We start from the raw sequence: 57671 nt of genomic DNA, 5'->3' as shown, positions 1-57671 counted from the left end.
AAAGTAATCTACAATACGTCCGAAATGCTTATTCGGATACAAGCGATTGGTCCTACAAATAGCTTGTAATAAGGTCACATCTTTAATAGACTTATCTAAATACAAGGTTTGTAGAATCGGTGCATCAAATCCCGTTAACAGTTTGGCTGTAACAATAATAAATTTTATCGGTGAATCGGGTTTATTAAACTCATCGACAATCTTTTCTTGTTGAGACTTATCTACCGCCCATTTATCTTTAAATTCTTTCGGATCATTTGCAGTAGTTGAAATCACTACTTTACTGGCTTCTGTTGGGAAATAGTTATCTAATTCTTCTTTATATTGTACGCAAGCATGACGATCAGGTGTCACAATCATGGCTTTAAAACCATGTGGTTCTACCTTTTCTTTAAAATGTTTGGCAATATCGGCTACTATTTTAGCAACACGTTCAGGTGCTTTTAGAAAAGCGGCCATACGCGCCGATTTTTTATTTAACAAGTCGGCATCTTCATCAGTTAAATCAACAGATGATTTTAGTTGTTCAAATGCTTCATCTAACATTTCTTTGTTTAAATGTACATCAACTAAACGGGGTTCGAAATGCAAGGGTAGAGTAGCACCATCACGGATAGAATCCTGGAAAGTATATCGAGATAAATAACCTCCTTTATCATTTTCTGAACCAAAGGCCCAGAACGTATTCTTATCAGCTCGGTTTACGGGGGTCCCTGTTAATCCAAATAAAAAGGCATTTGGTAAAGAAGCACGCATCTGACGACCTAAATCTCCTTCTTGTGTACGGTGTGCCTCATCGACCAATACAATAATATTGTCGCGAACATTCATATTGGGTTTAGCATCACGAAACTTATGAATCATGGAAACGATAATCTTTCTAGTATCTCGTTCCAATAAAGTTTGTAATTCGCCAATACTATCTGTAGTTACTACATTGGCGATATCTGCCGCATTGAAGGTTCCTGAAATTTGTGTATCCAAATCAGTACGATCTACTAATATTAGTACCGTTGGACTTTTCAAAGCTACTGTATTACGCAATTTTTGCGCAGCATAAACCATTAAAAAAGATTTCCCTGAACCTTGAAAATGCCAAATCAACCCTTTTTTAATCGAGCCTTCAATAACACGTTCTACTATTTTATTAGCTCCTTCATATTGCTGGAAACGAGGTAATATTTTTATTAATTGTTTCTTTTTATTGGTACTAAATAGCGAAAAATTACGCAAAATATCTAGCAAGCGCTCTGGTTTCAATAAATCATTAATCTCTACCGCTACGTCATTAATACCTAAATATTTAGTTACAGAATCTTGATCTAAATCCATGCGCCAAGGTCCCCAAAATTGCAAAGGGGTACGAATACCACCATACCCAAAGGTTTTACCTTCAGTAGCAAAGTTTAAAATATTAGGAACAAATAGACTAGGTATAGCATTTTCATACACTTCCACAATTTCATTTGCACCATCTAACCAAGAGATAGAAGGGCGGATGGGGGTTTTTAGTTCACCTACTACTACTGGAATTCCGTTGATGTATAAAACAATATCAGGTATTTTGGTCTCACGAGCGTGTACACGCAATTGATTGGTAATAATGTATTCGTTATTCTCTATATTTTCAAAATCTATTAGTTGAATTGGAATGTGTTGATTGTTTTCTCCGAAGGGCATCGACTCATCACCACACATCCATTTGTGAAAAGCTTGATTAGCACGAACCAGACCTATTTGTCCAACTGAAAGTAGTATTGCACGCAATTTGTAAATTACCTCGTCTGCAAATGCTGGATTGATTGCAATAGCAGGGTTTAAGCGCTGTAAAGCTTGAAATAGTTTATCTTCTAACAACACCTCGTTTACACCTCGTTTTAAATCTTGAGGTACTATATATTGCCAAGGTTTACCATAAGTCATCCCTGGCTCATTTAGTACAGCTGTTGTACTAAAAACATGTCCAGATAATTCTTTAATGACAAATGCTTCTACTGTATTACTTTCGTTGAATTTCATAATTAATAGTTTTGGTTGTGTTTAGATTAAGATTCTTTGAATATCCCTAATTAACTCATTGAAACTCGAATTGTTGGTCTTTTCTTTGATCCAATTATAATCAAGAGCTCCTTTAAATTCAGCAAAATCCATTCTAAGGTCAACAGTTTCGTTTGTATTTGATTTCTCTTCTATTACTTCTAATCGTTCTGGAATAGCAGTTAAATATTGTCCTGGATTTTTCAAGTATTTAGCATATAGCTTAATATAATCAGGGTCTACATTATTGTCTTCAGGCCTTTCAACAACAACTATCGCAAAATTTTCATTACTTACCTCTTTTACCGCTCGCTTTGCTTGTGAAATAGCAATATTTATTGGATCGGTATTGTTATATCTACAAGATTTCACTTCTATATAGAATGATTTACCATTAGTTGGATTTGTGATTCTAATATCGTAGGCACCACCTCCCGCATGAACAACATCTTTTTCAACTTGATAATCTTTTAATAATTCTATAAATGCGAATTCAACCTTAGAACCAACTTCCAATAAGTTATTAAACTCCTTTTTCTTTCTAGCTTCTTCCTTTGCGTATTTCATAACACTTTCTGGAATATCATCAGGAAATAAATCCGTAAGTTGAGTCAATTTTGAAATGCTAGTACCTTTATCAATTATTTTTATAATTTGATTTATCTCACTTAAGCTTTCTGCAACTTTCTGCAAATCATCTGAGCTAATTTCTGATTCAGCTAGTTTTAATAAACTGTCTTGTTTACCACTATTTCTGATTGTAATTGCCTTAACCTTTTCCTCTTCATCAAAACTTTCTAAGAAAAAATTTGAATAAGAACCGTTAAAAGTAGGAAAGTAGTGGGACAACTCACTCCAGTTAGGAAAACCTTTATTCTTTAACCATTTCAACAACAAGCTTAATCCTTCTATTTCAGCCTTCGATAATCTTGAATTTTCTTTTAATCGTAATAAAAATATATTGTCTATTTCAGTAGATAAACTATGAGTCGTTTTAATCTTTGTAGAAGGCAATAAGGTTGAATTCCCTTTATAAATTATATCGTTTAATAATTTACTATAATAATCACCTTCAGTCATTTTGTTATACACTGCAATCAATTCAGTATCTACATTGCTATCTACGTAGATATCAGCATCTCTATTGACGAATTTACCTTCTATAGATTTACTAGGTATAATAGCGTGTTGTGTCAGTAGGCCAATCTCATTTTTCACTACATAACTTATAAAATTGGACAACCAGTTTGTAGTCTCAGCAACATCTTTTTTAAGAATTTGACTTAATTGATCGATACTACCAGCTGTATCAACCAACCTAACGGCATCAGCTAATCTAAATGGAACTGTTTTAAAAATTGTAAAATCAATATTTTTTAACCATTTAGCATATTCTTCTCTTTTTGGTACTTTATTTAAAATGAGTTCAAATATCGTATCATAAAATTCCACATCTTTAGATTCTGTTTTGTTTTCTGGGATGAAGGGAATTCTAAGATTTGTGTACGACACAATTTTGCCATGACAATTAACGAAACTTATACTATCGAATATTATTTTAAATTCCTTCTCTATTGTATCTTGATACCACTTTGCATTTGTCTGCAAATTTTTTATTCGGTCACTTTTAAGAGATACCAAGTTGTACAAATTTCTAATCCCATCATTTGCTAGTGATTGAAGTAATTTCTTATAGGCTTGAACACCTAAAACTAAGCACCTTCTATTTTCTGTATCATTTACAGAAATATTAATGCCGTGTCTTTCTGTTTCTGGCTTAAAATTACTAGAATGAATACTTACTGGAAATGGAAATTTTTCCGACCCTATCATTGGTAGATATAGAAATAAAACAGCAATATCTTCAGGATATTCTACCACTTTATTATCTTTTATCTCAACAGCTATAGTTACTTCAGATTCGGTTACAAATCGAACTATTATATCATCTTTTTTAGATTTATTGATTTCTTGCCCTATTTTACAAATACCTTTATCCTGATTTCTTTCTTTTTGAAAAAAATACATCTCTTTACTTTCCGTTTTATCTATAAATCGAACTGAATTTAATTTAGGAAGAAAGGTAAAAACCAAAGGAAGTATTTTACAAGCATAAACTATCCCTTCTTTTGTTATCTTTTTTGTTTCTATTGAAGGAGTTAAACTTTTAGATAAATCATAAGTAAATTTTGTTTCAAACGTTCCTGGAATATGTTCTACTTCAGGATGAAATTTTTTAAATTGCTTTTCAGATTCTCCAATAGCTGTAATCAACTCTTTTTTAATTAAATACGAAGCACGATCTAAATCAAATTTAAAAGTATAGTGCTTATCTTGTAAGTATTTATCCTGCACAACTCCTTCTACTGTTATCATTGACGATAATATATGTGTAGAGATAAAACCACTACCAAATCTCCCTATATATTCTGCGGTAATTTCTGTATCATCCTTGTCTGAATCTGGAGTAATTAAATTTTCAACATCTACTAACTTAAATGGTTTACCATTATGACGAAATATCAATGTAGTAGAATTTAATTCTACCTCTACATCAACCAAATCATTAAAATCACTTGCGTTTTGAACTAATTCCCAAAACCAACGATATTGTAATATATCAACCTTACTTGGAATAGGCTCTAACTTTTCTAAAAGACGTTTGGCTGGTATACTTAATTTTTTTTCAATTTCGGTTTCTGCAATTTGTTCTTCAAAAGATTTAACGATATTATTATTTATTATTTCATTCATAATTAATAGTATTTTCTATGGTAAGTAGTTTGGGTGTTTTCTTCTAAAACACCTGATTAATCAACGCCTTTTGCAAAGCCTTTGAAGATTGAAGTTTGGATTCTACTAAACTCAATTGTTCTAAAATAATCTTACTTGAATCAACAATTTCTTGTTGCTTAGGTACAGTAGTAATAGGAATATTTATCTTTCCAAATTCTTCTGAATTAATATTACTTAATGTTCCCTTTCTAGTAGTTTGATTAATCCAAGTTTTAAACTTTTGAGTTTGTGTGTATAGATATAAATATTCAGGAAGGATTAAATTCATATCCAATTTAAATTTTATCAAATAACCAGCATGAATACATCTACCATGTTCAGGTAAATAATAATAGCTTCTTCCCGGATCTGCTGAACGAGCTAAAAGAAAGTCTCCATATTCTAATAAATATTTATCTTCTGGATTTTCAGAGGAAACTAATTCGTCATTCAGAAAATTGAACTTACCAATATCTGTAATTCTTATATATCTAGTTTGACCATCAAATGAAACGGCAGACGTGTTAGAACCATACTTAGGCTTCTCTTTACATAAACTTAAAAGTGTTTTTGATTCTTTGGATGTAAATAGTTGCTTAAGTTTTGAATTAATTAGAACTTCAAACCTCTCCAACACTTCCAAATCCCTTTCAATCACGTTATCCATCGCCCATAACAAATCGGCTAATTCCGCTTGTTGTTCTTTGGGAGGGAGAAGAAATTCTTGATGTCTCAAATCTGTCCAATTAATTGTCGGTGATAATCCTCCTACAGAAATATCAATCATACGATGCATGAATTGGTCAGAATGGAAAAAGAAAGAAAACAATCGTCTATCAATTACTTCTTCGTTTGCTCTAAATACAAAAGCATGAGCAGAACAAATTCCAGCTTTTCTGACAATACCAGCTTTTCGTTGGTAGGCACGTCTTTTTCCAAAGATCAGATCTCCAGGATAACATTTTAATTTTCCTCCACTCACATCATCAGGTGTACCATTACGCCGAATATGAATAGTTTCACCATCCAAATGTTCTAATCCATAATACACCTCTAAGTCAGTAGTTTTTGGGTCTACTGATTCAGAAATACGTTTAGCTATTTTTTCAAACGGAAAAGATTTCCAATTGCTTCTATCTATATTATTTAATGTAAAACTCATTTTAAATGTTATTCTCTTGAAATAATTGGCGCATACTTTCTTTTACTAATTTAGATTGTTTTTCCCACTTTTCAATCGTATCATTAATTGATAATTGATCTTCTAAATTAGCTACATTAGAAACATATTGCGCAATATTTAAACTCGATTTTCTTTCCAACACATTTTGCTTATCTACGATTACCGCAAAACCATTAATAGTCTTGAAGTCTTTGTACGTTTTGTAAATCTTATCAATATGTTCTTTTTCTAAGAAGGAAATACTTTTTTCTTGCTTTACGTCCTTTACTGCATTTATAATTAAAATCTTTCCCTTCTTATGGTCAGGTTTGTTATTATTCGTAATCAACAAACAGGCTTCCATTGGCGAGTTGTAAAACAAGTTTGGTCCTAAACCAATTACAGCTTCTACCACATCAGAATCAATCATTTTTCGGCGCATTTCGGCTTCGCTATCTCTAAACAAAATACCGTGCGGCCAAAGCGAAATAGAACGTCCATTGTTTTTATCCAACGATTTTTGAATGTGTTGCTGAAACGCATAATCTGCACAACCTTGTGGTGGCAAGCCCCAAAGGTTACGCCCCCAAGGATCATTTACAAAGGCATCACGGTTCCAAGATTTAATGGAGTACGGCGGGTTAGCCAAGATCACGTTAAAGGTTTTTAATTGGTCATTTTCCAATAAACCAGGTTCTGCCAAGGTGTCGCCACGTACAATTTTAAATTCTTCAATGCCATGCATGAACATATTCATACGTGCAATGGCAGAAGTAATCAAGTTAATCTCTTGTCCGTATAATTTTAGGTTTCGATATTCCTTGCCTTCTTCCTTTAGATGCAAGGCACAGTTCAACAACAAACCACCCGAACCACAAGTAGGATCATACACCGATTCTCCAGGTTGCGGATCCATAATTTTGGTCATCAGTTTCACTACCGTTCGGTTGGTATAAAACTCCGCGGCTGTATGTCCGCTATCGTCGGCAAATTCCTTAATCAAGTATTCGTAGGCATTCCCCAACTTGTCATCAGCTACATTGGACAAACTCAAGGTATGTTGAGAGAAATGCTCAATCAGGTTGATCAAAGTCGCATCCGACAAGCGATTTTTGTTGGTCCAGCTCGCATCCCCAAAAATCCCTTCCAAGGTGTCTGGATTTGCTTTTTCAATTTCGCGCATAGCGTGTTGAATTGCCACACCTACATTGGTAGTGGTTTCTCTCACATCATTCCAATGCGCACCTGTTGGAATCACAAAACGGTGATTTTCAGCAAAAGCAGCATATTCCAAATCACCATCCGATTCACTTAAAGCCAATTGAAATTCTTCATCGTACACATCGCAGATACGTTTAAAAAATAACAACGGAAATATATATTGTTTGTAGTCGCCAGCATCAATAGTACCTCGCAATGCAGTAGCGGCTCCCCATAAGTATTTTTCTAATTCTTGTTGTGTCATTAATCTAAAATTGTTTCTTGAGATTCTATAGTTGTAATAATTTCATTTGCACTAAGATCCTTTCCTTCTACCAACTGTAGAATTGCCTGATGTACATATTGTGCTCTTTTTAATAAAAAGATATCAAAGTCATTTTTTAATTTTATCTTTTTCTCTTCAAGAGATAAGTTCTCATATCCACCATTTTTCAGTTCTTCAATAGGAATCAAATGAGAACGAAGCCTACCATCTACATGTTCTTCCGTGGTCCATTGGTATCGCTCTTTCAGATATTTATAAGGTTCCTTGTTACTAATGTTTAAATTCGTTTTATCTTTTATCAAAGCACAATTAAGAACTAAATAACTTTCAATATCAGCTTCTTTTAGTAAATGGTCAGGGAATACATGATGATAATGTCTCTTACCGTCCAATAGTTGTTGACGATCTAAACGAGACCCATCCGCAAAATCCATTGCACCAAGGTTTGAAAAAATAGCCATTACACCCCTAGCACGAATATTTTCACGTTTTGGCCAACCTACCTGTAATAACTCATCAATACTAGACAAAGGATATTTAATTCTATTGAAGATTGGTACATCAACTTCAGTAAAGGCTTCCCCGTTTTCTTTTACCTTTTGTAAAACAATATGTTTTAACTCTCTAAAATCACTATATGCATTAGATGCTGCCGAGTTTTCATATCGATCCGTAAAGAAACTACTCCATAGATATTTCTTAAATAAAATTTCACATCTACCTCTATGATCTAAGCTATCAGGAGTCACTGTATATAGTGCTGCAATAACAGCTAAGACTGCATTAGTTGGTAATCTATTTTGATCGTAAATACCATTATGAGAAAGAAAGTCTGCCATTTGACCAAGACCTTTACACATCAATTCCCAATCTTCTATCATCTTTTCCTTTTTCATCTCCCACATTCCTCTTTGATTTGGCAATTTATCCTGCATTAAAGCAGATGTGGCCAAAATAAGATATGGTAAATCGAAATAGTGTTTCACATTTGGAAAATCTTTATCTAGTTTCTTTTGGTAATCATCTAAAGAAACTCCTTTAACTCCCTCAATCTCTGCACGAATAATATCGTACTGTGATAGAGGTTTACTATTCGTGTTCATGTTGATAAACACTTGTAAAGCTATATCTTTTGGAGTTGACAAAGGAAGTGCTAAATAGGGTAAATTATAATGTCTAATAATTACTTTTCGGTCACGAATAAAGTTCTTAATTTCTTCCTTTCGTTGTGTCCATATCATCAATTTCGTAAATGCGTCTTCTTCTCCTTCTGTAGGTTTCTCATGTAAAACTGCTTGTTCTATCCATTGCTCTATTTCGGAAGAATTATCAATTGGACTAAATAAATGTAATGGAATTAGACCTCTTTGAAATGAATCTTTTGAACTATCCGCCCATACAGGACGTTTAGAATCTTTTTTCATCCAACGAGGTTGACATCGAACTTCTACAAAACTGTCTGAATCTATTTTTTCATCCTTAAATTTATCCCAATCAGAATTATAGACAAAATAAGTTTCCCATTCATAATTGTTATGTAAGGCTCTCCAAAAAGCTGTTAACCGTTGTTGGCCATCCAATAGATGTTCTGTTACTCTATTATCAATCTCAGGAGCTGTTTTCAAAACTCGAGAAACAAATGGTTCATTATCTTTATTAACTTCCAAAATAAGCGTAATTCCTAAAGGTAGATTATGAATCACCGTATTTACTAAACTGGTAATTCGAGTACGGTCCCATGCTTCTGGTCTTTGAAAACGAGGTAAACGAATTTCCGCATTGCTAATTTTATCAAACCATTCCTTTAAGGTTCTATTGTTCGCTTTACTTGATGGTAAACTCATTACAAATGTTTTTTTAGTAATTCTTTAAACTTTTGCTCTGCTTCTTGACTTTCTGCCCAAGCGTCTTTCAATTGTTTCATTGCTTCTTCAACAGAAGGTAAATTATCCTCTATTACTTTATCGATATACAAAGGTATATTCAAGTTGTAATCGTTTTCTATGATTTGTTGCATCTCTACCACTTGGACATAATTTTCAACATTTTGATAATTAGTATACCAAGCAAATAATTGATCTACATGGTCTCTTTCTAAAAAGTTCTGAGCTCTACCTAAACGAATTTGATCTGATCCATCAATAAAAAGCACTTTATTTTTTTTCGTTTTCTCTTTTTGCTTTTTGAATACGAGTACACATGCTGCCAATTGAGTTCCATAGAAAATATTAGCACCTAAACCAATTACAGCTTCTAGTAGATCCATTTCTAAAAGTGCTTTTCGAATTTTTTGCTCTGCGGCTTTTCGGAATAAAACACCATGAGGTAAAATTACTGTCATTCGGCCAGTTTCATTTAATGAAGAAATCATATGTTGCACCCAGGCCATATCACCATTTCCTTTTGGGGGAACACCAGCTATATTTCTACCATAAGGATCATTTATCCAATTATCAGCTCCCCAGTCTTTTAATGAAAATGGAGGATTGGCAATGACACAATCAAATTTTTTCAATCCATCTGAATCAAAAAAGGCTGGATGACGAAGTGTATCTTCACGAGCAATTTGAAAATCCTCAATTCCATGTAAGAACATGTTCATTCTTGCAATAGAACTTGATGTTAAGTTTTTTTCTTGTCCAAATAATTTAAGTGTACGATAGTCTTTTTCTGATTCTTTTAAGTGATCTACGCATTCTAAAAGCATTCCGCCTGTACCACAAGCTGGATCATATACAGATTCACCTTCGGTTGGATCTAAGATATAACCAAGCAAATTAACCACTGAACGAGGTGTATAAAATTCACCTGCTTTTTTATTTGTTAAATCGGCAAAGTGTTTAATCAAATATTCATAAGCATTCCCCAGCATATCGGATTCTACATTACTGTTAGATAACGTATATTGGGAGAAGTGCTCGATTAAATCAATTAATAAACGGTCAGATAGTTTATTTTTATTACTCCACTGTGCATCGCCAAAAATACCGAACAAAAACTCTTGATTAGCTTGTTCTATACCACGTAAAGCTTGCTCAATCACTAAGCCTACGTTTGTTGTAGTAGATCGAACATCATTCCAATGGCATCCTTCAGGTATAATAAATCGATGAAATTCTGGTAAAGAGGCATACTCTTCATCTCCATCAGATTCAGTTAATGCAATCTGATATTCTTCATCATAGACATCAGAGATACGTTTAAAAAATAGTAAAGGAAAGATATAAATCTTAAAATCAGAAGCATCTACAGGTCCTTTTAGAATCCAAGCTGCCTTTGATAGGTATTGTTCTAATTGTGATAATGAAATCTTATTAGTAGGGTTATTCATAGTCTAATTATATTCATGGGTAAAAATACGATATGTTAAAGAATAAAAGAAATCAAAATAAGTGAAACCAAAGAAAAACAAAGGAAACTTAAGCTATTCACTGATGAAAAGAAAGAGAATGTTTTTTGAATCTGTGTTATAATTTTTACATTTGCAATAGAAAATATTACAAACAAGCGTAAGCTGTCATTTTAGGTAACAGAAAACTAGGAATCTTCTAAAAGACCATAAAATCGACAGACTTACGCCCGTGCCTTATATTGGCGTGGGCTGAGTCGTCGTGGTCTTTAGGTATCCTAGTACCTCTGTTTCCGATTGATCTTAGTTCCACGCTTTTTTATTAACTACAAATCAAGGCACTATGAAAAAATCAGTATTCTTATTATCAATCCTATTTTCAATTACTTCAATAGCACAGGAGAAAACAAAAAAGCAAAAAGCTGAAGAAAGTCTAAAGCGAATGCAGCAGCGTATGGAAGCCTTTAACCAGGAAAGAAGTAAACAAGATAGCATCTTCAATGCGAATCTAAAAGCACGGGTACAAGACTCGACATATCACAGTGATTTACAAATTTTTCAAGATACTTTCAGTAAAAAAACAAGTACAAGATTCTATACCTAAAGAAAGTAGAAAACAAACGGATAAAGATACTTTCAACAAGATTTTTAAATTATAACTGCTGATGAAAACAAAAAAACATTACTTAGTTTTAGTTTCATTAATCCACTTAATCTTAACAGGGAGTAAAGAAATAGCTATTGAAGATGGACGTATCAAATTATCTGAAGGGTACTTTTTATCTATGGAAGAATACGCTAAAGGGAAGCAAAGTAGATATTTTTACCAATGTATTCATTCATTTTTAGCATCTATTTCCCAGGAAGAAAAAGCGGACATTATAAAAATCCTCATTGAAAATGACACCTTACTTTTAGCTGCTATGATGACTGACCAATTAACATCCAAAAAACCAATCAATCTCAATCACGATAGCAAAGCTGTATTCAATAAAATGATGTTTGATTTTTTGTGCGGTAATAACATTAATCCAATTATTCACAGGACGTTATATTTCTATTTAGAGAATTTGCATCGATTGGAAATTAAAGGATTTAGTATTTCTAAAAAGGAACATGATAGAATATTACAATTCAATGCTCAAGGAAGGGGTATTGAAGATATTTTGAATATGTTTGCATTCGAATAAAAGAAGATCAGCTTATGTTAGAATTAAAAACCTTACTTTCAATTGTTTTACCTATTCTAGGTGTATTCTTAGGATATTTCATAAAGTCTTATATAGATAAAAAACAAGCGCTTTTATCTGAAGTTTCAAAAGAACGAAGAGAACATTATCAAGGATTTGTTGATCTTATAATCGATATTTTTAATAATATTAAGCAAGGTGATACTCCTAATGATCATGAGTTGGTAGGTAAATTATTTTCTTTTTATAAAAAGTACATCTTATATGCTTCTCCTAAAGTTATCAATAGTTTTTCTGATTATTTTCAATATTTATATAGCTGTAATGATGGAGGGGTTACAATGGATACAAATATTCAATTTAGAAAATTAAGTACTATAATGAAGGCTATGAGAGCGGACTTAGGGCTTTCAAATAAGAATTTAGGAAGAGATGGAGAAAAGATATTTCGTGCTTTAATAAAAGACTTTGACACTATAATAAAGTAAAACATGTTAACTTTTCTATCTCTCAAATAGAATGTGTTTTGATTTCCTTTAAGGTTTTCATATTTAGTATTTTGTATGCTGGCATTAGCATATTCCAAAGCTTGACCTAATAGAAGTAGAAAGGCGAACAAGTTGAAAAGCATTCTCAGTTAATCAGATCGAGAAGGACTCGTTTCCTTTCTTGATTGAAGCGTACAGCTCCAAAATTTGAAGAATCCCTATTTGTTGATATAATATTTGCAATCATATTTCAGAAAGTAATAAGATTATTTTTCTAAAAACAGTATTTCTTTCTCTCATGAATCGTTGATATTTATTCAACTGATCTAAATATTCATCCATCTTTTCGGATGAAATTTCCTTATGAATATTAACCCATTTTGCAATTTGGTTAATATTATTCTCAACTTTAGAATCCACATTGGTCGATATTTCAATGAACTTTAGTATTTGTTTTCTTTCATTTTTACCTAAGTTACCTTCTACTTTGTGAACGATATATTCAGTCAAAGTCATATGATTTAACTCTGCTATTTCCTGCCATTTCTTTTTTAAATCTGAATCTAGCAAAAAATGAATTCTTGATTTTTTCATTTTCTTCCTTTTTTAAATAAAACGAGTCCCGAGTTTTTAAGTTCCTATGAAATAGGCAAGAACGTGTTATGTGTTTGAATTGTTAAATTTGATGCACATAAACACACATCTTGCCCTACATAAAAACCATTAAATTTTCATAATATAATCGTTCAAATCTTTGTGATTAGGATACAAGTATCTTCCGTCTTTTACACGATTAGGGAAAGCATTTTGCACTTTTTCAGTGGCTTTGTTTCCAGCATCGTCATTATCAAAACAACAAATAATTATATCATACTTTAATTCTTTGTACAAAGCATTATTTATACATTTATCCAAATGTACATTGATACAATTGTCACTTTTCCCATTTGTACATTTGTACAAATAATTATTTGTATCATCATTTAAAATAGCATTTAATGTGCCAACCGAATTCAATATCAAATAATCATAGCGTTTTTCAGCTTTTGGGTATAATGTTAGGAAGCTCAAAAAATCGCTCCACGATTCAAATAAGATGATTTGACTTCGGTTATTATTGAAAAAGGAAGGTGATTTAGTTCCTAAACACATCTTTATGTATTTATTTCGAATTTCATAGCTTTCAGCTTCAGAACTATTCTTAAAACAAATTCCGAAATAGACTTTATCATTAAGGCTGTAATGAAGTTCTACACAATACTTTTTGGCTATTTTAAGATTAATACACCTACTTTGTATATAATTGATTAGCTGAGTATTGTCTAAAGGCTTAATCGCTCTTATTTCATAATTCTTTTCTTTTTCAATAGCATCATTAAAAGTAGGCTGGTGAAAAGAAAAAGATCCATGGTCTAAAATCTGTAGTGCTTCTTTTAGACTACAGTCGTGATACCTCATTACAAAATCTAAAACATTCCCTCCGAAACCTTCTCCATGATCAAACCAAATGTTTTTTGCGAGATCTATTTTAAAGGATGCTGTTGTCTCATTTCTAAACGGACTTAGATACCAAACTTCATGATTACTCTGTTTGATTTTTTTAGCTCCAATTTTATCTAAAATAGAAACTAAACTGATTTTTTTTGCTTCGCTACAATTTATCATCTGCTCTGAAATATGTTTTTTGCTTACCTAATCACCTTTTACTTGTAATTCGTTGTTATTCAATTAGATATTAATATAGGTAGTTGTTTTTTGAAGTTACCCAGCTACCTGATATTTTATAAAAGGTAAGCTGTTTTTTTAGTTACTTACCTAAATAAGTATATTGAATTTTAATACAATATACTTATTTAGGTAAGTAGGTAACTAGGTAAGCTAAATATTTGTTCTAATCATTAAAACCCCAAGGAGAGTCTTTAAATTTTGCTTTAGCCAAATATCCATATACTTGTCTTTTTGCATGTTTAATTCGATTAAATCCATGTTTTTTCAAAGAGGTTCCTATTCTTTGATTGTTTAATTTATGTCCCATAACTGAAAGCTCAGTCATAATTTCTGTTGCAGTTCTAAAATCGTCTAGATTTTCACTAGGTTCGTAGAAGCGAAGTACAAATTCACTTTCTACAGTTTGAATTGTAAAGCGTTCATTTCTTTTTTCATTAGCAATTACTTCTTCAACTGTTAGATCGGATTTAAATGTGGGCTGATGTTTGTAAATATGATAGGCTTGTGACCAAAAATTGTCTGTATTAAATTCCTGGCTATAGGCAAAGTTGATTCTACCAAGTACATCAAACACGATCCAACGTACGCTACCTGTTTCGTCATTTAGAAATTCAAGCTTGTTGGTACTTCCTACAAAACTGCAAATACGATACAGTAACGTAGTTTTTTCAGCGTAGGGCAAACGTTCGTTTACCGTAGTCTGAGATATAATTGATTTAATGGAATTGATATCGTATTTTCCTAAGATATCTAATTCTTCAATGTTAATGATAAACGCTTTACACAATTTAATGCGATCGTCTTTGCTGACCCCTATATTTTCATAATAATATCGTTTGAGCGGTTTCGGACAAAGATTTTCTAAATAGGTTGATTTACCCGCATTTTGTTCTCCATTTCCTAAAATCAAACAATGTTTGTTAATCTGCTCAGGGTGAATAACTGTTTTAACTGCTCGTATTGCCCATTTTAATAAATGATGGGCAAAAAGAGTATTGTCATCTGTATTGACATAAGAAGCATATTGCTTTATGTAGTCTTTTCCATCCCAAGTAGGGAGTTCTTCGAAATATTCTATTATGGGGTTGTATCGCTCTATAAAATGACTCTTTAAATACGTTTTTAAAGCCTGTGAACTTACGTTTAACTTTTCCCTATGTAAGTGTATCAATAAAGATGATTCGTTAAACTCAAGAGTCTTATGTGATTTTGAACTGAATATTTCAAACTCTAAAGAGATTTCATTGAATTTGATAGTGAAATACTTGCTTAGTTCTTCGTGAATTTTATCATACACAGAATCCTTACGTGATGATATGTCATATACGCTTATTTCTTCCATTAAATAAATAGTTGATGGATAAGAGTATAATGCGTATATTTGCATCACATACTCTTACGAGTGAAACAATATTAATTTGAAGCGTTCAAAATTGCAGTTTGAACGCTTTATTTTTTTCTATTTTTTAGAGAATATTCTAATGCTTGTTTTTCTATTTGAGAAGCCGATTGGCTTTTGTTTTGTAGTAACCATTCATCAATTTCCGACTTTAAAAAGAATAAAAATTTTCCATTTGGCTTTGAATATGGTATTACGTTTTTATGCACTAGTTTGTAAATGTGTGAACGTGTGAAGCCTGTGTAGTTAATTAGATCCTCAACATTAAGTATTTCTTTCGTTGAATCAACGATTAATCGCTCTAATCGATTTAACTTTTCTAGAATAATTTGATTTTCCATTGTTTGCTGTTATTAAGATTATATAACCAAAGGTTAATGATCTAAAAGATGTTTCCTAAAAGGGATAAAAGGGAATGCAATATTTGTACTTTTATCCTTTAAGTTTAACTAATGGTTTAGTTTTGAGTATCTCTTATTTTCCTTTATACACCTTATTGAAACTTTTTTCAAATTCAGCGTATAATTTAGGTTTTCCCTCCAATAGAAACTTATTACTTAAATAGGCTATGAATAAGCGTTGTAAATGTGGATTTAAATTAAAAAAATCTTCATCATAAACAGATTCGTATAACTCAAAAATACCTTTATAAGTAAATTTTTTTCGAGCTTTTTGTAACCAAAATATATATCCTGATTCTGCTTCAAAATTAAGTACTGCTTTAAAATCTTCAAAAGAAGCTTCCATTATACCTGATTCGATACAGTTTTCATATAGTTGCTTGAAATTAATATTCTTTTTTAATTTCATAAATACCGTTCCTGTTGATGTTTCGGGAATCTCTATAAGATTGCTACCGTGTTTAACCATACCTTTATTTAGCATGATTAGATAATGAATATCTTTATAAGCTAATGATTTAATGTAAGTTGTTAAAGGTGTCTCAAAAGCTCGTTCTTCAAATAGAATAATATGTATTTCTTTTTTCACTAGTTCTTTTAATTCAGCTTTCATTTCTAATCGAAGCTCCTTTTTTATATCTTCTTTTAGCTGTGCTATTTCATTGTTTGTCATATTCTTAAAAACTTAGTTCTGGAATTAAATTAGAAGCTTCTTTCATTTTCTCATCTACAATCTTCGCATAGATAGCGGTAGTGCGAATTTCACGATGTCCTAAACGTTTAGATACAGTATAGATATCCGCACCGTTCTCAAGGAGTAGGACAGCGTTTGTATGTCTCGCACTATGAAAAGTAATATGCTTTGAAATACCTGCTTTATTACACCATAGCACAATAGCGTTGTTGTAAACAGCCGAGTATCGTAAACCAATAAATACCCGATCTCGATTACCCTTGCGTTCTCCCAATAACTCTCTAGCTTGTTTAGAAATGTAAAGATACTCAACACCATCAGTTTTCTCTTGTCTGAAGTTTACCCGACTTGAATCATCTTCATCGCGTACTTCAGACCAGGTCATGTTGTGGATATCTGACCAACGTAAGCCTGTAAGACAAGAAAACAAAAAAGCACGCTTTAATACCTCATACTTACATTCTGTATGGGCTAGTTGTTGTACTTCATTAAACGTTAGGTATTCCCGTTGGCTTTCTGCCTGTTCAAATGACTTGGTTTTAGCTGCATAGTTCAGAGCTAAATAACCCTCATCAAAAGCAGCACGCAAACAAGCTTTAAATTTGTTGAAATAGGAGTATTTGGAGTTTAGAGATAAAGGGAGATCACTCTTGGTGCGAGCTTCCTTGTCAAAATAAGTACGCACCCGTTTTATAAACTTCTCATCAATATCGTCAAAGATTGTGTTAGGGGAGATACAACGCTTTAAATGAATCATTGTAGCAGTCCAATTACCGTAGTTTTTTGGACTGTCAGATTTCTCTTCTGTTTTCTCCTGAAAGTAGTCTAAAAAGGTTCTTTTGCCTTTGGTGGTGTTCTTTAGTTCAAAGCGACCTTGGTAAAACTCAGCTTCTCGAATAGCTAAGATTTGCTTGGCAAGTGCCATTGTTTCTTTATTCTCTTTTCTTTCACTAGCATTCTTAGGTTCGCCGTGTAAAAAGAGTTTTAAGTTTTCGTAATCTCTAACGGTTTTGCGTTTACCGTTCGGTTGTTGTATTGTGCCTTTATAGTATTCTATAGATAAGTTAATCTTACCGCTGGGTAATAGTCGTTCTCTTAGTGTGATTTTCATTATGTGATGACATTTGCTACATATCTAAAATATGTGATGATTTTGTAGCAACGAATATACTAAGAAAGGAACATAAAAGAAAAGACTACCAGTGTTAATTTACTGATAGTCAATTAAAAGAAAGTATATCTTAACAACGGAAACGTAATTTATTTACCGATACAAAAATTAGCAAAAATATTCCCCAGCAGTTCATCATTTGTAACCTGGCCGGTGATTTCACCGAAGAAGTAGAGTGCTTGGCGGATATCGATTGCCATGAGGTCGGCGGATAAATTCGTTTGCAGTCCCCATTTCACCTTTTCGATTTCCTCAAGTGCTTTGAGGAGGGAGTCGTAGTGGCGTGCATTGGTAACAATCGTCTCATTATTGCGCAGTGCACCTGTATTGACGAAGCTCAGCAGGGCTTGTTTCAACGCTTCGATACCGAGATTAGCTTTGGCAGACATGAACATTAAGTCGTCTATTTTAGATTCAAACAAGGCAATTTGTTCCGTAGAGAGCAAGTCTTGTTTGTTACAAACGACCAGTAGAGGTTTGAGAGGGTATTTATTTTTGAGTTTTTCCAGTTCAACATTAATTTGTTCAATCGATTGATGCGTTACTTTTCCGCCGTCGATGAGGTAAATCACGACTTGAGCTGCTTCGATTTTCTCAAAGGTCTTCTGAATACCGATACTTTCCACTACGTCTTTCGTCTCGCGAATTCCGGCGGTATCGATGAATCGAAACCCGATGCCGTCAATCACCAACTCGTCCTCAATCGTATCGCGTGTAGTACCTGCGATATCCGAAACGATGGCGCGTTCCTCATTGAGGAGGGCGTTTAGCAAGGTAGATTTACCCACGTTAGGTTCGCCGACAATAGCAACAGGGATTCCGTTTTTAATAACATTTCCAACGGCGAAAGAATCGATTAATCGTTTCAGTACAAATTCGATGCGTTCCACAAGCGCTTTAAATTGGGTGCGATCAGCGAATTCCACATCTTCTTCCGAGAAGTCGAGTTCGAGTTCGATAAGCGAAGCAAAGTTGAGGAGTTGTTCACGTAGCAAGGCAATTTCGTTGGAGAATCCCCCGCGCATTTGTTGCATGGCAATTTGGTGGCTTGCCTCGTTGTCCGACGCAATTAGATCCGCCACTGCTTCCGCTTGCGATAGGTCGAGTTTACCATTTAAAAAAGCGCGCATTGTAAATTCACCCGCTTGTGCCATTTTCGCTCCCTTGCGGAGACAAAGTTGGATGATCTGTTGTTGAATAAAAGTCGAACCGTGGCATGAAATCTCAATAGTATCCTCTCCCGTATAGGAGTTCGGACCCTTAAAAACGGAAATCAACACCTGATCGAGGATGCGATCCCCATCCACCACATGTCCCAGGTGTAAAGTATGCGTCTTTTGTTTGGTTAAATCTTTGTTTTTGATCGATTTAAAGATACCGTTAACTAAGGTAATGGCGTCTTTTCCCGATACGCGTATGATGGCAATGGCACCCGCACCCGAAGGAGTTGCTAAAGCGACAATAGTATCTTGTAATATCATGGTATACATCTATAATAAGATACAAAGATAATACATATTGCCCAATCTCAAGAAGGAAGATTAGCCCGGGCAATCAACAGCTAGTTGCCTGTGTAGAGCGGGTAGAAGAGGAAGGATGTAGAAAAAAAGAAAAGAAAAAGACCCTTTTTTTTGACGATTAGAAACTGAAAACCTAAGCTTAATTGTTTATCTTTATAGAAATCAAAATATACGCTACTATGAAAAAAATACTATTCCCGACGGACTTTTCGGAAACAGCAAATAACGCTTTAATTTATGCATTGAAAATGGCAGACAGTCAAAACGCAACCCTTTATGTACTGCATGCATATGAAATGCCCGTTATTTCTGCAACTGCAAATCCTGTCATGGTTCAAGATGTCTATAAATCAATCGAATTGAGCAACTTTGAAAACTTTAAAGATCAAGTTCCATTCATTCGCGATATTGCCAAAGAAAACAATTTAGATCACGTGCCGATGCACTTCATTTTAGAAGAAGGATTCTTGAATACCATCCTAAAGAAAAGAGTAGAAGAAGAGGAGATTGATTTGGTCGTAATGGGAACCAATGGAAATTCCGGTTGGGATAGAAAATTATTAGGTTCGAACACTATAAATGCAATCAATTCCCTAAAAGCCCCAGTTTTAAGTGTACCACATGACGCCGTTTTCAACGGAATTAATTCCATCGCTTTCTCTACCTTATTCAATACAAGCGATAAAATTGTACTGGATAAACTAGTGAAAATTGCAAAAGGTTACGATGCAATTATCAAGTGTATTCACGTGATTGAAGACGTGGAAAAAGTAAACCAAGAAGTGGTAGAAAGCTGGTTAGAGTACTACGACGGACATCCAATTACATTTACCTTAGTAGAAGGAAAAGACGTAGAAAAAGAAATTTTCACCTTCTTAGACAGAGAAAATATCGATCTTTTAGTATCGGTGAAGCGCAATAGAAGTTTCTTAGACAAGTTGTTTACTTCCAGTATGACCAAAAAATTAAGTTACCACAAACACGTGCCAATCATCGCATTTCACGAAGAATAAAACATAAAAAAAAGTCGTAAAGTTAGTGCTTTACGACTTTTTTTAGCTGATAACCTATTGCCACAGACTATTCAGCTTTGTTTTTATTGATCTCATCTTGGAGCTGTCTTCTGATTTTTTGCTCTCTTTCTAAAGATAATTTGCGGAACTCTTCAAATTCTTCATCCGTATCCCGTAACTTGTTCAGTGCATCTTTCGTATCTACATTCGATTTTTTAAAGCGGTAGTAAAAAACACCTGCCATGGCCAATAGCAAAGCAAAAAGAAGCAAAATTACAGTCTGAAACGTATTTTTATTAGCCGCTATACCCAAAAATTCAAAGTTCTCCTCTTTGGCAAGGGAGGTCTTTAACTCTTGCTCCGCAGTTTCCAATTTCTGACTCACATCGGCTAGTTCTTTTTGATGCTGTAACACAAGCGACTGACCCTCAGCGATCTTTCCCTTGTAGTTGCTAATCGAATCTTCTACATTTTGTTGAAGATCAAGTAAGCTCTGTTTATCTACAATTTTATAATTTTGGTAATTCGAAGATTTATTAAATAGAGAAGAGAATTGATTGTTGATGGTTCTAACGTTGCCTTGTGCAAAAACTGTACTTGTCAGTGCTAGGGTGGCAACCAGTAAAATACGTTTTTTTCTTTTCATTGAATAACTTTTTTAGTCTTATATTTTATAGAGCTCTAATATAAGTTATTTATTATAATAAAAACTGCCTATTAAAGGGATTTTTTAAGAAATTTTAAATTTTATATTTTATACTATTAATAGAATATGTGTTTTTTGTATAAAATTAGCGTTGATTAGAATACAAAACTTCAAGTTAATATTTGAAAATAGTATATTTTTATACGCTTATTGGTTTACAACCGTTTTATATTGTTAGTAATTTGTTTTCTATGATGCAAAAGTTTAGTTCGAGAAACAGGAGTAAAATCGCTAGTTTGTTGTTTTGGATAGCATGTCCGTTGTTGTCTTTCGCCCAATCGCTCAACCAAGATGAGGTTACAGCTGTAAAAATGTGGTTAGATGAAGATGGTGACAGCAGCCTCTACATTAAAGTAAGTGCGGCTTGTAATAATTACGACAGTAAAAGAGCATTTGACTATGTAGGTTTGCCTTCTTCTATTAGCTTAAAACTGAAAAATGATCTGGTCGATACCACCTTTGTTTACGAACATCCGCGTTTTGAATCTTCCATGTTGATGTTTTACAGCGAATCAGTTTGGTTTAAAAATTTTGAATGGAAGCAAGCTATTTTTATTCCGTTGTTTTACTGTAGTCAGAAACACGGGGCTACCATGCCGTTGTCATACCTGATTTTGTTTGATCAACGCATGACGGTTGTCCACCTTACTTTTCAGTGCAAACCCGAAGTGTGGGGGAGTTGTAAACCCGTGTTTAAGAAACGAGCACTAAAAGCGCAACTGACTCAACTACCAGCGGATCTACAAGAAGATTTTGTGCAATACGTCGAGAAAACCTATACCACCCGAGAGGACCTATATCCCAATCACATGACGTTTAAACAAAAGAAGTACAAAGATTGGAACTTAGCCTCTGTAGTTTCTCTGGTCGAAGCGAGTTATCCTCATGAACTCTTACATCGACTACATACCTTTATTGAAGATCAAAAATGGGACCTAGCCCTAGCTTACCTCAATGAGTTTGAATATCTTTATGTAAATGCAGAGGGTATAGTCGAGATTGCTGGATTCCGTACGAGTAAGCAAACCTATAAAGAACAAGCCAATACTATGGCAGAGCGAATGTCAACACAAGCAGAGTTAGTGATGCAACAAGCCGATCAATACGTCGAACAAGGAGACTTTCAACGAGCCTATAGCTTGTATAAAGCCATTGTAGAAACAACCAAGCCATAATTCGTGTAAGCGCGAAATTAGATTGCCCACTATATAGGGGTAAAACAATACGTCAACTAAAAAATACAGCAATATGAAAAAAGCAATTCAAGAATTGTATCCAGAAAACTTAGCCCATTGTTATGGGTGTGGTACATTAAATTCTGGGGGACATCAACTGAAAACCTATGTAGAGGGAAAAGAAGAAACCATGGCTCACTTTACGCCAGAGGCCCAATATACTGCTTTGCCAGGAAGTGTGTATGGCGGACTGATCGCCTCCTTACTCGATTGCCATGGAACAGGATCTGCTGCTGCCTTTATCTGTATGGCAGAGGGGCTCCCGCTAGAACAACCACTAGGAGTGCGCTGTGTTACTGCATCCTTAAAAGTAGACTTTAAGGCAATGACACCCATGGGAGAAACCTTGGTGATCAAAGGAAAATTGAGAAGCATAGAAGGAAGAAAGGTATGGGTTGACCTTGCGTTAACGGCAAATGATATCCTTTGCGCAACGGGTGAAATTCTCGCTATTCGATTAAAAGAAGAAAATGAAATAAAAAACGAGCTATAGGAAACTATAACTCGTTTTTCTCAACATTATGGTAATCTACTATTTAGTAGGAAGTGTTCGGGTTAACCAACCACGTCGATTGGCTGTTGCAATCGCATAGGGCGTAATCCAAAATAGGGTGAACGTATAAAAAATGCTATACGTATAAGCCCAAAATGAATCTTTTATTGTGTACTTATTTGCATAGAAGATCACTTGAATCGAGGAGAAAATTAAAATCCCCGCTAAAGCACTGCTAACAAACATAATCGGATAACTAAGGATGAGATACAACATCAACATCATCATGGGGTAGGCGAGGATTACTTTAAGCCACTGGTTTAACAGTAAAATACGCGGCCCAAGGGTAGAACCTTTTCTAAACTTAGTAAAGGCAAATTTACTCATCATAATGTTCTCTCGCACATTGCTTCGCTCCCAACGGATGAACATTTTGTACAATCCTTTGAAGCTATTCGGTGTATCTGTCAAGACATATGCATTCTTTTGAAATAATACGTGATAGCCTTGTTTTAGTATCATATTCGTCATGGCGCGATCTTCCCCAATATCGGAAGGATTCCCCATAAAGGTTTGAGTGATCCATTGCTCTAAACAGTTCATCACCGCCTCTCTGCGGTAAGCCGCTAAGGCACCTGGCGTACACAGCACTGTATTCAACGCACTTTGAGCCGAACGAATAAATTCGAAACTGAATACAAAGCTCACATTGAGCATTTTGGGAATAATCCCCTCTTCGGTGTTGAGAACAAGTACATTACCGCCAACGGCCCCACATAGTTCATTGTTTACAAAGGGGCTAACAAGCTGTCTCAAGGTGTCTGTCTTCACTATTGAATCACTGTCAACCGTAACAAAAACCTCGCCTTTTCCCAGCTTAAAACCGCGGTAAAGAGCATGTCTTTTCCCCATGTTTTTGGGCTGTTGGTAGATGGTCACTCGAGAACCCAATACAGCTTTGGCTTTTTGCATCCACTCCCAAGTGTCGTCTTTACTGCCATCATCAAAGGAAATAATCTCCAATTTATCCGCAGGATAATCACTTTGCGCCAAACTCAGTAGGGTATCGTAAACTAAACGACCTTCGTTATAAGCCGGAACAAGAACCGTACAACTTGGCAATTCTTCATCTGATACCGGCGCTACCGGCTTGTACTTAAAGTATTGATAGAAGATATACAGCAAGAACAAAATTTGTACCGCTAGTAAACCCATACTAATACTAAAGAAGAGCTGCCCGCCAAAACCTTCTAAACGCTTCAGTTGAATATTGGCAAAATAGGGCTGAAAATGATAAAGTATAATTACACTGCTAAATAACAAAGTAAATGTAAGGGCCAAAACGAAATAGTCCGTTAAACTAAAACGCTTTTTCTTATTCATATCTTGGGTAGATTCACGATCTGAATCTATCAAGTAGGGGACGTTGTTTGCTTTCATAATTTTGAGTTTTTAAGGAAGAGGGACTTTTGGATATCCCTAAAATAAAGGAGATAGACGAGCAGTCTACCAATCATTATTTTTGTCACTAATCGTAATGCAATATGCATGCCACGCGATTTTACTGGCCTGAAAGCCCCTTTTTAATCTCAAACTTCCACACTTTGTTGATTTGGACAACACTTTATTTGGGCAATGGCGATTTTTAATCCTTTTTTTTCTACTATTGATTACCACAATTCCGCCAGGTGCAGCCTTTCATATCTAAACTCAAGCAGCTACAGCTTGCCTCTTCCTCAAAATACCCCTCAATACAACTAGCTGCTGTTGAAAAGCACAGGAGCTCCTATTTTTCGTGTCCATAAAAGCTAATTGAACGCCTGTTATTTGTCCTTTCTATCAAAATTTGAAAATAAAAATGATTAAATTCCGTTATCTTTGATCCATTATATTAAATGTATCACATGAAAGTACTAGTGACAGGTGGACTAGGATTTATAGGTTCTCACACGGTTGTAGCGCTACAGCAAAAAGGATATGAAGTTATTATTATCGATGACTTGTCCAACGCTTCTTTAGAAGTGATGGACGGCATTTACGCAATTACAGGACGTAAACCTGAATTTCACCAAATCGATCTGAGAGACAAGCAAGCTGTATTTGCTTTTTTTGATCAACAGACAGATCTAGCGGGAGTTATTCATTTTGCTGCCTCTAAAGCGGTAGGAGAGAGTATGGCTAAGCCCCTAATGTACTACGAAAATAATTTGTTCTCTTTGATTAATGTATTGTCAGCCCTACAACAGTACGGGATTGATAAGTTCTTATTTAGCTCTTCTTGTACCGTATATGGACAAGGGGAAATCATGCCCATCACGGAAGAGGAATCTATTAAATCAGCACTTTCTCCTTATGGCAATACCAAACAAATAGGAGAGGAAATCATTGCTGATTTGTCAAAAGTGTACCCACTACAAACCGTTTTATTGCGTTATTTTAACCCTATTGGCGCACATGAATCTGGGCATATTGGAGAATCACCGTTGGGTGTTCCTTATAATTTAATCCCTTATATTACACAAACAGCCGTGGGTATACGCGAGTATTTATCCATCTATGGTCAAGATTACGATACCCCTGACGGAACCTGTGTCCGCGACTATATTCACGTGGTGGATCTAGCCGACGCTCATGTTCGCGCTATGGAATACCTTATCCAAGGAAAAAATCAAGAACAAGTAGAAGCGTTTAACGTTGGAAATGGCCAAGGTTACTCTGTTTTGGAGTTGGTTCATTCGTTTGAACGCGTGAGCGGAAAGAAAATTAACTACAAAATAGTAGATCGCCGCCCAGGTGATGTCGATAAAGCATGGGCTAATACCGATAAAATTCAACGTATACTAGGTTGGAAACCTACAAAAACGTTAGACGATATGTTGGATAGCGCTTGGAAATGGGAACAAAAAGCAAGAAGTAAAAACAACTAGACCGAAAGAAGCAATGAATAAAATCAGCATTGAAATAAAGTGGGGTATCATCTTTTCCCTCGTAGGATTACTGTGGATGCTAGTAGAAAAAATAGGTGGTTTGCACGATACCTACCTCGATTACCATTTGTACCTGACCAATTTGTTTGCGATTCCAGCTATTATTGTAATGGTTTTGGCATTGAAAGATAAAAAGAAAAACTACTATGATGGCGATATGACCTATAGTGAAGGAATGCTTTCAGGTGTAGTGCTGTCTTTGGTCATTGCAATTCTAAGCCCACTTACCCAATGGATTACTTCTTATGTTATTACCCCTGATTTCTTTCCTAATGTCATCAAGCGATCGGTAGAATTGGGCTTTTATGAAACAGAACAAGATGCCGCTAGTTATTTTAACTATGGCAATTACGCCAAACAAGGGTTTTTAATGTCCTTGATGATGGGCGTGATCACCACGGCTATTTGTATGATTTTCATTAAGTCAAAAGCAAAAAAAGAGTAGTGCCTTTTACAGGAGATATAGAGGCTGTTTTAGCAGCCTACAAGCTAAACCCCATCTAGTAAAATAGAGGGGTTTTTTGTTGTATGACCGTCAACTGTAAACCGTCAACTGTAAACTGATCTCACGGCTATTTAAGAGAAATTAATGCTAATAATTTACTTTTTTAAAAAATATAACGAAATAGAAGTGAAAAAACTTTACATCCTGCGATAAAGTTGTATCTTTAAAAGAAAAGAATATATGAGTAGTATTATTTTAAATCGTATCAAGCAAAATGTAAAACACTGGTATCTCCCTGTCATTTTAGGGGTAGTGTTTATTGTAGCTGGAGTTTTTATTATGATGACGCCAATTGCGTCTTATCTATCGTTAGCCTTGTTGTTTAGTTGGCTTTTCTTTTTCGCAGGGATTGCTGAAATAGCGTTTGCCTTGAGTAATAGAAAAGAATTAGACGGTTGGGGTTGGATTTTATTCTCTGGTATTGTCGATGTAGTTTTGGGTCTTATTTTACTCAGTCAACCTGCAATTACCCTCCAGGTGTTACCTATCTATGTAGGATGTGTTTTGCTCTTCCGTTCTGTGCGTAGTTTGAGCATGGCTGTAGAGCTAAACCGATATGGTGTCAAGGGAATTTCCTCTTTAGTACTGTTTGGAATCTTAGGGTTGCTTTTTGCAATTTTTATGATGACTAATATCGAAGCGGGTGCCTTTACCATTGTGTATTGGACGGCGTTCTCCATTTTAACCTTGGGTGTGTTTAGTGTATTGTATGGATTCAAACTCAAGAAACTAAAAAATAAAGGCGCTAAGATTAGTGCAGAGCTTACCAAAAAATGGGAAGCGATTCAAGAAGAAGTCAAGAAGGCTATGGACCAAGAATAAGCATAAATAAAGGATCTATATACGCGTATATAGATCCTTTATGCTATTTGTTTACCTTGCTATAGGCATCAAAGATTAGCTCCTGAATAGAGTTAGAAATCTGTGCTTTTCCTTCTTCTGTATTGATGTCAATGCCACAAAAATTACTTCCATTGTTTTTTGCGTGTAAGGAAAGATAGTAAATACCGCTGATCACAAGGGCTAAACGCGCTCTGATATCAACCGATGAATGCTCGAAGTAAGGAATCACCTTAGCAAATAAATTTTCACCTAATTCTTCTCGTGCATCCGCTATTTTTCTCAGTGTCTCATTGTGTTCGCCAATCTCCCAATGAATAATGCGCTGTAAGGAACGATCGTTCAATAGCGTTTCAAATTGATTTTGTAAAAGATCGTTGATATCGTCTTTGGTCAATTTATCTGGATTTTGCAACAATTGCTGTAAATCCTTATTGGCTGTACTTCTAAAAAAGTCTTTTTGATTGATGTATTCTTCTACTAGATTATCTACCCCACCAAAATACGTCCATACCAATTTCTTATCTACACCAGCAACCTTTGCAATATTCGGTGCTGTCAGTCCTGTGTAGCCCTTTTTTTGCAATACTTTTCCTACAGCTGCAATCATTTTGTTCATGGTTCTCGACTTGTCTCGTATCGGACCAGAAGAAACTTTTCTAGCTTTTTTAGCTGATTCTTCTTTGTTCTCTTTTGGTTTGACTTCTTTTTTTTGCATTTGTTGTTCGTTTTAGGTAAAACCGCCTGCTTTTTTACCCTCGATGATAAAAGATAAAAAGACCACTGCGTACTAGGTGTAATCGGTATATGTAAAAAAAATAATTTTAAAACTACTTTTTACTACTATTAGTATGAAACTCGAATATAATGTAAATATAGTTATAAAAAAAGCGTTTGCTTTTGCATTTTATTTATTTTTAAGTCCGAGTATAATTATACCCAATGCTTTTAAATTGGATAAAAAACGTTAAAAATTATATAAAAAGATAAATTTAGTACACTATTTGTGTTTGTTTATTAAAGTAAATAAAACAATGCGTATCACAAAGAGAACTTATATAATACTAGATTGGCTGGGAATTGGTATTTTCCTCTTTTTAATTGTATTCAATTGGGGATCAAGACGAGAAATTACCGAAGCTCCTTTTTTTGTCGGTCGATATCAAGGAGTAGCTGTATTTGAGGATCGGGATCAAAATATTCAATGTGATACCGCCAGTATTGACGTGATTAAAATTGGCCCTAAAACGTCTTTTGTGTTTTCTGGTTCAATACCAACCATTTCTAAAGTGGTATTTGAAGAAAATAAGTCTAAATTTCTCATCAATTTAAATGCTATAGACACCAACTACATTCGGTTGGATACTCGCAAACTAGAGATCTTATTCCATGAGGGTTCAAAAAGTTGGACGGTTTATGCCGATAGAAATTAGAATAAAGGCACTAGGCCCTTATTCTAATGCCTACTTATTAGGTGATAAATGTGTAATCCCCAATAGAAATTGCGTGTATCTTTGGGGTTAAATCCAACACGTTTCGCTGCTTAATGATGTGTGAAGCTGTAGCATTAAGGCTGTGTTTTCTTCCCTCAATTAACTGCTTATCCGTTACTTTTTTTAATAGTTTCACTCGTTGATCTTCCTTTTTGAGCTCAATGAGCAAATAGTTTACTGAAGGTAAGTCAACGTTTTTTAAGGTTTCATCATCTCGTATAAAAGCCTCTTGTTTGAAGTATAAATGTTCAATTGAACCCGTTGAAGCTTGCATCTGGTTCTTGTTCTTCTCTAACACCTTTAACAACTGCTCGTTGTATAACATACTCAGGTGATTGCACTCATCTCGGGTGAGAAATAAAGGAGCGATTTTCGAATTGTGGTTGTAAATGGCGAATACTTGAAGGACGATAGGATCATCGAGATTCAAGAACAATTCAATGGGTGGGGTTAATTCTAAATTTTTCATAGCAATGGATTTTTGTTTTTCTCTTAAATATAAGCAATTATTTGTGTAGTATTCTTTCTATAACGAATTATTTATTGCGATTAGTATAGAGTAGGTGTGTATATTCGTGTTAAAAATGAATAAATAAACAAGAGATAGTGCCCTTAAGTACCGTCAAATAAGAAAAGTATCCACAGGCATTTGTTTTCAATGCCAAGAATTAGAACAGCAAAAGTAAGAGGGAGGAACACTAGTGAACTAAAAAAAATAATGTGTTTTAATTTTTGATATACAGTGTTTTAGTTTATGTTACCCTTGTTGTATTACGCAATTCGTAAAGAGTTTTATTTTAATTTAAGGAATAAATGTTAAATATTTGTAAATGAAAAGACTGCAAGTATTTTATTGTTAGTAAATAACAAATTTATGAGCCAGATTGAAAGCACATTTAGAATATAGGTAATAAATCGTTTATTAAAATTAGAATCAGGTCCCCAATTTGATTTTTGAGTTGCTATATTTGTGTTTGATATTCAGCCTATGTTTTTACATAGGCTTTTTTGAGTTGCTCTATATGTAGAACTCGTCCTGCATAGCGCAGAGAAACGCAGAACCTATAGCAAGATAGTACGGTATATACATTTCTATTATAATAAATATAAGCACTTCCTATTTATGGAATTGAGTATAAAATTACAATTTAATGAACTTTAGAATAATATTTTGTATTCTGATTACGGTTTCTGGCTACACTCAAAACACTTCATTTGATAGCCTCTATGCGCATGTAAAAACAGTAGCTTTGACTTCCACGCCTCAAGAGGTTTTAATGCAAATTTCTGATTTAGAGCAATTGACAAGTACGCCTGCGCAAGTAATAGAGGTCTATCTATTAAAAGCATCTTTACTGAGGCAATACGGTCTGCGCGATAAGGCCATTTCAACGCTCCAAAAGGCGGATAGCTTTGCAGTAAACGCCCAACACATAATTTTAAAAGCGAGAATACAAGGTACTTTGTCCACCTTGTATCGAGAAAATGGTATAGAGAGCTTAGGTAAGCTCGCTTTGGTAAAGGCCAAGCATTGGTCTAAGAAAGTCAAAGATCCGCTAGAATTGGCTGTATTAAATGGCAATTTACTGCAAGAACAGGCGTACTACTACATGAACAGTGCCCAATTTAGTGAAGCCATCACAACGTTAACACAAGGAAGACGCGAATTTGAAAAAGTAGAACACCCACAACAGCGCTTCTTTTATCTAGCAACTACGGATCAATTAATTGGGGACAACTACATTCAATTGGGAAACTTAGACCTTGCCGTAAAAACGTTGAATCTCGCTCTAGCTGAACTACAAGGTTCCAATAATCCACAAAGCCCATTGAAGGGGTTTATTTACAGGAATTTAGGCGAATCCTATCTCAAAAGCCAAGATTATGAAACATCCTTACTATTTTTGAACAACGCCATTGATGTTGCCGAACAATCTGGTTTTCTCTCCCTAAAAAAACAAGTTTTTGCCACGCTAAAAGAGTATGCCAAACAAAGAGAAGATAGAGAAATGTACGTGAACTACAATGAAAAGTATATCCAACTCGTCGAACAAGAACTCCAAGTACAAGCTAAAATTGCCAATTACTTGGTAGCGTCTTACTATGAGAAAGAAGGGGAACTCACCTTAGCGTATACTAATTACGTCTACTATAGCTTGTCAATTGTTGGTGGCATCCTACTTTTTTTATCCTATTCGCTATATCACAGACGTCAGCTGCTTAAACGAAATCCCAAAACCCAGGCAGTTCCTGTTTCAACGGCTGTTGTAGAAGTAGTAGATTGGAAAGGGGAGTTGGCACCCGAAAATAACGACATAGGCATCGACTACAACTATATTTCCAAAGAGATGGAAGAACTCATCCTCAGTGGAATTGCATCCTTTGAGTATCACAAGGGGTTTTTAAAACACGAAATTTCTTTGAGTAAACTCGCTAGTCAAATAGGCGTTAATCACCGCTATCTGTCCTACGTTATTAAACACCATAAACAACAAGATTTTTCCAGCTATATCAATACATTGCGCATTGATTATATTGTTGATTTACTCCAGAAAAATCCCGAAATGCTCAAGTACAAAATTAGCTATTTGGCAGACTTATGCGGTTTTGCCTCTCACAGTCGTTTTACCATTACTTTTAAGCGAATCAAAGGAATGTCTCCTTCTGCTTTTATCGAGCAAATCAAATCCAAAATATAATATATAAGTAGCTTCTAGTTCAGTGTTGCTGTGGTGTTACCAAAAAGTTATCTTATTGGGTGACTGTTGGTGGTGTTGTTTTTTTGCTGAAATTTAGTATATCAAAAGAAAGCATATGGAACAGTATAACAAGCATAGTTTTTTTGTAGAAGTAGGGGTGACAATTCCCTCAGGAAAAGAGGTTAATAAATTGCAAGTGCGATTTGGCTTTTCCGAAGAGATGCGCAAGTTGTTGTTGGTACAAAGCCAGGGCAACACAAGACATAGCCTTATGCAATCAGGGATCACGTCAGAGTCTTTAGAAGCTCTTGAAGGCGTGGTGGTTTGGTACACCCTCGATGGCTTAGACGAGACGCTTGATATTATTGAACGCAACGAAGACTGCGTGCTGTCTGATTACTTGTTCGTTTTCGCACAAGATCACCTAGGAAATCAATATGCAGAAATTACTAAAGGAAAATGGAAGGGACACATTGTGTGGCTCAATGCCTTGTACTACGCCGATGTCGATAGTTTGGAAGAATTGTTGGAAGAGTATAGTGACTCCGCTGAAGCGTCAATCGGACGCGTAGAGGATGAAACAGTGTTTCAGCTTCTCTATACGAGTCAACAATTAGTCGCCATGCAAGCCTCCTCCTTAGAGATGTTTCTGTGTTAATCGATAAAAATAAAATTGCTTATTCCTATGAATAAGAATTGATGCGTTTTTTTAGTTTGTCAAGCCTGTATAAATTTTTTTATACAGGCTATTTTGTATAAAATAAAAGTGAACAGGATGTGAGTGGTGAATGGTGAGTGGTGAGTGGTGAGTGGTGAATGGTGAATGGTGAGTGGTGAATGGTGAGTGGTGAATGGTGAGTGGTGAATGGTGAGTGGTGAGTGGTGAGTGGTAAGAGGTGAATGGTGAGTGGTGAGTGGTGAGTGGTGAGTGGTGAATGGTGAGTGGTGAATGGTGAGTGGTGAGTGGTGAATGGTAAGTGGTGAGTGGTGAGTGGTGAGTGGTGAGTGGTGAATGGTGCGTGGTGCGTGGTGAGTGGTAAGTGGTGAATGGTGAGTGGTGAGTGGTGAATGGTGAGTGGTGAGTGGTGAGTGGTGAGTGGTGAGTGGTGAGGTGAGTGGAATGGTGCGTGGTGAGTGGAATGGTGCGTGGTGAGTCCATACTGAGTCCATAGTGAGTCCATAGTGACTCTAGTAAAACAAGGCTTTTTTATAGAGTCACTATACAGTCACTATGGAAGTACAGCGTTGTTGTACCGACGATAACGGGTTCCTAGGACGGTAAAAAAAAAAGAGTGTCCTTTTGGGACACCCTCTTATATAGTTGTTTATTTTGATCGTTTAAGGCCTTGGTTTAGCCAAGTGATCAAAGAAGTACTGCGCAATTTTAGTGTTTAAATGCACGCGATCTAATCCTCTCACATTGTGTTCGTGGTTTGGATACAAGAAGTAATCCACTTGTTTATTTGCTTTGATACACGCTTCTATAAACAGCATAGAATGTTGCTGAACCACAACCGGGTCCTGTGCCCCGTGAATAAGTAATAATTTGTTGTCTAGTTTTGACGCTTTGTTTAACAAGCTAGTGCGCTCATATCCTTCCGGATTTTCTTTTGGCGTATCCATATAGCGCTCCCCATACATAATTTCGTACATCTTCCAATCCATAACAGGACCACCTGCAACGCCTACTTTAAATACAGAAGGATAGTTAACCGATAAGGATGTGGTCATAAAACCTCCATAACTCCATCCATACACACCGATTTTCGATTGATCGACATAGGGAAGTGTTTGTAAGTACTTCACACCAACCATTTGATCAGCCATTTCATTTTGACCCAATTGACGGTGAATCACATGCTCAAAATCTTTTCCTCTGTTAAAACTACCTCTGTTGTCTACCGTAAAAACAATATAGCCTTGTTGTGCCATATAGTGGAAGAATAACGAAGACCCTTCTAACCATGTATTGGTAATTAATTGCGCATGTGGACCCCCATAAACATATACCATCACAGGATATGTTTTAGTTGCATCGAAATTAGTAGGGTAGATCATACGAGCATTTAATGGCGTTTTTCCATCAGCTGCTGTCAGGCTAAGAATTTCTGTTTTCGGCATCGTAATCACCCCTTGGTATGGATCCTTTGCCTGTAGTATTTCTACTTCTTTTTGATTAGAAGTCTGAACCAAAGACACGCGATTGGGAACGTCATAACTGTTAAATGAATCGAGGAATAAGCTTTTGTCCGTGTTGAACAACGCCTCATGCGTACCTGAACGAGAGGTAAGCTGCTCTGTCTTTCCTTTTTTGAGGTTCACTTTAAAAACTTGTCGATCTAACCCTTGGTTAGTGACTCCCGTATAGTATATGTTTTTTCCCTCTGCATCAAATCCTATAAGATCAGAAACAATCACCGATTCATGACCCAAGGTCTTGATTAATTTACCCGTTGTTGAATACAAATACATTTGGCGGTATCCGTCTTTTTCAGATAAATAAACAAAAGATTTATTGTCTTCAGGATTGAAAACCAATCCTTGAGAAGGCTCTGTATAAGTCGTTGATTTCTCTTCAAATAATGTCGCTTCTAACGCTCCTGTTGCTGCGTTATACTTGTTGAGCTTCAGGTGATTCTGCTCGCGGTTTAACACCCCTACATAAACGTAATTCCCCGATGGATCCCAAGTTACCATCGTTAAAAACTGATCTTGATCGCCTGTGGCTAACGTAATTTTGTTCTGCGTATAAACGTCGTAAATCACTAGAGAAACACGTTCATTTTCCATACCCGCCATCGGATATTTGATGTTTTTGTTCTCTGCTACACGTGGATCCCATTGTACTAATGGATAATCTGTAACTTGTGACTGATCGTTTCTGTAGTACAACAATTGCTCTTGTTTTGGACTCCACCACATGCCTTTGTTTATGCCAAATTCATTGCGGTGTGTATTCGAACTACCATTGACAATAGCAGCATCTGTATCTTGTGTAACAGCTGTGATCTGCCCTTTTTTGTCTGCAATTTCAATATTGTTATCCGTTAACCACGCTACATATTCTTTGTTGCGCGATAAACTGTATTCTTGTCCGTGTACTGGAATTTTATGAATCAAGCTAACTTGTTGATCCTGGGTGTTGTAGTGAAACAACCATCGAAACTTTCTAGCCGTATCTAGGACAGAAAAAGTCAATGTGTTTTCGTTTTTCCAAGCTAAATCACTAGGAAAAGATGTCAATTGAAAGCTCGCCTCAGAAATTGAAGACGTTAGTGCAGCTTGTAAATGAGCAACACTAAACAAAAATGAAGGCGTCCAATTTACCGCTTGTGTACGGATAAACAAGCTGTCTCGCTTAGCATTTAAGTGAGTGAACGCTTGGGCATCCTTCCAACTCGGTTGGGTTAATCGCTCTGGAGCAAAAGAAGTGTACTGGCCTAAGGTAGCTTCTTGCATGGTAAGATTGCGCTGGGCAAAAAGTAAATTACCTGTAAGAAAAGCTAGGGCAAGTAGTTGTATTTTTTTCATTCTATTGTGTGATTATTTTTAATGGTCACTAAGGTAGGGCTTTTCTCTTTTCTGACCAATAAGTTTGTGTGCTTGTCGTCGTGGTTGTGTTAGACGTATAGAGAAGTGGCAACATCATTCCGTATTTCAATGCGTTTAAAGTGCTAAAAATAGATTTATCTTAGAAGATTTACTTCTAAATGCACGGATGAGCAAAAATATTCTATTAGGCAAATATTCTCATATTGAGAACAAGAAAGAAAGAATACTACTTATTTCGCTGTGAAAAGAAATAAGTATTGTTAAAAATAAGAGGGATTTTTTTAAACGCTGAAAATACACTAAAATCGATGGGAATTTTAAATTATTATATTTGATACAAGCAATCCTGTTGATTTTTATACTATTTATCCTTTACTGTTAAAATGAACCACAAACTATTAATTGATTTTATGCACCTTCTTTTTGAGTTTGAAAAGGAGATGAAAGAAGAATTTACTTCTATTTATGCACCAACCATAATGGGGTTTAAACAATGGATTCGAGATAAAAAAGTACAGGAAGAAGATCAAGAGCTTGGCTTAGAGGCATCCACAGAAAATACAGATCAACATATTGTGCTATCGTTTTTTAAGTTGGCCAATTACAGCAAAACGTATTGGCGATCGCTTTTGACAGATACACCTCTTGCCCTACCAGATAATCATATCTTTTTAATGAATTTATGGAGGCATGGGGAAATGACCAAGATGGAACTCATCCGCAAGAGTACCCAAGAAAAAGCAACAGGTATGCAAATTATCAATCGACTGATTGAGTTGAATTTTGTTAGTCAAAAAGATTCAGAAGTAGACAAAAGGAGTAAAATTGTTGAGATCACCTCCCTAGGTCGACAAGAACTAGAAACCAATATGGACGACATACAGAAGATTTCTCAAGTCGTTAACGGTAGTTTAAAAGGGACAGAAAAGAAGATGTTGAATCAATTACTAAACAAGTTGACCCACTTTCACGAAGAGGTGTTTAGCGAATCAAAAAGTAAAGAAGAGTTGATCTTTCTTATTGTCAATCACGAGAAATAGGGTTGAGTTTACGGTTAATAGTTTACTTGTTCGTTCTGCGGTTTGTACTCTACAAACCGCAGAACGAACAGGTTATTGCCTTAAATCGACTTCTTTAAGTGGAATTACTTTGGTTTTATACTTGAATTTGTGGAAGAAGTAGAAGAACAAGAAAAAGGGAATACCCATATAGGTAATTAGTATTCCTTTCCAATCGACAATTCCTTCAAATATCATTTGGCTATCCTGTCCGATGATTACAAATAAGCAGAGGACGAAAGCGAAGATAGGACCAAAGGGGAAGAGTTTGGCGCGGTAGACTAGTTTTTGGGTGTCATATCCTTGAGCGACGTAGGCTCTTCGGAAGCGGTAATGGCTAATGGCAATTCCCAACCAAGCGATGAAGCCGGTAAGTCCTGAAGCAGCAAGAATAAAGTCAACGGCTTGAGGTGTAACGGATTGAATAATAAAAATGAGTAGTACAATCAATGCTGTTGCCAATAGGGCTAGGATGGGTACTCCTTGTTTATTCGTTCGGCCAAAAGAGCGATGTGCCATACCGTCTTTTCCCATGGCATAAAGCATACGCGTAGAAGCGTACATACCCGAATTTCCAGCTGATAAGATTGAGGTTAAAATAACCGCATTCATCAAGGCGGCAGCAAAAGCCCAGTGTGCTTTTTCAAAGACTAGTGTAAAGGGCGATTTGGCAATTTCCGTAATATCGGCGCCCAAGAGTTGTGGACTAGTATAAGGAATGATTAATCCAATTACAAAAATAGACAGAATGTAGAAAATGAGAATTCTCCAAAATACTTGTTTAATTGCTTTGGGGATGTTTTTCTCTGGATGTTCTGACTCACCTGCTGTAATGCCGATTAGCTCAGTACCCTGAAAAGAGAATCCCGCAATGAGGAAGACTCCTAGTACAGTCAAAAACTTGCCAGAAAACCCATCGCCTAGGAAAGGGGCGTCCCCTAGGGTAAAGTTGGTAAAGCCGATGTATTCTCCACCGAGGATCCCAAAAATAGTCAGCAATCCTACAGCTAAAAAGACGATAACGGTGACCACCTTTATAAAGGCAAACCAGTATTCGGATTCGCCATAGGCCTTGACGGATAAGGTATTCAGACCTAAAATGACAAAAAAGAAACACAAGCTCCAAGCCCAAGGCGGAAGAATATTCATCGGTTCCCAATACGAGATGACCAATGCGGCAATAGAAACGTCTACAGCTACTGTAATGACCCAGTTAAACCAATAATTCCACCCCAAAGCATAGCCCAATGATGGGTCGACAAATCGAGAAGCATAGGTGCTAAATGAACCAGATACGGGTAGATAGGTTGCCATTTCCCCTAAAGAAGTCATCAAGAAATAAACCATTACACCAATGGCTCCATAGGCCAATACAGCCCCTCCTGGACCTGCTTGTTGAATAGCTTCTCCACTTGCCATAAATAGCCCTGTTCCAATACATCCTCCAATGGCAATCATGGTGAGATGACGAGCTTTAAGTTTACGTTGTACGCCTGTTTGGCCTTGCTGTTGTTCTGTCATTTTTTGTCGTTTAAAACAAATGTAACTATTAATACGAATTAGTCCCTCTGTTTTCTTTTTCAATATGTGAAAAATATATGCAATCAGGGAAACCTATTTAGTATATTAAGATGTTTTTCCGCCAAATGTGCCATATAGTGGTAAAATCGTACTGTTATTGTTATGTTAAAAATTAAATTTTTATACTTATTTAAAGAATTTAAATTTAAAATATATCGTTTAATTTTTGATAAAAATATGATTATTAATTCATAATGATGCTAAATTAGTTACTCCTATGTGATTTTGGTGTTGTATTTACTGGAAAACATATTAACTTAGTTTTAAAATTCAGTAGAAAATAAACATAAAGTTATGAAAAGAATGAAATCGCGAATACGTGGAGTCTTAGTGACTGCACTAGTCATACCATCTCTTGTGTTTGCATCTCCCGCATTGTCCAATTGGGCTAGTAAAATGCAACGCTATGTCATTCAAACATTCCCTTTCTTTGGTGAGGAAGCAATAGGGGGAAATGTACGTACGCAAGCACTCTTTGAGGATGAAGATTGCGCAGTCATTACCCAATTGCCCTTTGTCGAGACCTTTGCAAGTGATTCGGAAACAAAACCCTGTTGGACCGTCATCAACAATAATGAGGATGGTAGTACCTGGGATTTGAACGATACTACAACGCCTTATGTCGGCGATCAAGTAGCTGTAATGACAACAGATGGCTTAGATGGTGAAAATGACGATTGGATGATTTCGCCTACCATCACCTTAACAGCCAATCAACGCTTGCGCTATCACTACAAAGTGGAAGCTAGTGATGAACCCAATGATTTTCGCGTGATGCTCTCTACATCGGGTACGGCGGTTGAGAACTTTGAACACGAATTATTACCCCTACAAGCGTACGACAATGTGACCTATAAAGAGCAAATTATCTACCTCAAAGATGCCAATGGCAATTTCTTTGACGGTGATGTTACTATCGCGTGGCACGTTCCTCCTGGAGGTGTAGATGGTTGGCGCTTATATATTGACAATGTAATTGTTGAGGATGTTCCGACTTGTCCTGCTCCTGTAAATATTCAACTGTCTACTCCCACTGCTGTTGGGGTGCAAGTGAATTGGGAACAAGGGTATCAAGAAGAACAGTGGGAAGTGGTTGCTCAAGCTGAAGGAAGCCCTATGCCTACTTCGGGTACTTCGGTAGACGAGACATCATTTACTTTTACCGAATTGAACAGCAATACAGTATACGACATATACGTTCGCGCTATATGCGATGGGGAAGAGGGAACGACCCATTCTGATTGGACAGGCCCTATTCGATTTAGAACGAATATGATTCCCGTTGCTTTGCCTTTTACTGAAGATTTTGAAGGGGAGACTAACTTTGTTTTCATCGGAACAAAAGACAACAAATGGAATATTGGTACTGCAGTGAATAACGGCGGTACGCATGCCATGTATATTAGCAATGACCTTGGCGTAACTTATCAATATACCACAGACGATGACGATTGGACTTCTACTCAATCCTACGCATATCAAGATTTTGACATCGAGGCTGATGTAAATGAACTTCAATTGAGTTTTGACTGGCGTTGTATGGGCGAAGGTCAATTTTGGCCTAGTGATTATTTTAGGGTTTGGGCTGTATCTACCGATTATCAAATCCTCCCTAATGAACCTATTGATGAATTTGCAGATGGCGTATTTCCTATTGGCGCATCCGATTATAAAATGAATAATACCTTCGCCAATGAAGTGATCTTTTTTGATGGGACACCTTTTGCAGGCAGTACACTGCGCCTCGTTTTTGAATGGACTAATGACGGTAGTAGTGGTACTCAACCTCCAGCGGCAATTGACAATATCGACTTGAGAAGAGTGCTTTGTAGTCGACCGCAAAACTTAAACTTAATAAGTGCAACAGCTACCGAATTTACCGTTGGTTGGACAGCCGTTACCGATGTAGAGGATTACGAGTTGATAATTAAAACCAATCCATTACCCGTGGCTGTGGATACGGATATACCCACTCATACAGCAGAAGGAAACTCATTTGTGTTTACTGAGGTCAACCAAGGCTCTTTTTACTACGTTTGGCTGAGAACCTCTTGTGATGAGGATACAAAAAGTATGTGGATCGGCCCTCTAGCCGTGAATATACCAAAAATCCCACCGGTTTCTTTGCCGTATATCGAAGATTTTGAAGGGGATGTGTACTTCCAAACCACTACTGAAGAGCAACATAAATGGGTAACTGGAAATGCTAGTAGCGCTTTTGGAAGCAGATCGTTGTACGTAACCAAAGACGAAGGTCTTACTAATACCTATTATGGAGAGGTAAGCGCAGCTATTCACGCATTTAAAGACGTTATCATTCCGGCAAACTCCCAAGAATTAGAACTTTCTTTTACGTGGAAAGCTTATGGTGAAACAACCATAGACTGGGATACTTGGGATGAAATACCGTCTGATTACATGAGAGTGTGGCTTGTTCCTGCCTCTTTTACACCTACGGCGGGTACGTTAATTACGCCTGCTGCCAATCGCATTGAAATTGATCCTACAAATCCGTTTTTCCAACAGAGAAACTTTACCCAACAGCGCTATATTATTCCTGCTGCCCCTTGGGCCGGACAAAACATGCGCTTGGTGTTTGAGTGGATTCAGAATGATTATAGCGAAAGACAACCCCCTGCTATCGTTGACAATGTAGCCATCAAAGAGTACAATTGTCAGGATGTCGAAAATGTACAAGTGATTCGAATAGAAAACACGGAAAACTTTGAGGTGACATGGACCCCTGCAGCTGGTCAAACCAAATGGGAGGTGTTCATTATCGAAAGTGGTCAACCTTTTCCAACGCTTAGCGATACGGGAATTGTCGTAGAAGGCGATCCTTCTTACATCATTGAAAATGTGCCAGTAGGTGATTTCTACAAAGTATTTGTACGTCCTATTTGTTCGGATACGAATTCAGGATGGTGGATAGGCCCTGTAGATTACGGTATTTTCTATCCTTCGGGATGTGCGAGTATTTCGCTTGAAGATATAGATCTTGATATTTCCGTTGATGGGGAGTATATTATTTGTAGCGAAGATCCATATCCTATTGAACTAAAAGCCGACTATTACGACATTAAAGCCACTACTCAATATGAGGTAGAGCAAATTGATTACGACCCTCCATTCCCGTTCTTTGGCGGTGGTGCAGTAGATTTAACGGTTGATGATTACTGGTCTGAAATTATTGATTTAGGCTTTGATTTCTGCTTCTTTGGCAATAGCTATGACAAAGTATTGATCAATACCAACGGCGCCATCAGCTTTAGTATTGAAGGGGAAGTAGCCGATGGGCGCTATGAACCAAATTCAGGTTCTAGCTGGTCTTTCGAGGAGGAATTGCCTTTTGAAGCTCAAGGTGCCGACGCTCCTTTTGTAAACGCTATTTTTGGTGTGATGCAAGATCTGAATCCCGATCCAACCTCAGGGGCTTCACCCGATGATTTTTCAATCAATTACCAAATTATTGGAGAATATCCTTGCCGTGCCTTAGTGTTTAACATCTATCATTTGGGGCTATACGATCAGCGCTATGATCCAGATGATATCGAAGGAAGCACGCAAACCTCTCAAATTGTGTTGTATGAAATCACCAATATTATTGAAGTTTATGTAAAAAATAGACCCGTAATTGATCCAGATGCCGAGTTCAGACACAATGATGCAAATGGCATAATTGGTATTCAAAATCAAGATGGTACAGTTGCTTATGTACCTCCTGGAAGAAATACAGGGGATTGGGTAGCGCAAAATGAAGCGTGGCGCTTTACTCCATCTGGTCCTTCAATCGCTAGTTTTGAGTGGTTGAAAAATGGCGAGCCTTTTTCTACACAAACCGATATCGCAGTTACAATTGAGGAATCCGTTACCTATAGTGGGGTAATTAAGTATGCACATTGTAATGGTGAAGATATGGTCATTAAGAAAGACTTTGCTTTCTTAAAAGAGCCGATGGAATTTGCAACGCCAAAGACGTTGTTTGATTGTGCCAAGAAACCAGGATCTACGTTTACCTATGACTTAAACGAGAATGTCCCTGTGGTCTTAGCAGGTTTAGATTCGGAAGAGTATGAGGTAGCCTACTACAAGTCGCAAGCGGATGCCGATGCGGATGAAAATGAACTAAATGCAACATATGAAACACAGACGCCAAATGTTGATACGATCTTTATGAAGATCACCAATAAGCTGACGCACTGTTCTAAAGTCATTTCCTTTACCCTTGGGATAAACGAACAGCTAGGAGCAACGCAAATACAACCGATTTTCAAGTGTAAAGAAGCCCTTTTACCTGCACTAGCAGCGGGAGAAGCCTACTATACGGAACCTTACGGGGGCGGTATTAAATATGAGGCAGGAGCGCGCTATAGCGAAGTAGGTCAACATACACTTTACGTGTACAAAGAGGATGAAAAGGGCTGTTATGGAGAATCTACCCTGAGCATTGAGATTTTACCAGAGGTTTTTGCTCCTATCATCGAAGATAAAGTCTTTGCTTGTGAGGCATTTAGATTGCCTATTCTGCCAGAGGGAACAAAGTATTATACCGAACCAAATGAAATGGGAATCGAATTAGAACCTAATTATGAGGTAATCGTTCCTATGACGATTTATATGGTGACGCGAAATGGAAATAAAGACGTGTACTGCTATGATGAAAGTAGTTTTACCGTTGATTTCGAAGATTGTCCTGTTCCTAAAGGTTTTTCACCCAATGGAGATGGTCTAAACGATTCCTTTGACTTGAGTAATCACGGAGTAGCTAAAATCCAGATTTTTAACCGAAACGGTACAGAAGTCTATGCGCACGGTCTTGGTTATACCAACCAATTTGTCGGAAAAGATAAGGCTGGAAATCAATTGCCAAGTGGTACCTACTATTATGTGATTGTATCTCACGGTAAATTGAAAACAGGTTGGGTGCAGTTGAGTTATTAATCAATAAAAAATGGGTGTCAATGACACCCATTTTTTATTCTTGTATTTTTATTCTTGTAATAAGAATGCTTTAAAGTCGGCAAAGTTTAAGGGGTGAACTCCGTGTCCAACTGGATATTCTTTGTAGGTGTGTTTTATTTTTAGCGCATCTAGGATTGGTGCGGTCTTTCTAGCCCAATCTACGGGAATTACTTGATCTACCGTTCCGTGAGAAGCGAAGAACTGCAGCTGACTGAAATCTCCTTCTTCAAAACCTGCTTTGATAATATTTGCATTAAAATAGCCGCTAAGTGCTACTACTTTATTGATTTTTTCAGGATAAGACAAGGCAATTGCATAGCTTAAAATCGCTCCTTGACTAAAGCCTATAAGGTTGATGTTTTGCGGGTCTATAGGATATTTTTCTTGTAATTCTCCTATGAATTGCACGAGTTTATCTCTAGATTCGATGGCTTGATCATCGTCAGAAAACTTATTGGCATCGGCGTCAAAGTGAATCGCATACCACGCATATCCATAGGGTGGAACAGGGTAGGGCGCTTGAGCAGATACAATATAGTAATGATCCGGAAGCTCGCTAGCAAAAGAAAATAAATCTTCTTCATTACTTCCATAGCCGTGTAAAAGTAAAAGTAGCGGATTTTTTTCCATTTTTACTTTAGGCTCTCTAATGATGTAATTAATTGATAGGGATGTTTCCATAATTAAGCAGATAATTTGTCAAACCATTTTTGAAAATAACCACCAACTCCTGGCAGTACGCGAACTTCTCCTTGTGTTGTTCCCAAAAAGCTATAGAACCATAAAACAACAAAACAAATGTAAAAAGGAACCGTTGCAAAAAGGGAATCTACATTAGATACAAAGTATCCGAATACATAAAACATCAGGTGTAAACCAAAGGTTTGTTTGATGTAGAAACCAGCGTATTTGTTTTTGGGTTCAATATTCATAAAAATGACAATCATACACCCTAAAATAGTAAGGTGAGAGGCCAGTGCCATGTTTTTACCCTTTTCAATTTCTTCTGCTGAAAATGTTTTAATCATACTGTTTGAAATAAAATAAGTTGTTTTTAGTCGAACTAAAAATTAAATGTTTGCTTCTCTTGACGGATTACACCGTATACTTTTCCTTGCATGGGTTCGCCTAAAAAGGCTGAGTTTTTCGATTTAGACAAAATGCTGTCTTTGGTAAACGTCCACGAAGCTGCTGTGGTGAATAAGCTTAGGTTTGCTTCATTTCCTTCTGCAATTGATGCAGTAGGTAAACCAAAGATGCTGCGTCCTGCGGTTAGTTTGTCTACAATTACCTCAAGAGGTAAAACGGTATTCAATGCACCAAAGGCCGATTCTAGTCCGATTGTCCCTGATGTAGCAAGGTCAAATTCCAATTTTTTGTGTTCTATATCTAGGGGCATGTGATCTGTAGTAATACAGTCGATGGTATTATCGAGAACACCCGCTAGTAAAGCTTGTCTTGTTGCTTCATCTCTCAATGGAGGAGAAACTTTATGACGGCTGTCAAATTCTGTTAATTTAGCATCCGTCAGCACCAACTGATGCACGGCAACGCTACACGTTACTTGTAAGCCTTTGTTTTTTGCCTCTCGGATTAACTCCAACGAGCGGGCAGTAGATACAGTAGGAATGTGCATTTTACCGCCTGTATACTCCAATAAGAATAGGTTGCGCGCAATTTGCAACTCTTCTGCCAAAGGCGGTATTCCTTTTAATCCCAATTTAGTACTAGTAGCACCTTCGTGAACTACTCCTTTGGCCTTAATGCTTTTGTCTTGTGCAAATGCCAGTACCAATCCATCAAAATCTTGTACATATTGCAAAGCGATTTTTAATACATTGGCGTTGTCAATGGCTTTTTTGTAATCCCCAAAAGCAACCGCACCTGCGTTTTTCATGTCGTATAATTCGGCCAAATCCGTTCCTTCACTTTTCATAGTTAAGGCACCAATCGGAAGGGCTTCTGTTGTTTGACCCGCTGCTTTTTGTTTGATGAAAGCCACCAAGCTTTGATTGTCTGTAATGGGATTATTATTCGATTCAATCGCCACTTGGGTAAACCCACTTCGAGCAGCCACTTCTAATCCATGTACTAGTGTTTCTCTTTCTTCGTAACCAGGCTCACCAAATGAAACAGAGGTGTCAAACCAACCTGGTGAAAGGCACAAATCTTCCAATTGAACCACCTCAGCTCCCTCTACCGTAATAGAAGGCGCTATTTTTTCGATTTTTCCATCTTTCAGGTGTACGTCAACCACTTGATTGTTGTGCGAACTTGTAGCATCTATGATCTTTGCAGATTTTAAAATGATATTCATTTTAGTGCGAGAATTAAATTAGTTATGTGTAGTTAATGTGTACAAAAATACTTTTTATTTTTTGCTTTTGCGAGTAAGAAGCCGAAGAAAACCACAAAAAAAATACACCCCTTACTTGGATGTATTTGTCTGTTTTTTGACCAATATTTTGGAGTTTTCAAAACACTCATTCAACGCTTGATAGATTTGAAAGTCTGTAGCGGTATAAATAAAGCGATCGGTTTGATTGCAATTTTTCAAGGTTTTGATAATATCTTCTTGGGTGATGCCCAATAAACCGCAAACAATTTCGCGATCATAACGGGTTTGCATCAAGGCAATCATATTCTGATCTTCTTTAATTTCTTTAATTTTCTTGAGCTCTTTGGATTTGCCTTTGAATAAGTTGTATACTTCATCCACCGGACTAAAATAGCTGCCCACAGCGATATTATAAGAGGGCATGCTGTAATTTCTGTAAAAGTCGACTCTTAGCTTATCGTTTAGCTGAATGAGCTTGGTATCAACCTCAAGAATTCCCGTAAGGTCATATTTTTTGATGTAAATTTCGGCGAGTTCAATAGACTGCTCCGTCATATACAGTTTTAGGTTGTCGTTGTTTAACCAGTCATTGGTTACTTTCAACTTAATAGGTAAGTAACCCGGGAAGGAGAAGTGGATCGAATCGTTGAGTTTAGCCTCAATAACAAATGAACCATCGCGTTTACTCACAGTTCCTTTGACTTGGGTGATATTAATAACGTTAACGTCATCAGCAGGTAGGAGAGACTTGTCGTTGTAGATTGTTCCCTTCACTTGTGATCCTTGTTGACTCCACGCCGCGAAAGAAAGTAGGCATGTAAATAAAAAAACTGTAAAATTTCTCATCATTTTTAAAATTGCTTAAAAATAGTGGATATTTTACAGTTTTATGTCTTATTTGAAAAAAATTAACAGATTAACTTCTTCTAGGACGTCTTGGTGCGCTACTGTCACCACTTCTTCTTGAAGAACTGCGCTCATTTCTAGGCGCTCTTTCTGTGCGGTTTCCACCTCTGTCATTGCGGTCAGAAGTACGAGAACCACGGTCAGAACGGTTGCTAGAAGAACGATCTCTGCGCTCACCACCTCTGTCGTTTCTATCGCCTCGATCTCTGCGCTCAGAACGGAATCCTCCATCTCCACGGCCACCGCGTCTGTTGTGATCTCTTCTTCCTGCATTTCTTCCTCCGTCGTTATTTGAGATTTCAACATTTACACGACGATCTTGGTAGGTCTCGTTGTTTAAAACACTCATAATCTTGTCTGCGTGCTCAGCATCTGTGTTGAAGAATGAGAATCCTTCTTTTACATCTACCTTGAACAAGTCATCACGACCTAGTTCTAGCGTATCGCGCAAGTAATCTTTCAAGCTCATCCAGTCAAAACCGTCTTTTGCTCCTAAGTTCAAGAAGAAACGAACCGCTCCATCTGTCGGAACTTCTTTAGACGATCTTCCTGAAGAAACATTGGCTAAGCTGTTTGACGCTTTTTGGTAATATTCCAATAAGTGTTTGAACTCTAAAGAAATTACTTTTTGGATCAGTTCTTCCGTTGTTAAATCTTCTAACAACTCCATAATAGAAGGTAAGAACGTTTCAATTTCAGTGCTTACTTCAGCATTCTTGATGCGATTAGCTAAGTGGTATAATTGAATTTCGCAGATTTCCATTCCAGAAGGAATCGGTTTTTCTTCGAATTTCGTTTTCATGATACGCTCGATTTGAGAAATCTTACGTGCCTCACTTTTGGTGATGATTACCATAGAAACCCCTGATTTTCCAGCACGTCCTGTACGACCACTACGGTGTGTATAGGTTTCGATTTCATCTGGAAGTTGGTAGTTTACTACGTGTGTAATATCATCCACGTCAATACCACGTGCTGCCACGTCTGTTGCAACTAACATCTGGATTTGTTTACCTCTAAAGGCTTTCATTACCCCATCGCGTTGTGCTTGAGATAAATCTCCGTGTAGTGCAGCTGCGTTGTATCCATCTTCAATTAGCTTTTCAGCAATGGCTTGGGTATCTCTTTTGGTTCTACAGAAGATTACAGAAAAGATATCTGGATTAGCATCCGCTAAGCGCTTTAATGCTAAATAACGGTCTCTTGCCGAAACTAAATAATACTCGTGACTAACATTGGTAGAACCTTGATTTTTATGTCCAACTGTAATTTCAGCAGGATTAGACATAAATTCTCTTGCGATGCTAGCAACTTCTGCTGGCATTGTTGCCGAGAATAACCAAGTGCTCTTGTCTTCTGGTGTGTCAGCTAAAATAGAGGTAATGTCCTCGTAAAACCCCATATTCAACATCTCATCTGCCTCATCTAACACACAGTATTCGATGTGTTTGATATCAACCATACCGCGGTTAATCATATCTTGCATTCTACCCGGAGTAGCTACAATAATATGTGCACCACGCTTGATTTCTCTTGCTTGCTCTGTAATACTCGCCCCACCGTATACAGCTACTGTATGAAGTCCTTTTACGTACTTAGAGTATTGTTTGATTTCATTTGCAATTTGCAAGCATAACTCCCTCGTTGGTGATAAAATCAACGCCTGAGTGTGTTTTTTAGACAGGTCAATTTTCTGAATAAGCGGAAAACCAAATGCTGCGGTTTTCCCAGTCCCTGTTTGGGCTAACGCAACAATATCGGTATTTTTTTCTAATAATAAAGGAATTGCTTTTTCCTGGATTTCTGAAGGATTTTCAAATCCTAAATCATTAATTGCAGAGAGTAGCAATTCATTTAAACCTAATAGTTCGAAATTGTTCATATAAATAATAAAATAGGGGCAAAGGTACTACTATTCTTTTATTAAATATTGATTTATCCCCATAAAAAAAATAAAAAAAGTGATTTTCATCGCGATAATTGTTTTTTTTATCATTTTATATCCGCATTTGCATGGAAGATTGTGAATTCCTTCGCCTTTACGCCCTATGTTTAACCTCTTTTACAGCAAATGAAAAATATTTTTATCATTTATTTACTCCTTTCTTCCTCTCCTCTTTATAAAGGAATAAGTCGCAATTTGCGTATCAGCCTTTTGATTTTAAACTGTTTAGGATTTTTTTAAGAGAAAGTATTTCCCCAAGGGGGGATAAATGCTGGGCTTTCTCGGAGAAAAAAAAGCTTGGATGTGCTTTGTTATTACAAAAGTACTTGTAATTTTGTCTAAGAAGTTTGAGCTTTAATACACAAAACTTATTGGTGTATGTCAATTTTAAGATATCATAAAAATATTAGTGGGGACTAAATATATTATACTGAATTCTTAAAAAAAAAGTAAACCCTTCGATAGCTTCAAACTTCGTTTGCTATTGAAGGGTTTTTTTATGATTAACAGTTGATGCTTTGTCCTGTTCTTTGGTTATAAGGCTAACAGTTTCTCCATATTGCGGTCAAAAATATTGACAAAGGCTTCTTGAATGCTGCCGTCTGCATGGAGGATGATACTGCGTTGTATTTTAGTGATAATCCATTTGTCTTTCATATCGTTAAAATCCACACAGCGCAGTTCGATCAGGTTCGGGTGCTTGTACTCGCTTACCAAATCTCGCCATTCGTCGTGTTCTCCGTCAATACATACGGAAATAACCTGAATATCGGGTAGTTTTTCTAGCAATTCCAAGGCGCGTTTGTGGCTGGCGTTGGCATGGGCCAAGCCGTTTTTAGTCCAAACAAACATCAGCGTCTTTTTGCGAATGAGCTTTTTAAAATCAACAGCCTGTTCCTCAAGGTCTACGAGTTCTACTTTCGGCAAGCGATTCTCGTACTTTAAGTTCTGTACCGCTGTCTGAATCTTAATTATCTCCTGATGTTGGGTCGTATCGGTTGAAAGCTTAAAGTATCGCTCAAAGAACTTGTCGTTGTTGTTTAAGTTTTGATCCTCTAGCAGGTAGATTAGTGCAATATTGTCTAAAATAGTGTTCTTTACCTTCTCATTGCGAATTAACGTATCAACCACATTGAGCTTAGTGATATTTTTATCAAATTTCGTCTGACTGTCAAAATCCAAGTCCGATTCATCACTTATAGAGCTCAGCATAATAGCCAAGTACTTCGTAAAGGAAGAATAGCGAATCAGTTTTTCATTGTTGAAATCCACTTTATTGCGGAAGGAGTAGTAGTCCGTAGGAAGTTGATCTCGAATGTCTTCTTTGGTTCTCACATAGTGCGCAATAGGATAAATTTCCTTTTGACTGTAGAAGTGAAGGTCGAGTTTTGTTTTGGCATAGAGGTCAAATTCAGGTCCCCAATCCACAATGGCCTTGCTGCGCAAATAATACGTTGTGCGTGCGGCATGGGTCGAGTCGATAAAACGCATGAATTGGTTTACACCAAGGTCGTAGTTTTCATATCGCGTCGATTCATCCACTAAATTTTTGACGGTGAGATTCATTAAAAAATTATTCTTTTCCGAACCGCGACCTGAATAAATAATCGAATGATCAAAATCTCTCGAATTCAAACGCAAGTGCAAACTGTCGTTCTTGTCGAAATAAACGTATTGAAACTCAGGGTTAATGCGATAGATGTAAAGTCCGGGTGACAAAGAATCAAACTTTTTCTCAAAGTGATTGTTTTCATCCAAGAAAATGGTGTCCAACAACATATTATCCTTAAAGAATAAAATATAATTGGCGGTAGGGTTTTGTATTTCTCCACTAAAATGAGCCGAGTAGTCGGTCGTTTCAAATTTCTGTTGACAGGAACAAAACAACGCGAGCAGTGGCAAAATACCATAGCGAATACTTGTATTTAAAAAGGTACTATACATTGATTGGGGAATAATGCTAGTTAAAATTTGACGTCTGTAACAAAAGTAAGTTTTACCTTTAGTTAATGTTGTTAACAGATGGTTAAAATAAGTAATTCAAATTTGAAATAAATAAGAGGGATTAAATCTCATATATATTTAGTAATTTTGCGACAAATTAAATCAAACGAGAAAAAATGTTAACAGTTTCAAATCTGTCAGTTCAGTTCGGTAAACGAATTTTATTTGATGAAGTAAATGTAACCTTTACACAAGGTAATTGCTATGGAATTATCGGTGCAAATGGTGCGGGTAAATCAACGTTTTTGAAAATATTATCAGGAGAAATTGATCCTACATCAGGCCATGTGATTCTCGAGCCAGGGAAGCGTATGTCCGTCTTGAACCAGAACCACAACATGTTTGATGAGCACACTGTGTTAGAAACCGTGGTCATGGGGAACAAAGATTTGTTTGCCGTTAAAAAAGAAATGGACGACTTGTATTTGAACTATACCGATGAGAACGCAGATCGCATTGGGGAGCTTCAAATTCGCTTTGATGAGATGAATGGATGGAATGCCGAGTCTGATGCAGCTACGATGTTGTCTAACTTGGGTATTTCTGAAGAATTTCACTATACTTTAATGGGTGAAATGGATGCGAAATTAAAAGTACGTGTGTTATTAGCACAAGCTTTATTCGGTAATCCAGACGTGTTGATCATGGATGAGCCTACCAACGACTTGGACTTTGAGACTATCGGTTGGTTAGAGAACTTCTTGGCAAACTACGAGAATACGGTACTAGTGGTATCTCACGACCGTCACTTCTTAGATGCGGTTTGTACCCATGTATCGGATATTGACTTTGGTAAGATTACGCATTACTCAGGAAACTATACGTTCTGGTATGAGTCTAGTCAATTAGCAGCGAAACAAAGAGCCCAACAAAATAAGAAAGCAGAGGAGAAAAAAGCTGAATTAGAGGAGTTTATCCGTCGTTTCAGTGCGAACGTTGCCAAGTCAAAACAAGCGACATCGCGTAAAAAGATGATTGATAAATTGAAGTTGGACGATATTAAGCCTTCTTCTCGTCGCTATCCGGCAATTATCTTCGATCAAGATAGAGAAGCTGGAGATCAAATCTTAAACATTACCGGATTGGCTAGTTCAATTGAAGGGGAAGTGTTGTTTAAAGATGTTGATTTAAACGTGGTAAAAGGAGATAAAATTGTTGTGATTTCTCGCGATTCACGTGCTACAACGGCTTTCTACGAAATCATTAACGGCAACCGCCAAGCGGATGCAGGTAAAGTAGAGTGGGGGATTACAACGTCTCAGTCGTACTTGCCAGCAGAAAATCACGAGTTCTTTGACAATGATCTAACCCTAGTAGATTGGTTGCGTCAATGGGCTAAAACAGAAGAGGAAAGAGACGAAGTATACGTACGTGGTTTCTTAGGTAAAATGATCTTCTCTGGTGAAGAAGCACTAAAAACGGGTAGAGTATTGTCTGGAGGGGAAAAAGTGCGTTGTATGTTGTCTCGTATGATGATGTTAAGAGCGAATGTCTTGATGTTAGACGAGCCTACAAACCACTTAGACTTGGAGTCAATTACTGCCTTCAACAACTCCTTAAAAGGATTTAAAGGAACCGTTTTATTCACAACACACGATAAAGAGTTCGCTCAAACCGTGGGTACGCGTATTTTAGAGTTAACGCCAAACGGTGTAATCGATCGCTATATGACTTTTGAAGATTACCTTGATGATCCAAAAGTGAAAGAGCTAAGAGAAAAAATGTACAAGGAATAAGCAACCGTTTACGGTTAGTACAGCTAGTATATAAAACGCCAATCATCTGAGATGATTGGCGTTTTAGTTTACAGTGTACGGTTTACAGTTCTGCTACAAAAAAAGCCAATCATAACAAATGATTGGCTTTTTTGTGGATATTTAGTATTGTTAGCAGTTTACACTGTCAACCGTAAGCTAAATTATCTTACGCGTCTAACTTCAACTGCGTTTAATCCTTTTTTACCTTTTTCAACTTCGTAAGTAACCACGTCGTTTTCACGAATACGGTCAACTAAACCTGAAGTGTGTACAAAAATATCTTCTCCGTTATCGTCTGGTGTGATAAAACCAAACCCTTTAGTTTCATTAAAAAACTTTACTGTTCCTTGTTGCATAATTAATTAAATTTATTATTCTTTTTTAGCTGCTTCTACAGCTCTTATTCCATTTTTACTTTGCTCTAATTTAAAGCTTATTTTCAATCCTTTTTCTAAAGGTACACTCAAATCATTTTGATGAAGGAAAATACTTTCTCTCGTTTGAGAATCAATCACGAATGCATAGCCTTTGTCTGTTACATAGCTTATGATTCCCTCGTGATCTTCTTGAGAAACTTTTTCAGTTTTCTTGATTTCTTGTTTCTCTTGTAAAGCTTGTTCTTCAGGAGTAAGATGAGTTAATTGTCCTAGTTTGTCAACATAAACAAATAAATCTTCTAAATCTTTTCCTTTATTGTTGTGTTGTTTACGCTCTTCTCTGCGTTTAAGTTTCTCTTCTTGCTTTTGTTTCTTTTTTTTGTTGTTTTCTTTCTTAAAAAATGAGTCTGCCATTAATTGATTAAATAGTTAACAAATGCTTTTTTGCAGTTGTAGGTTTGTAAATGGGTGTCGCTTGTATAAGCAACTAAGAAAAATAGATCATTACATTTGTAGTTACAGCTAAAGCGCTTCACGAGGAAGGGTACTGAGAAGTTGTTTGAAAAAAAACCGACTTACTACCAATGAAAATAAAAAATATTTATCTTTTTGTGATAAATGCAAAAACAGTAGTAAAGGTTTGAAAATGATAAGCGCAGTTTATATGCTGCGATTGAAATTTACCAGGCTATACAATAAGTTTAATTGCCGTAATCCCGACAAAGGTATAGTTTTTTTAATTAGAAAAGGGTTTTTTAGCAAAAAATATTTTTTTTATTGAATGAATAGGACAGGTTTTTTTGCTTTTTGTTCTTCGCTCTTCGCTCTTCGCTCTTTGCTATTTGTTTGGAAGATTTTTCATAACCCATAAATCTGCACTACTCACCAATAAAAAAACGCAAAAGGAATAAGCCTTTTGCGTTTCCGTTTTAGATTGACTGTTATGACACTGGCGTTTTGTGTAAAACGCAATAGAAAACAGCTTCTCTCTTTTATAGCAATTTGTATTCGGTTTCTCTTTACTATCTCCATTCTAGTTCCCCATTGTCCAATACGACAAAGGTAAACTCATAGTAGTTGGTCGTAGTAGATCTCGCGTGATGTTGTACAGCTTCGCCTACTTTTTTCGCTTGTACGGTTAGCGATTCTCTTATTTCGTTCGGTCCAGTAGCTTTGAAGCGATAGCTGTGTAGTAAAAAGTTATCGTAAGTTTCTTCGCTATTTTCTGGGTATTCTTCCATCACTAGTTTTACTGCTTTGATGAAATTGTCATATTTTTTGCTGTAGTCAATATCTTTGATTTTGAATGCATTGGCTTTGCGCTGGTCTGCCTCTTTTTTGATGTGTTCTATTTGCAGCATCAAATTGTTTTCGCTTTTTTCCTGTAAGCCATTTTTTTGATTGTAGGTTTGTGTGTATTCCTTGTCACCTTCCCAAAATACCACAGCTATTTGGTCTAATCTCGTATCTAATTTAGGCGTAGATAACACAAGTTCTGTAATGGCTAAATCTGGTGAAAATACCTTTTCTACTGCAGCTTTTATCTCTGCTGTATTGTTTTCTTCGTGTAGGTGAATGGTTGTATCACCCCCACATGATAGTGCTAAGAAAGCAATAAGGGTACCAAAAAGTGCAACTGATTTCTTCATCATATGTATAGTTTTTAAATTTCCTGCTTTTGTGCAATAAGGCGACTTAAGGCAATAGGAAAAGCTACTTGTGCTCTGGCATTCGTTGGTTTAACGAGGCGAAAACAGATGGTATTCCTTTTACCTATCGCTTATTACTTAAAAAAGGGGTTTGGCTAAAGCAAAAATTGGGGACTAGAATTCGCACCACAACGTGGAAACAACAAGTGTACAACATCGTTTTGTACTATTTTTACCTTAGTTGGTGCAAAGGTACGCGCATATGAAGGGGAAGAAAGCCTTTGTTTATTTTCGCACTACTACAATCAATATTCGTCCCTTTGTACAGATTATCCGTTAACAATAGCCTTAGGATATACTTTGGATGTAGGAGAGAATCAGTTCTTTTTTGCGCTCAGATACCGGTATGCTTGCCTGATTGGTCAATTCCAGATAACCGTCCTTGTAGTATTTACTAATATAAGCCGTATTGACCATATAGGATTGATGGCAGCGGATAAACTGAGCGGGAATTAATAAATCTTCGTACTCTTTTATGACCTTAGAAACCATGAGTTTTTCTCCGTTAGCGAGGTAAAAAGTCGTGTATCCCTTGTCGCTTTGACAATAGACGATATCGGCAATACACACAATTTGAGTATAGTGAAACGTTTTCAGGGCCAGTCGCTTTGGCAGTTGTGGGGTTTGTAGTTGTTCTTGGGCGACTTGAATTTGGGCTTTTTCAAACAGGTATGCCGTTTTCTTTTGGTAGCAACGTTCAATTGCTTGTGTAAACTCAAGGTCGTCAATGGGTTTGACTAAATAGCCCAAGGCGCCTAAGTTTAGTGCCTTTATGGCGTATTGGCTATAGGCAGTTATGAAGATCAATTGGGTAGTGGGGCTGTTCAATCGCTGGAGTAGCTCAAAGCTACTGCCGTCTTTCAATTGGATATCCGCTAAAATTAAATCCGGTTGTTGGGCTATAATCTCAGGATACGCCTTGGCAATTGAATCAGCATATCCCACCACTTGGAGGTAGGGGATATCGACAACTAAGGATAAGATGTACTTTAGGATGGCAACTTCGTCTTCGAGGATGTATACTTTCATGCGGTTGAATTAAGAATAGAGAATAGGAATACACAAGACCACTTCAACGCCACTGCCAGAAGAAGTATCGTTGAGGGAGTGTAGGTGAAAAAATGCGCGTTGTTTTTTAGCTAAAAATAGCACCTCCAAGCGCTCTTGGGTAATAATTTGAGAGAGCGATTGCTTTTGTGCTGTGGAGGGTTCATCTTGAAACCCTCGACCGTTGTCGCGTATATAGAGGTAGAGCTGCTGCTCTTTTTCCTCTAGGGTCAACGTTAGTACTCCGCGATAATCTATGTTTTTAAAGCCGTGTTCAATGGCATTTTCAATAAAAGGTTGAAGGAGCATAGGCGGAATCAAAAGTTCGTCCAGATCAACGCCATGGGTGTTAATTTGATAGTCAAACGAATGGTTATAGCGCATTTGCTGCACGCGGAGGTAGTTTTCTACCGCGTCTATATCTTCTGCTAGGGATACAAAATCACGGCGATTAAGCTCGAGTATGTGACGCATTAATTTGGACAGTGCAACCAGATAACGGTTGGCTTTTGTTTTGTTCTCCTGGTTGATAAATCCCTGTAAATTGGCAATCGCATTGTAGATAAAATGCGGATTGAGTTGTAGCTGTAGCATGCGCTGTTCCAGTTCCATCTTCTTGTTTTGCATCTCGAGTCGCCTGTTTTTTTCACTCAACAAACGCTGGCGATAGAGAATTAGTCCATAGAGCAACACAGCAACAACAAAAATCACAGCGAATAAACTAATCCAACGCTGTTGTTGAAAGTTCTTTTGTTGGAGTAGGAAGTTTTCTTTGAGCGTGGTTATTTCAATGTCCTTTTGCTTGGTTTGGTATTGAATTTCCAATTCGTGCAGCTTGTCTGCATTCATTTTTTCCTTCATTCGCGTAGCATGGGCAAAAGAAGAATCCAAGGCAACGAGTGCTTGTTGGTAATCGCCCTTGCGTTTATACACTTGGCTCAACCCCCCGTATAGGTGATTCTGTTCGCGTATTTTCATTTGTTGGGCGAGTGCAATCCCTTCTTTATAATAATGGATGGCGTCGTCGTATTGTTGGTTTCGCTCAAAACTCGTCGCCAAGTTATTGTAAACCATGGGGTGGAGTTGATTTGTTTTTTGGCTGTAGTGAAAGTAGCGCTTACTGCTGTTTAGCGCTTCTTCATAGCTGCCGATCATGGCGAAATAACGCGCTTCCATATCGAAATAACGCGTTTTGGCAATTTCATCTCCCGAACCTTTAAGCAGATTCTTTAATTGAGTCAAGGCGTAAAAAGCCTTGTCTCGATCTTGTACTTCCGCAGCCAGTAAAAAAGAAATATCGTAAAAGCGCGATTGAATCACGCGATTGTCTCGGAAGGGGTGATGAGCGAAGTAGAGTTCTGTATATTTTATCGATTGATCGATATCGCGATTGAGGAAGTAGGCTTTAGCTAAGATGTCGTACAGCTGGTAGTCTAGAATAGTGGAGTGCTTATGCACTTCTTCCAATTGTTGATAGAGTTGTTCCATCACCGCTAGGGAAGCTACCCTATGGTGTTTGATCTCCTGGTTCAATTGGGTGTAGGTGATCAGCCGTTGCCAAGTCATATCCAAGTCCTCATAAACCGCTAAGGATTGGTCAAAGTAGAACATCACACTGTCTTGTTGAGGGCTGTTGTAAAAGAGCAAGCTCTTTAAATAAGCTCCATAAGGCGAATGAGCCAGTGCAGCATCAGGTTGAGCCAAGGCCTTTTCGATGATGGGCTTGCGTTCCAAAGTCGGAATAGTATCTAAGCCCAAGTAGAGCGCTAAACTCTGTTGAGCCAAAGGAAAAGAGATCGCCGATTCGCCACTTTTATCCGAATCAACAGGGCGTTGTTCCGTACAACTAGAAACAGCGAGCAAAGCGATAAAAAAGCAAACGATACGCATCATGGCACAAACAATAGTAGAAAAGAACAAGTATTTCGCACTTTAGTGGTGAATAATGCACAAAAAAACAAAAGTACTCGTCTAATTAGATATTTTATGCAAACATAAATCATATTCTCAAACTAATTTAAGGAAGTAACTAAAAAGTCAAAAGGAGAACCTAAGTCGCAGTGCTCCTTATTGGTTTTCTTTGAAGGGAAAGGGAGAATTACTACCTTTGGATAAAAGGTAATACTGTCATGTTTAGGCATCAAGGAAAAAATCGCGCATATTCACACAACCTCAAATTAGCCTCTTTGCTATCCTGTGTAGCAGGGATTGTGAATAGTATTGGGGTGTTGGGATTGAGTACGCTTACGACGAATGTAACCGGACATTTTGCCTTTTTTGCCGAAGAAGTAACAGAAGAAAATTATCCCCGTGCCTTAGTGTATTTGATCTACATCTTTTTCTTTTTACTCGGATCCTTTATATCGAGCCTCATTATGGAATGGGTGTTGAAACACAAACCCGAAGTGTCTTATGTCATCCCCATTCTAATTGAAGTAGCTTTGCTCATTGGTATTAGTGTGGTAGATCTCTTCTTTGAAGGCGCACTGAGGAAGTATAGCGTGTTTACCGCCTTGGTTCTGTTGTTTTCTATGGGATTGCAAAACTCCTTGGTTACACGTGTTTCCGGAGCAGTGGTGCGCACAACACATCTAACCGGATTATTTACCGATTTGGGTATTGTGCTCTCTCAGCTGTTCTTCTATAGAAATCGAGCCGAACGCCTGCGCTTGTTTCGTAGTATCTTCCTCATGCTTGCCATTATTGGCTGTTTCTTTATTGGGTGTGTTGCCGGCGGTTTTTTATTCTTCCAATATCAATTTAAAACCTTGCTCTTAGCTGCTATTTTACTCCTGTTCGCCTTGTGGTATGACCAATTGCTGATGAGTTACTATACGTTGAGACGCAGAATTCAGAATAGAGATTTTAGGTTGTAAGAAATGGTTTTTTTGCACGTTGCACGTTGCACGTTGTTTTTTGCTCTTTGCTCGTTGCTCGTTGCTCGTCGCTCTTTGTAAAGCACAATTATCTTGCAAATGAAGAGACTGAACAAACCGCGCAAATAACAAATCGTAGATTCATCGAACACCAAAACAAAATATAAGCTTGGTTAGATACACTGCAC

46 protein-coding genes (1 of these 46 only partly in view) are annotated in these 57671 nt (G+C 36.8%); 16 read left to right on the top strand and 30 right to left on the bottom strand.

From position 1 onward, the window contains the following. The 6 genes in view from HX062_RS13780 to HX062_RS13755 are tightly spaced (at most 43 nt apart) and all read right to left on the bottom strand, a layout consistent with a single transcriptional unit that may run on beyond the window. A protein-coding gene (locus HX062_RS13780) for a type I restriction endonuclease subunit R (RefSeq protein WP_286467792.1) crosses the window boundary here: on the bottom strand, positions 1 to 2019 show its 5' portion. Its footprint begins 951 nt before the window's first position; the window shows 2019 of its 2970 coding nt (coding positions 1-2019); its start codon is at positions 2017 to 2019; its stop codon lies beyond the left edge, outside the window. Between the two features lie 21 nt (positions 2020 to 2040). Further along, the gene (locus tag HX062_RS13775) at positions 2041 to 4791 is read right to left on the bottom strand and encodes a sacsin N-terminal ATP-binding-like domain-containing protein (RefSeq protein WP_286467791.1); all 2751 of its coding nucleotides are present in this window, start codon (positions 4789 to 4791) and stop codon (positions 2041 to 2043) included. Positions 4792 to 4834: 43 nt separating this feature from the next. Further along, complete coding sequence (locus HX062_RS13770) at positions 4835 to 5974, bottom strand: restriction endonuclease subunit S (RefSeq protein WP_286467790.1); 1140 nt, start codon at positions 5972 to 5974, stop codon at positions 4835 to 4837. Position 5975: 1 nt separating this feature from the next. Next, entirely contained in the window at positions 5976 to 7439 is a 1464-nt protein-coding gene (locus tag HX062_RS13765) for a type I restriction-modification system subunit M (RefSeq protein ID WP_286467789.1), read from the bottom strand. Then, positions 7439 to 9304: a DUF262 domain-containing protein gene (locus HX062_RS13760; protein ID WP_286467788.1), complete on the bottom strand. Its 1866-nt coding sequence runs from the start codon at positions 9302 to 9304 to the stop codon at positions 7439 to 7441. The genes HX062_RS13765 and HX062_RS13760 overlap by 1 nt, the downstream gene beginning before the upstream one ends. Beyond that, positions 9304 to 10791, bottom strand: coding sequence for a type I restriction-modification system subunit M (locus HX062_RS13755; RefSeq protein ID WP_286467787.1), 1488 nt, complete (start codon positions 10789 to 10791; stop codon positions 9304 to 9306). The genes HX062_RS13760 and HX062_RS13755 overlap by 1 nt, the downstream gene beginning before the upstream one ends. 361 nt (positions 10792 to 11152) lie before the next feature. Between HX062_RS13755 and HX062_RS13750 the strand changes: the two genes are divergently transcribed. From HX062_RS13750 to HX062_RS13740, 3 genes are all read left to right on the top strand, one after another. After that, positions 11153 to 11413, top strand: coding sequence for a hypothetical protein (locus HX062_RS13750; RefSeq protein WP_286467786.1), 261 nt, complete (start codon positions 11153 to 11155; stop codon positions 11411 to 11413). A 61-nt stretch (positions 11414 to 11474) separates the two neighbouring features. Continuing rightward, complete coding sequence (locus HX062_RS13745; protein ID WP_286467785.1) at positions 11475 to 11999, top strand: hypothetical protein; 525 nt, start codon at positions 11475 to 11477, stop codon at positions 11997 to 11999. Positions 12000 to 12013: 14 nt separating this feature from the next. After that, the gene (locus tag HX062_RS13740; protein ID WP_286467784.1) at positions 12014 to 12487 is read left to right on the top strand and encodes a hypothetical protein; all 474 of its coding nucleotides are present in this window, start codon (positions 12014 to 12016) and stop codon (positions 12485 to 12487) included. Between the two features lie 243 nt (positions 12488 to 12730). Here the strand turns inward: HX062_RS13740 and mobC are convergent, their stop codons facing one another. The 7 genes from mobC to mnmE all read right to left on the bottom strand — a co-directional run bounded on the left by mobC (position 12731) and on the right by mnmE (position 19361). Further along, entirely contained in the window at positions 12731 to 13081 is a 351-nt protein-coding gene (gene mobC, locus HX062_RS13735; protein ID WP_286467783.1) for a plasmid mobilization relaxosome protein MobC, read from the bottom strand. A 129-nt stretch (positions 13082 to 13210) separates the two neighbouring features. Next, positions 13211 to 14152: a DUF8464 domain-containing protein gene (locus tag HX062_RS13730; protein ID WP_286467782.1), complete on the bottom strand. Its 942-nt coding sequence runs from the start codon at positions 14150 to 14152 to the stop codon at positions 13211 to 13213. Between the two features lie 226 nt (positions 14153 to 14378). Further along, positions 14379 to 15557 (bottom strand): VapE domain-containing protein, encoded by a 1179-nt coding sequence (locus HX062_RS13725; RefSeq protein WP_286467781.1) that lies wholly within the window; start codon positions 15555 to 15557, stop codon positions 14379 to 14381. A 107-nt stretch (positions 15558 to 15664) separates the two neighbouring features. Next, a complete protein-coding gene (locus tag HX062_RS13720) occupies positions 15665 to 15955 on the bottom strand; it encodes a helix-turn-helix transcriptional regulator (RefSeq protein ID WP_286467780.1) in 291 nt (96 codons plus the stop codon). A 133-nt stretch (positions 15956 to 16088) separates the two neighbouring features. Next, entirely contained in the window at positions 16089 to 16688 is a 600-nt protein-coding gene (locus tag HX062_RS13715; RefSeq protein WP_286467779.1) for a hypothetical protein, read from the bottom strand. 4 nt (positions 16689 to 16692) lie between these two features. After that, positions 16693 to 17820, bottom strand: a complete 1128-nt coding sequence (locus HX062_RS13710; RefSeq protein ID WP_286467778.1) for a site-specific integrase — start codon at positions 17818 to 17820, stop codon at positions 16693 to 16695. 149 nt (positions 17821 to 17969) lie between these two features. Continuing rightward, on the bottom strand, positions 17970 to 19361 hold the full coding sequence (mnmE, locus tag HX062_RS13705) for a tRNA uridine-5-carboxymethylaminomethyl(34) synthesis GTPase MnmE (protein ID WP_182626483.1): 1392 nt from the start codon (positions 19359 to 19361) through the stop codon (positions 17970 to 17972). A 218-nt stretch (positions 19362 to 19579) separates the two neighbouring features. Here mnmE and HX062_RS13700 point away from each other — a divergent pair, with 218 nt between their 5' ends. Continuing rightward, the gene (locus HX062_RS13700; protein ID WP_182626484.1) at positions 19580 to 20413 is read left to right on the top strand and encodes a universal stress protein; all 834 of its coding nucleotides are present in this window, start codon (positions 19580 to 19582) and stop codon (positions 20411 to 20413) included. Between the two features lie 67 nt (positions 20414 to 20480). Here HX062_RS13700 and HX062_RS13695 read toward each other — a convergent pair whose 3' ends face one another. Further along, the gene (locus HX062_RS13695; RefSeq protein WP_182626485.1) at positions 20481 to 21059 is read right to left on the bottom strand and encodes a hypothetical protein; all 579 of its coding nucleotides are present in this window, start codon (positions 21057 to 21059) and stop codon (positions 20481 to 20483) included. 251 nt (positions 21060 to 21310) lie between these two features. Here HX062_RS13695 and HX062_RS13690 point away from each other — a divergent pair, with 251 nt between their 5' ends. Together HX062_RS13690 and HX062_RS13685 are read left to right on the top strand one after the other, a co-directional pair. Then, positions 21311 to 22294, top strand: a complete 984-nt coding sequence (locus HX062_RS13690; RefSeq protein WP_182626486.1) for a hypothetical protein — start codon at positions 21311 to 21313, stop codon at positions 22292 to 22294. Between the two features lie 73 nt (positions 22295 to 22367). After that, on the top strand, positions 22368 to 22847 hold the full coding sequence (locus tag HX062_RS13685; RefSeq protein ID WP_286467777.1) for a PaaI family thioesterase: 480 nt from the start codon (positions 22368 to 22370) through the stop codon (positions 22845 to 22847). Positions 22848 to 22886: 39 nt separating this feature from the next. Here HX062_RS13685 and HX062_RS13680 read toward each other — a convergent pair whose 3' ends face one another. After that, positions 22887 to 24287, bottom strand: a complete 1401-nt coding sequence (locus HX062_RS13680) for a glycosyltransferase family 2 protein (RefSeq protein WP_286467776.1) — start codon at positions 24285 to 24287, stop codon at positions 22887 to 22889. 464 nt (positions 24288 to 24751) lie between these two features. Between HX062_RS13680 and galE the strand changes: the two genes are divergently transcribed. From galE to HX062_RS13665, 3 genes are all read left to right on the top strand, one after another. Continuing rightward, the gene (galE, locus tag HX062_RS13675) at positions 24752 to 25774 is read left to right on the top strand and encodes a UDP-glucose 4-epimerase GalE (protein ID WP_182626489.1); all 1023 of its coding nucleotides are present in this window, start codon (positions 24752 to 24754) and stop codon (positions 25772 to 25774) included. 13 nt (positions 25775 to 25787) lie between these two features. Continuing rightward, complete coding sequence (locus HX062_RS13670; RefSeq protein ID WP_182626490.1) at positions 25788 to 26279, top strand: DUF4199 domain-containing protein; 492 nt, start codon at positions 25788 to 25790, stop codon at positions 26277 to 26279. Between the two features lie 240 nt (positions 26280 to 26519). Then, complete coding sequence (locus HX062_RS13665) at positions 26520 to 27161, top strand: HdeD family acid-resistance protein (protein ID WP_182626491.1); 642 nt, start codon at positions 26520 to 26522, stop codon at positions 27159 to 27161. Positions 27162 to 27204: 43 nt separating this feature from the next. On the opposite strand, the gene HX062_RS13660 is transcribed toward HX062_RS13665, so the two are convergent. Continuing rightward, positions 27205 to 27897, bottom strand: a complete 693-nt coding sequence (locus tag HX062_RS13660) for a TetR/AcrR family transcriptional regulator (protein ID WP_182626492.1) — start codon at positions 27895 to 27897, stop codon at positions 27205 to 27207. Positions 27898 to 28213: 316 nt separating this feature from the next. On the opposite strand from HX062_RS13660, the gene HX062_RS13655 reads away from it, so the two are divergent. Continuing rightward, positions 28214 to 28612: a hypothetical protein gene (locus HX062_RS13655; protein WP_286467775.1), complete on the top strand. Its 399-nt coding sequence runs from the start codon at positions 28214 to 28216 to the stop codon at positions 28610 to 28612. A gap of 37 nt (positions 28613 to 28649) precedes the next feature. Here HX062_RS13655 and HX062_RS13650 read toward each other — a convergent pair whose 3' ends face one another. Next, on the bottom strand, positions 28650 to 29141 hold the full coding sequence (locus HX062_RS13650; protein WP_286467774.1) for a hypothetical protein: 492 nt from the start codon (positions 29139 to 29141) through the stop codon (positions 28650 to 28652). Positions 29142 to 29823: 682 nt separating this feature from the next. Between HX062_RS13650 and HX062_RS13645 the strand changes: the two genes are divergently transcribed. Further along, on the top strand, positions 29824 to 31371 hold the full coding sequence (locus HX062_RS13645) for a helix-turn-helix domain-containing protein (protein ID WP_286467773.1): 1548 nt from the start codon (positions 29824 to 29826) through the stop codon (positions 31369 to 31371). 115 nt (positions 31372 to 31486) lie between these two features. After that, positions 31487 to 32029 (top strand): hypothetical protein, encoded by a 543-nt coding sequence (locus HX062_RS13640; RefSeq protein WP_182626496.1) that lies wholly within the window; start codon positions 31487 to 31489, stop codon positions 32027 to 32029. Between the two features lie 680 nt (positions 32030 to 32709). On the opposite strand, the gene HX062_RS13635 is transcribed toward HX062_RS13640, so the two are convergent. Beyond that, on the bottom strand, positions 32710 to 34902 hold the full coding sequence (locus tag HX062_RS13635) for a S9 family peptidase (RefSeq protein ID WP_286467772.1): 2193 nt from the start codon (positions 34900 to 34902) through the stop codon (positions 32710 to 32712). Between the two features lie 404 nt (positions 34903 to 35306). Here HX062_RS13635 and HX062_RS13630 point away from each other — a divergent pair, with 404 nt between their 5' ends. Next, positions 35307 to 35963: a MarR family winged helix-turn-helix transcriptional regulator gene (locus HX062_RS13630; RefSeq protein WP_182626498.1), complete on the top strand. Its 657-nt coding sequence runs from the start codon at positions 35307 to 35309 to the stop codon at positions 35961 to 35963. Positions 35964 to 36035: 72 nt separating this feature from the next. Here the strand turns inward: HX062_RS13630 and HX062_RS13625 are convergent, their stop codons facing one another. Continuing rightward, the gene (locus HX062_RS13625; RefSeq protein WP_286467771.1) at positions 36036 to 37502 is read right to left on the bottom strand and encodes an amino acid permease; all 1467 of its coding nucleotides are present in this window, start codon (positions 37500 to 37502) and stop codon (positions 36036 to 36038) included. Between the two features lie 354 nt (positions 37503 to 37856). Between HX062_RS13625 and HX062_RS13620 the strand changes: the two genes are divergently transcribed. Continuing rightward, entirely contained in the window at positions 37857 to 42503 is a 4647-nt protein-coding gene (locus HX062_RS13620; RefSeq protein ID WP_286467770.1) for a choice-of-anchor J domain-containing protein, read from the top strand. 48 nt (positions 42504 to 42551) lie between these two features. On the opposite strand, the gene HX062_RS13615 is transcribed toward HX062_RS13620, so the two are convergent. The 6 genes from HX062_RS13615 to HX062_RS13590 form a co-directional block, all read right to left on the bottom strand. Continuing rightward, a complete protein-coding gene (locus HX062_RS13615; RefSeq protein ID WP_182626501.1) occupies positions 42552 to 43205 on the bottom strand; it encodes an alpha/beta hydrolase in 654 nt (217 codons plus the stop codon). A 2-nt stretch (positions 43206 to 43207) separates the two neighbouring features. Next, on the bottom strand, positions 43208 to 43552 hold the full coding sequence (locus tag HX062_RS13610) for a hypothetical protein (RefSeq protein ID WP_182626502.1): 345 nt from the start codon (positions 43550 to 43552) through the stop codon (positions 43208 to 43210). Positions 43553 to 43587: 35 nt separating this feature from the next. After that, on the bottom strand, positions 43588 to 44841 hold the full coding sequence (locus tag HX062_RS13605; protein WP_286467769.1) for a dihydroorotase: 1254 nt from the start codon (positions 44839 to 44841) through the stop codon (positions 43588 to 43590). 111 nt (positions 44842 to 44952) lie between these two features. Continuing rightward, entirely contained in the window at positions 44953 to 45711 is a 759-nt protein-coding gene (locus HX062_RS13600; protein WP_255492378.1) for a peptidase associated/transthyretin-like domain-containing protein, read from the bottom strand. 67 nt (positions 45712 to 45778) lie between these two features. Beyond that, entirely contained in the window at positions 45779 to 47650 is a 1872-nt protein-coding gene (locus tag HX062_RS13595) for a DEAD/DEAH box helicase (RefSeq protein ID WP_182626504.1), read from the bottom strand. Between the two features lie 597 nt (positions 47651 to 48247). After that, positions 48248 to 49657, bottom strand: a complete 1410-nt coding sequence (locus tag HX062_RS13590) for a hypothetical protein (RefSeq protein ID WP_286467767.1) — start codon at positions 49655 to 49657, stop codon at positions 48248 to 48250. 176 nt (positions 49658 to 49833) lie between these two features. Between HX062_RS13590 and HX062_RS13585 the strand changes: the two genes are divergently transcribed. Next, entirely contained in the window at positions 49834 to 51453 is a 1620-nt protein-coding gene (locus HX062_RS13585) for an ABC-F family ATP-binding cassette domain-containing protein (RefSeq protein WP_286467766.1), read from the top strand. A gap of 182 nt (positions 51454 to 51635) precedes the next feature. On the opposite strand, the gene HX062_RS13580 is transcribed toward HX062_RS13585, so the two are convergent. The 5 genes from HX062_RS13580 to HX062_RS13560 all read right to left on the bottom strand — a co-directional run bounded on the left by HX062_RS13580 (position 51636) and on the right by HX062_RS13560 (position 56500). Then, positions 51636 to 51830 carry a cold-shock protein gene (locus HX062_RS13580; RefSeq protein ID WP_182626507.1) on the bottom strand — a complete coding sequence of 65 codons (195 nt, stop codon included), beginning with the start codon at positions 51828 to 51830 and terminating at the stop codon, positions 51636 to 51638. Positions 51831 to 51845: 15 nt separating this feature from the next. Further along, on the bottom strand, positions 51846 to 52265 hold the full coding sequence (locus HX062_RS13575) for a cold-shock protein (protein ID WP_182626508.1): 420 nt from the start codon (positions 52263 to 52265) through the stop codon (positions 51846 to 51848). A gap of 608 nt (positions 52266 to 52873) precedes the next feature. Further along, positions 52874 to 53503: a hypothetical protein gene (locus HX062_RS13570; RefSeq protein ID WP_255492379.1), complete on the bottom strand. Its 630-nt coding sequence runs from the start codon at positions 53501 to 53503 to the stop codon at positions 52874 to 52876. Between the two features lie 345 nt (positions 53504 to 53848). Continuing rightward, positions 53849 to 54589, bottom strand: a complete 741-nt coding sequence (locus HX062_RS13565) for a LytR/AlgR family response regulator transcription factor (RefSeq protein ID WP_182626509.1) — start codon at positions 54587 to 54589, stop codon at positions 53849 to 53851. A gap of 9 nt (positions 54590 to 54598) precedes the next feature. After that, a complete protein-coding gene (locus tag HX062_RS13560) occupies positions 54599 to 56500 on the bottom strand; it encodes a histidine kinase (RefSeq protein ID WP_286467765.1) in 1902 nt (633 codons plus the stop codon). Positions 56501 to 56736: 236 nt separating this feature from the next. Here HX062_RS13560 and HX062_RS13555 point away from each other — a divergent pair, with 236 nt between their 5' ends. Next, positions 56737 to 57483 carry a YoaK family protein gene (locus HX062_RS13555; RefSeq protein WP_182626511.1) on the top strand — a complete coding sequence of 249 codons (747 nt, stop codon included), beginning with the start codon at positions 56737 to 56739 and terminating at the stop codon, positions 57481 to 57483. Positions 57484 to 57671 lie beyond the last annotated feature (188 nt).

This window comes from Myroides sp. DF42-4-2, from assembly GCF_030326445.1.
Taxonomy (GTDB): domain Bacteria; phylum Bacteroidota; class Bacteroidia; order Flavobacteriales; family Flavobacteriaceae; genus Flavobacterium.
This window is presented reverse-complemented; position numbering and strand designations above follow the sequence as displayed.

Excerpts from the sequence above, each read along its gene's own strand:
- HX062_RS13775 (WP_286467791.1), bottom strand. The coding sequence starts at position 4,791 with ATGAATGAAATAATAAATAATAATATCGTTAAATCTTTTGAAGAACAA.
- HX062_RS13770 (WP_286467790.1), bottom strand. The coding sequence starts at position 5,974 with ATGAGTTTTACATTAAATAATATAGATAGAAGCAATTGGAAATCTTTT.
- HX062_RS13765 (WP_286467789.1), bottom strand. The coding sequence starts at position 7,439 with ATGACACAACAAGAATTAGAAAAATACTTATGGGGAGCCGCTACTGCA.
- HX062_RS13760 (WP_286467788.1), bottom strand. The coding sequence starts at position 9,304 with ATGAGTTTACCATCAAGTAAAGCGAACAATAGAACCTTAAAGGAATGG.
- HX062_RS13755 (WP_286467787.1), bottom strand. The coding sequence starts at position 10,791 with ATGAATAACCCTACTAATAAGATTTCATTATCACAATTAGAACAATAC.
- HX062_RS13750 (WP_286467786.1), top strand. The coding sequence starts at position 11,153 with ATGAAAAAATCAGTATTCTTATTATCAATCCTATTTTCAATTACTTCA.
- HX062_RS13745 (WP_286467785.1), top strand. The coding sequence starts at position 11,475 with ATGAAAACAAAAAAACATTACTTAGTTTTAGTTTCATTAATCCACTTA.
- HX062_RS13740 (WP_286467784.1), top strand. The coding sequence starts at position 12,014 with ATGTTAGAATTAAAAACCTTACTTTCAATTGTTTTACCTATTCTAGGT.
- mobC (WP_286467783.1), bottom strand. The coding sequence starts at position 13,081 with ATGAAAAAATCAAGAATTCATTTTTTGCTAGATTCAGATTTAAAAAAG.
- HX062_RS13730 (WP_286467782.1), bottom strand. The coding sequence starts at position 14,152 with ATGATAAATTGTAGCGAAGCAAAAAAAATCAGTTTAGTTTCTATTTTA.
- HX062_RS13725 (WP_286467781.1), bottom strand. The coding sequence starts at position 15,557 with ATGGAAGAAATAAGCGTATATGACATATCATCACGTAAGGATTCTGTG.
- HX062_RS13720 (WP_286467780.1), bottom strand. The coding sequence starts at position 15,955 with ATGGAAAATCAAATTATTCTAGAAAAGTTAAATCGATTAGAGCGATTA.
- HX062_RS13715 (WP_286467779.1), bottom strand. The coding sequence starts at position 16,688 with ATGACAAACAATGAAATAGCACAGCTAAAAGAAGATATAAAAAAGGAG.
- HX062_RS13710 (WP_286467778.1), bottom strand. The coding sequence starts at position 17,820 with ATGAAAATCACACTAAGAGAACGACTATTACCCAGCGGTAAGATTAAC.
- mnmE (WP_182626483.1), bottom strand. The coding sequence starts at position 19,361 with ATGATATTACAAGATACTATTGTCGCTTTAGCAACTCCTTCGGGTGCG.
- HX062_RS13700 (WP_182626484.1), top strand. The coding sequence starts at position 19,580 with ATGAAAAAAATACTATTCCCGACGGACTTTTCGGAAACAGCAAATAAC.
- HX062_RS13695 (WP_182626485.1), bottom strand. The coding sequence starts at position 21,059 with ATGAAAAGAAAAAAACGTATTTTACTGGTTGCCACCCTAGCACTGACA.
- HX062_RS13690 (WP_182626486.1), top strand. The coding sequence starts at position 21,311 with ATGATGCAAAAGTTTAGTTCGAGAAACAGGAGTAAAATCGCTAGTTTG.
- HX062_RS13685 (WP_286467777.1), top strand. The coding sequence starts at position 22,368 with ATGAAAAAAGCAATTCAAGAATTGTATCCAGAAAACTTAGCCCATTGT.
- HX062_RS13680 (WP_286467776.1), bottom strand. The coding sequence starts at position 24,287 with ATGAAAGCAAACAACGTCCCCTACTTGATAGATTCAGATCGTGAATCT.
- galE (WP_182626489.1), top strand. The coding sequence starts at position 24,752 with ATGAAAGTACTAGTGACAGGTGGACTAGGATTTATAGGTTCTCACACG.
- HX062_RS13670 (WP_182626490.1), top strand. The coding sequence starts at position 25,788 with ATGAATAAAATCAGCATTGAAATAAAGTGGGGTATCATCTTTTCCCTC.
- HX062_RS13665 (WP_182626491.1), top strand. The coding sequence starts at position 26,520 with ATGAGTAGTATTATTTTAAATCGTATCAAGCAAAATGTAAAACACTGG.
- HX062_RS13660 (WP_182626492.1), bottom strand. The coding sequence starts at position 27,897 with ATGCAAAAAAAAGAAGTCAAACCAAAAGAGAACAAAGAAGAATCAGCT.
- HX062_RS13655 (WP_286467775.1), top strand. The coding sequence starts at position 28,214 with ATGCGTATCACAAAGAGAACTTATATAATACTAGATTGGCTGGGAATT.
- HX062_RS13650 (WP_286467774.1), bottom strand. The coding sequence starts at position 29,141 with ATGAAAAATTTAGAATTAACCCCACCCATTGAATTGTTCTTGAATCTC.
- HX062_RS13645 (WP_286467773.1), top strand. The coding sequence starts at position 29,824 with ATGAACTTTAGAATAATATTTTGTATTCTGATTACGGTTTCTGGCTAC.
- HX062_RS13640 (WP_182626496.1), top strand. The coding sequence starts at position 31,487 with ATGGAACAGTATAACAAGCATAGTTTTTTTGTAGAAGTAGGGGTGACA.
- HX062_RS13635 (WP_286467772.1), bottom strand. The coding sequence starts at position 34,902 with ATGAAAAAAATACAACTACTTGCCCTAGCTTTTCTTACAGGTAATTTA.
- HX062_RS13630 (WP_182626498.1), top strand. The coding sequence starts at position 35,307 with ATGAACCACAAACTATTAATTGATTTTATGCACCTTCTTTTTGAGTTT.
- HX062_RS13625 (WP_286467771.1), bottom strand. The coding sequence starts at position 37,502 with ATGACAGAACAACAGCAAGGCCAAACAGGCGTACAACGTAAACTTAAA.
- HX062_RS13620 (WP_286467770.1), top strand. The coding sequence starts at position 37,857 with ATGAAAAGAATGAAATCGCGAATACGTGGAGTCTTAGTGACTGCACTA.
- HX062_RS13615 (WP_182626501.1), bottom strand. The coding sequence starts at position 43,205 with ATGGAAACATCCCTATCAATTAATTACATCATTAGAGAGCCTAAAGTA.
- HX062_RS13610 (WP_182626502.1), bottom strand. The coding sequence starts at position 43,552 with ATGATTAAAACATTTTCAGCAGAAGAAATTGAAAAGGGTAAAAACATG.
- HX062_RS13605 (WP_286467769.1), bottom strand. The coding sequence starts at position 44,841 with ATGAATATCATTTTAAAATCTGCAAAGATCATAGATGCTACAAGTTCG.
- HX062_RS13600 (WP_255492378.1), bottom strand. The coding sequence starts at position 45,711 with ATGATGAGAAATTTTACAGTTTTTTTATTTACATGCCTACTTTCTTTC.
- HX062_RS13595 (WP_182626504.1), bottom strand. The coding sequence starts at position 47,650 with ATGAACAATTTCGAACTATTAGGTTTAAATGAATTGCTACTCTCTGCA.
- HX062_RS13590 (WP_286467767.1), bottom strand. The coding sequence starts at position 49,657 with ATGTATAGTACCTTTTTAAATACAAGTATTCGCTATGGTATTTTGCCA.
- HX062_RS13585 (WP_286467766.1), top strand. The coding sequence starts at position 49,834 with ATGTTAACAGTTTCAAATCTGTCAGTTCAGTTCGGTAAACGAATTTTA.
- HX062_RS13580 (WP_182626507.1), bottom strand. The coding sequence starts at position 51,830 with ATGCAACAAGGAACAGTAAAGTTTTTTAATGAAACTAAAGGGTTTGGT.
- HX062_RS13575 (WP_182626508.1), bottom strand. The coding sequence starts at position 52,265 with ATGGCAGACTCATTTTTTAAGAAAGAAAACAACAAAAAAAAGAAACAA.
- HX062_RS13570 (WP_255492379.1), bottom strand. The coding sequence starts at position 53,503 with ATGATGAAGAAATCAGTTGCACTTTTTGGTACCCTTATTGCTTTCTTA.
- HX062_RS13565 (WP_182626509.1), bottom strand. The coding sequence starts at position 54,589 with ATGAAAGTATACATCCTCGAAGACGAAGTTGCCATCCTAAAGTACATC.
- HX062_RS13560 (WP_286467765.1), bottom strand. The coding sequence starts at position 56,500 with ATGATGCGTATCGTTTGCTTTTTTATCGCTTTGCTCGCTGTTTCTAGT.
- HX062_RS13555 (WP_182626511.1), top strand. The coding sequence starts at position 56,737 with ATGTTTAGGCATCAAGGAAAAAATCGCGCATATTCACACAACCTCAAA.